Genomic DNA, 55,329 nt, shown 5'->3' with positions numbered 1-55,329 from the left:
TGGTGCTGATGGACGTGCGGATGCCGGAGATCGACGGCATCCGGGCCACGGAGCAGATCCTCGCCACGCTGGAGGACCCGCCGAGGATCGTCGTCGTGACGACCTTCGAGAACGACGCGTACGTGTACGAGGCCCTGCGCGCCGGGGCAGCCGGGTTCCTGCTGAAACGGGCGGCCGCCGAGGAGCTGGTGCAGGCGGTGCGCCTGGTGGCGTACAGCGACTCGCTCCTCTATCCGGCGGCGGTGCGCACGCTGGCCACCGAGCACGCCGGGCGGCGGGCGGCCGGGGCTCCGGCGTGGGTGGCGAGGCTGACGGGGCGGGAGGCGGACGTGCTGCGGCTGATGGCGGCGGGGCTGACCAACGCGGAGATCGCGGGGCGGCTCTCGGTGGGCCCGGCGACGGTGAAGACGCATGTGGCGGCGGTCCTCGCGAAGACCGGCGCCCGGGACCGCACCCAGGCGGTCATCGCGGCGTACGAGTCCGGTTTCATCACGCCGGGCTGAGCGGCCGACCGGGTACCGGGGCCCGGCCGGCCGCCTGAGAAATCAGTGAGAAGGGGCAGGGACGGGAACGGCCGGAACGCCCCCGCTCGTCCCTCCAGCGGGATGAACAAGACAATCAGGCACGCTTCGGTCTTCTGTCTGCTCATGGTGCTCGCCCTGCTGGTGCGGGCGACATGGGTGCAGGGCTACCAGGCCGAGGCGCTCGCAGACCACGAGCACAACCGGCGGAACACCATCGCGCAGTACGCGCAGCCGCTCGGTGACATCATCGTGGCCGGTTCGCCGGTCACCGGATCGAAGGAGACCAGCGGCGGCGACCTCCGGTACAAGCGCACGTACCCCCAGGGCGAGCTGTACGCGCCCGTTACCGGCTACAGCTCGCAGGCGTACGGGGCCAACCAGCTCGAAGGCATCTACAGCGACGTCCTGGACGGCACGGACGACCGGCTGAAGAACCCGAAGGACCTGCTCACCGGTGGGCAGGCCGCCCCCGGCAACGTGCTGACGACGATCGACCCGGAGGTCCAGAAGGCGGCCTACGAGGCGCTCGGCGACACCAAGGGCGCGGCGGTGGCCATCGACCCGGGGACCGGCCGGATCCTCGGCATGGTCTCCACCCCCTCCTACGACCCCTCGACGATCAGTGGGACGACGGACCAGGACGCCTGGCAGGCCCTGCTGGACGACCCGGACAAGCCGCTGGTCAACCGGGCGATGCGGCAGCCGCTGCCGCCGGGCTCCACGTTCAAGCTGGTGGTCGCGGCGGCCGCGCTGGAGAACGGGCTGTACGGCTCTGTCGACGAGCGCACCGACAGCCCCACCCCGTACACCCTGCCCGGCACCACCACCGTGCTCCCCAACGAGAACCCGTCCGCGCCCTGCGAGAACGCGACCCTGCGCACCGCGCTCCAGTACTCCTGCAACAACGTCTTCGCGAAGGCCGCCGTCGACCTCGGCCAGGACGAGGTCAAGGAGATGGCGGACGCGTTCGGGTTCGACACCGAGAAGCTGGACGTCCCCGTACGGGCGGCGAAGAGCGTCTACCCGACCGGTATGGACAAGGCGCAGACGGCGCTGACGGGGATCGGCCAGTTCGAGGTCACCGCGACCCCGCTCCAGATGGCGATGGTCACCTCGGCCCTGGCCAACGGCGGTGAGCTGGCCGCGCCGCACATGGTCTCCCGGGTGACCGACGGGGACGGCACGGTGCTGGAGGAGACCGCCGACGGCGAGACCGAGCGCGTGGTGAAGGAGTCGACCGCCGAGCAGCTGCGGAGCGCGATGGTGACGGTCGTCGAGGAGGGCACCGGTACCAACGCCCGGATTCCCGGGGCCGAGGTGGGCGGCAAGACGGGCACCGCGCAGCACGGCGTGGAGAACAGCAGCACCCCGTACGCCTGGTTCACCTCGTACGCGAAGGACCGCGCCAGCGGCAAGGAGGTCGCCGTCGCGGTGATCGTGGAGGACTCGGGGGCGGCGCGCTCCGAGATCAGCGGCAACGGGCTGGCCGCGCCGATCGCGCAGAAGACGATGCGGGCGGCGCTGGAGCGGTGACGGGAGGGTCGCCGGAGCGGTGACGCCCGGCGCCGCCTGAGCGGCCACTCGCCCGGTGGCGCCGCCCGGTCGGCGGCGGTCGGTCGGCGGCGGTCGGTCGGCGGCCCTAAGGCATCCGCCCGATGCCGCAGCACCGCCTTACTCCGCAGCATGAGCCGCACGGCCCGCACGGACGGGTCGCGGAGCACGAGGCGGAGGGCGGGGCGGCATGGGCGGTCCGGCGGTGGTGCGGGTCCTGCGGGACCCGACGGCGGGGCGGTATCTGGCGGGGGTGGTCGTCTCCGGGTTCGGTACGTCCGCGATGTGGCTCACGGCGGGGATCTGGGTCAAGTCGCTGACCGGGTCGAACAGTCTGGCGGCGCTGACGGTGTGCGCGATGTGGGCCCCGGTGCTGGCCGGGCCCGTGCTCGGCGCGCTCGCGGACCGGATGGACCGGAAGAAGCTGCTGGTCCGGGTCAACCTGGCGATGGCCGCTCTGCTCGCCACGCTGGTGCTGGTGGACTCGGGCCGCACCGTCTGGCTGGTCTTCGTGGTGCTGGTCCTCTACGGGGCGAGCGGCGTCCTGCTCGACGCGGCGGAGTCGGCGCTCGTCGCGGGGACCGTGCACGCCTCGCTGCTGGCGGACTTCAACGGGCTGCGGACGACGGCCAACGAGGGCATGAAGCTGGTCGCCCCGCTGGCGGGCGCCGGGCTGTACGCGCGGTTCGGCGGCCCGGCCGTGGCGCTCCTGGACGCGGCGACGTGCGCCCTGGCCGCCCTGATCTTCGCCCGGCTCCGGGTACGGGAGGCCCCGCGGCCCCCGGCCGGGGCGTGGCGCGGTGAACTCCTCGCCGGGCTGCGGCGGATACGCGCCTCGGCCGTGCTGCGCCCGCTGGTGACGGCGGGGGCGGCGACGATGCTGCTGGCGGGGGTGAACGGGGCCGTGACGTTCGGGTACGTCGATGACGTGCTCGGCCGGACGCCGGAGTACGCGGGGGTCCTGTACGCCGTGCAGGGCGCCGGTTCCGTGGCGGTGGGGCTGTTGGTGGGGCCGCTGCTGCGCCGGCTGCCGGAGCGGGTGTTCGCAGCGGGCGGGATGGCGTTGTTCGCGCTGGCCGTGGGCGCGCGGACGCTGCCGCACGACGGGGTGGCCCTGGCGGCGAGCGCGGCGATCGGGTTCGGTCTGCCGTGCGTGCTGATCGCGACGATGACCGCGGTGCAGCGGGAGACGCCGGACGCGGTGCTGGGGCGGACGGCGGCGACGGCGGGCTCGCTGATGACGGCGCCCAACGCGGTGGCCCTGGCGGTGGGGGCGGGGCTCGTCGCGGTGGTGGACGTGCGGGTGCTGACGGCGGCCTGTGGGGCGGCGGGGCTGCTGGCCGCGGCGCTGCTGGCGGCGGGGGCGGCACGGCACCGCACCGCCCCCGCGCCGCCGTCCGCCCCCGCGCCGCCGTCCGCCCCTGCGCCGGCGTCCCGTCCCGCAAGCGAGTCCGGCCCCACAGGGGAGTCCGGCCCCGCCTCACCTCAGCCGTGAGAGCGCCGCGGCGACCGCCTCCAGGTCCGGGCCCGAGGCGAGTCCCGCGTGGTACAGGCGGAGTTGGTCCGCGCCGAGCGAGGCGGCGTGGGCCGCGTCGCGCTCCAGGGTGCGAGGGCTGCCGCCCATCCCGGTGACGATCCCGAAGTTGGCGGCGCGCACACCGCCCCGGCCGGCGAACGGCCCGAGGACCGCTTCCCGGGCGCTGTCGGGTCCCGTGCAGGGCAGCACCACGCCGTCGGCCACGGCCAGGATGTGGTCCGCCTCGACGCCGGCGTTGGCCCCGGTGCGGTACGGGACGGGGTCGGCGTGCAGCAGCACCTGGAAGCCGGACGGGGCGGTCGCCCGTACCGCCGCGACGGCCGCCTCCTGGAACGTGCGGGCGACCCGGCCGCGCCACGACAGGGTGGCGTCCGCGAGCTCGGTTCCGAGCAGCTTCCCGATGCCGTCCCGGCCGGACTCCGGGGAGCCGGCGCCGGACCAGGCCGGCTCCAGGGCGCGGCGGACGGCTGCGGACAGGTCTTCGGGGTCGGCGCCCGCTTCCCCGTACCCCTCGCGGCACACCGGGCAGAAGCACAGCGACATGAGGTACTGCGCCGCCTCGCCGAGGCCCACGCCGGCGACCTTGTCGTGGGCGTGCAGATGGGCGAAGCCGTACCAGCCGCAGGACTCCAGCTCGGTCCCGTGTGCGCCGGGCCGGGCGGCGGCCTCTCCCGCCAGGTCCACGAGGTACGCGCGCACGGCGGGGCGGGCGATGCAGGGGGCCCAGGGGTAGCGGTCCCCGTAGGCGTTGACCACCGAGGTGTCCGGGTGCTCCGCGCCGAGCCGCGAGCTGTGGGCGAGGACCACCCAGCTGTGCACCTCCAGACCGGCTGCGGCCAGCGCGTCCGCCGCCTCCCCGTAAGGATCGTCGCCGGCCGTCCAGCTCTGGCGGTACGGGGCGAGGGCCCGCCCCGCCCAGCGGTCCGGGTCCGGCGGATAGAGGACGGCGGCGTGCTCGGCGGTGACGACGCGGTGGGCGGGGTGGCGGGGGGTCAGGGCCCGGGTGGAGTGGTAGGCGGAGGCCAGGGTCACCTGCCGGACGCCGAGGTCCGCGATCCGGGCGGCGGCGGCCGGGTCCCCGACGACGTCCCACGGGTAGAGGAACGCGCCCGCCTTCACGCCCGGCCCCCCGCCCGGCCCGCCGCCCGGCCCGCCGGGGAGTCGTGCCCCTGGGACGCGTGCTCCTGGGATACGCGCTCCTCCAGCAGGGCGCGGCCGCTCGCGATGATCTCGATGAGGTCCTTGACGTGCGCGGCGGTCGGTTCGGTGAGCGGGGTGCGTACCTCGCCGACGTCCAGGCCCTGGAGCCGGACACCGGCCTTGACCAGGGAGACGGCGTACCCGTGGCCCTTGGCGCGCAGTTCGACGAGCGGCCGGTAGAAGTGGTCGAGCAGCCCGTCGACCAGCGCGTCGTCGCCGGAGTCCAGGGCCCGGTAGAAGGCGAGGGCGATGTCCGGGGCGAAGGCGAAGACGGCGGAGGAGTAGAGGGTGACGCCGATGCCCCGGTAGGCGGGGCCGGTGAGTTCGGCGGTGGGCAGTCCGTTGAAGTAGAGGAAGTCGCCGTCGGGCCGGTGGGTACGGACCGCGCTGACGATGCGCTGCATGAGGTCGAGGTCGCCGTGGCCGTCCTTGAGCCCGATGATGCCGGGGGTGCGGGCCAGGGCGACGACCGTCTCGGGGGTGAAGACCGCGTTGTCGCGCTGGTAGACGATCGTCTCCAGGCCGGTGGCGGCGGCGAGCGCCGCGTAGTGGTTCAGCAGCCCTTCCTGGCCGGCGACGACGAGGTAGGGCGGCATGGCGAGGAGTCCGTCCGCACCGGCCTCCTCGGCGGCCCGCGCGTACTGGACGGCGAGCGCCGTGCCGTAGCCGGCCCCCGCGAGGACGGGGACCTGCCCGGCGCTCTCCTCGACGGCGGCGGCGACCGCGAGGCGGAACTCCTCGGGGGTCAGCGCGTGGAATTCGCCCGTACCGCAGCAGGCGAAGACCGCGGCGGCTCCGGCGTCGATCCCCGCGCGCACATGGGCGCGGAAGACGGCGAGGTCGACGGTGCCGTCCGGCCCGAACGCGGTCACGGGGAAGAAGAGCGGCCCGGCGACTTCGCTGAGCCGGGCGGCGAGGGGGGCTGAGGTCACGGGCGCTCCCTGAGCAGGTTCAGGCGTGCACAATTCTGATCGATGTCCATATTTCTGAACACCGCAACGCTAAGGCAGCCTCCGATGGCAGGTCAAGGTGGATGCGGGCTCTTGACGCACCTCGCCTCGCCTCCTTAGTTTGTCCACGCATGTGAATGCCAGCCAGGATTGCGCACAGCGCCCGCGTACGCCCCCGAGGAGACCCCCGTATGACCGCTCCCCGTACCGTCCTGCTCACCGGCGCCGCAGGCGGCCTCGGCACCCTGATGCGGGGGCTGCTGCCCGCGTACGGATACGACCTGCGGCTCTTCGACCTGGTCCCGGCGGAGGGCGCGCCCGAGGCGATCACCGCCGACCTGAACGACCGGGAGGCGCTGCGCGAGGCCGTGCGCGGGGTGGACGCGGTCATCCACCTGGCGGGCATCTCGCTGGAGTCCACGTTCGACAAGATCCTCCGCGCCAACATCCAGGGCACGCACCATCTCTACGAGGCAGCCCGTGAGGAGGGCGTCCGGCGCATCGTGTCCGCCTCCTCCAACCATGTCATCGGTCACACCCCTCGCCCGGCTCCGGGCGATCCGCCGATCCCCCTGGACGCCCCGCGCCGCCCCGACACCTTCTACGGGCTCTCCAAGTGCTTCGGTGAGGACCTGGCCCAGCTCTACTGGGACCGGCACGGGCTGGAGACGGTCTCGGTGCGCATCGGGTCCTGCTTCCCCGAGCCCACCTCGGTGCGGATGCTGTCGGTCTGGATGAGCCCCGGCGACGGCGCACGGCTGTTCCACGCGGCCCTCACCGCCGAGGACGTCGGGCACACCGTCGTCTACGGATCCTCCGCCAACACCCGCCTGTGGTGGGACCTGGCACCGGCGCGGGCGCTGGGCTACCGGCCCAGGGACGATTCGGAGCCGTACGCGGCGAAGCTCGTCGCCGAGCAGGGCGAGCTGGACCCGGACAACCCGGCGCACGCCCGCGTGGGCGGCCACTTCGCGACCGACCCGCCGATCTGGCCGCACTGAGCCGCCCGCGCGGCGGTAGCGCGACCGGGCGGCGGTAGCGGGGACCGGGCGGCGGAAATCCGGGCGACGGGGGCGCGGCGGGACGGGCAGGATACGGGCCATGCCGAGACCTTCCGGATTCCAGTACGAACAGCACGGCGACCAGAGCGTCACCATCACCCACCGCGGTCGCCCCGCGGGCACCCTGCGCGGCGGCCGGGCGGAGAAGTTCCTGGCCGAGGTGGGCTCGGGCGACGCCCAGTTGGTGATGGCGCGCTGGACCGGCGCGTACAAGCACGGCAACGAGCGCACCGCCCGCGACCACCCGCGCAACCGCCGCTGAGAGCCCTCCGACGACCGTCCTCCGGACGGCCGAAGGTAAGGGAACGGCAAAGCCGGGTCGTTCGTTACCCCGTGCATGACCGCAATGACCCCCGGCTCGAACATCCCTCTCTCCGCCGCCCGCGTGGCGGTGGACGTCGCCGCTCCGATGCGGCTCGACGTCTCGGGCCTGCTGCTCACCGCCGACGGCAAGGTGCGCTCCGACGACGACTTCATCTTCTACAACCAGCCCTCGGGCCCCGGCGTGACCTACCGCTCCGGCGGGGGCTCCGCGCCCGACGCGATCGTGGTGGACACCGCGGCCGTCCCGCCGGGCATCGAGAAGATCGTCGTCACCGCGAGCCCCGACGCCGCGGGCCGGACCTTCCAGGGCGTCGAGCCCACCGCCACCGTGCGCAACGCGGACGACGGCAGCGCGCTCGCCACCTTCACCCCGCCGCAGCTGGGCGCCGAGACGGCGCTCGTGATCATCGAGATCTACCTGCGCAACGGGGCCTGGAAGGCCCGTGCGGTCGGCCAGGGTTACGCGAACGGGCTGGCCGGGATCGCCACGGACTTCGGCGTCTCGGTCGAGGAGCCCGCGGCCCCGGTCGCCCCTCCGGCTCCGACGGCCCCCGCCCCGGTCACCGCCGCCCCGGTCGCTCCGGTGGCCGCCCCCGTCGACCCGCGGATCGCTCCGCCCGCCCCGGCCGCCCCGCCCGCTCCCCCGGCGGCCCCCGCCGCGCCCGCGGGCTCCGGGAAGATCAACTTGGACAAGGGCCGGGTCAACCTCCAGAAGAACCAGACCGTGTCCCTCGTCAAGGGCGGCGCACCGCTGCTCTCGCGGGTCAGGATGGGCCTGGGCTGGGAGCCCGCCTTCCGCGGCAAGGACATCGACCTGGACGCTTCGGTGATCGCCTACGGCCCCAACCGCAACCACCTGGACAGCTGCTACTTCGGCAAGCTGACCATCCTGAACGGGGCGATCAAACACTCCGGCGACAACCTCACCGGTGAGGGCGCGGGCGACGACGAGGTGATCATGGTGGACCTCGGCCGGATCCCCGCCGAGGCGACCGGCCTGGTCTTCACGGTGAACTCGTTCACCGGCCAGAAGTTCAACGAGGTGGCCAAGGCCTACTGCCGGCTGATCGACGACGCGTCCGGCGAGGAGCTGGTCCGCTTCGACCTCACCGGCGCCGAGCCGCAGACCGGCGTGATGATGGCCAAGCTCATCAAGCAGTTCACCGGCGAGTGGGAGATGACGGGGATGGGCGAGTTCGTGAAGTCGCGCACCGTGCGAGGCATGGTGAAACCCGCCGCCAAGTCCCTGTAGCCGCCGTGGGCCCTCTCCGGAGGGCCGCAACGGAGTCCGGGGCGCCTGAAGTGATTCAGGTGCCCCGGATCCGGAGAAGGCGGACGCTGCTCGTACTCGTTCCGCGTCTCAGAGCTTGGTCAACTTGGAGTACGGGCTCAGGATCCTTCCCTGACGCCCCGAGAAGTCGATGAGGACCGCATCGTTGTCGCCCTCGACAGCAAGAATCCTGCCGAGCCCGAACTGGTCGTGCGACACCCTGTCGCCCACATCGAAGCATTCGACCGGTGGGGCCTCCTGGGCCGGGCGGTTGAAGGGACTGGAAGGCAGGTGACGCCGGGCTGACTGTTTCATTAAGTCGAGTATGCGCCCTGCGGAGGCCCTACGCCATGCCCGTCGGTGCCCAAGGCCCCAGACGTGCCGGATTCGTAATCAGGGCTCACCACGGCCAGTCAGCGCTTCCTCCCGCCTCCAGCAGCGGGACCATGCGGAACGCCGCATCGGAAAGACCCCCGAACGTGTGGCGGTTTCCCTCGCCGGACGGGGCGTGGCCGAGCCGGTATCCGGCCAGATTCCAGGTGTAGACGGGCACCGTGTCCGGAACGCTCCGGGCCGCGTCGCCACGGCGCGTGTACGCGACCTGCTCGTCGGTGACGATGAGTACCCGGTCGTGGTCCCGGTAGTGCCGCCGCACCGCCTCCGCCGTGTTCGTGCCGCCCAGGTTCCCGAAACGGTCCAGGACCCGGAGCACGGACTCGCCCCTGTGGAAGGCGACCGGCGCGCTGCCCGTGCCGAACTGCACCAGGTCCGCGTCGGCGGAGCGCAGCGCCAGCGCCGCGCCGAAGACGGCCGCGGCGTCGGCCCGGTCCAGCCGGGAGCGCTCGGAGAGCGGCGCACCCATCGACGCGGAGCGGTCGACGAGAACCAGGGTGCGGCCGGGCAGCGCGGGGACCTGGCCCAGCGAGTGCCCGAGCGCCTGTTCCAGCGGGTGGGCCCAGCGGAGCGAGGGCGCGTGCCGGTACGCGGCGAGGTAGCGGAAGGGGAACTGACCGGACGCGGCGACGGCTTCCGGGTCGCTGATCCGGGCCGCGGCGCTCGCCGCGACCTCGTCCCGCACCCCGGCCTCGTCGAAGTTGCGGAGGTTCCGCACGAGCGCCATGGTCCCCATCGACGGGATCACCGCCTCCCACGCCGCCGCGTCCATCGGGCCCTGCAACCAGCCCGCCAGCGCTTCCCAGGTCATCCCGGCCTCGGCCAGCCGCTCCGCGCCGCCGGCTCCGGTGACGACCGTGCGACGCTCGGCAACCGGAAGATTCATCAGCTCCCGGTGGGCGCTCAGGGTGCGGTCGGCGGCGGGCGGCACGGCGGTCTCCGGCCGGTGCCGGCGGTCCAGCGCGTACCGGAACAGCGCGCCCTGCCAGGGCTTGGCGGGGTCGGGCGCGGCGTGCACCAGATGGAGTACGTCGCCGAAGCGGTAGCCCTTGGACGCGGTGTCGTACTTCAGCAGAGCCCGTCCGGTGTAGAGGCGGCGCACGGCGTCGGCGATGCCCCGCTTCACGGGCTGGGGCAGGGCTCGCCCGTAGCGGGACGTCCAGTAGCCGAGCAGTTCGCCCGGCTCGTCGGCCCGCAGGAGTACGGAGTCGATGACCTGGCGGTTCGTGGGCCCTTCGGTGCAGCCTGCCGTCAGCCGCGCCTTCACGTACTCCGCGCCGCCGACCAGCGAGGCGGTCCGCATCCGCCCGTCGCGGCGCAGCCAGTGGAGCAGCCCAGCGGTCCAGACGGGGTCCTCCACGGCGAGGCGGCGCACGAGCGCGGCGAACCGGTCGTCGCGCTGGTCCCCGCCCTCGTAGTAGGTGTCCTGGGCCACGAAGTTGGCGACGGCCAGCAGGAAGAGTTCGGAGCGGGCGTCGCGTACATGCCCGGTGCCGCCCTGGTGGTTGGGCGCGAGCGTGCCGGTCGTCGCGACGGGCGAGGTGGGCACGGCACCGGAGGACCGGGACCTGTGGGTACGGAAGTTGAAACGGGCCATGAGGAGAATTCCCCCGAATTCCTGGGGAAGGGCGCGGCGGCGGAACGGGGTGCCCGAGATCAGGAGTCGGCGACGGAGAACAGTCAGATGCTCCAACCGACTGAGCTACCGGCCGGAGCCGGGCGGGACTCGAACCCGCGACCCTCTGATCCAGAAGTATCCGTCGCCTGCGCACCGGGCACCCCGGCGCTCGCGCCTCCCGAGATCATCAGTGGCTGCGGCACATTTCGGGAAAGGAAGGAGCCGCCGCCTTCGCACCGGGAGGTGCATGTCCATGACCTTAGGCAACGGCCCGGTCGCACGCGAAGGATTTTCGCAAGGCCCTGGAGGGGGCCCGACGGGAACCCCCGGGGACGCAACCGAACCGGAGGGCGCGGGCGTCGCACAGGAGGAGCCCGCGGTGATCGCCCCCGGCGCATCCCCGGCGGGCTGACCGTCGCGGTGACGGGCGAGCTGTGCCGGGCCCTGGACGTGAACCGGGGTGCGGTGCAGCGCGGTTGGGGCGTCAGCGATGTCCGGGACCTCGCCGCGGACCCGTCCGGCTGGTACGCCCGCGTCGGCACGAAGGCGATACGGGCGTCCAACCACACGGCTGCGCCGGCACGGGGCTCCTGAGGCCGCGCACCGCTGACGACTGCTTGGTAGGAGCAGAGCTCTTCAGCTGAGCGCTGCTCCGGGCCCGACGTTCAGGCCCTCAACCGCCCGCGCGGGAGCGGGCCTTGAACGCCGCCTTGCGGGCGTCCTTGGCCGCCTTCTTGTCGCTGTGCAGCCGGCCCATGGCCTCCAGCACATCGGCGGTGGCCGGGTGGTCGACCCGCCAGACCTCGTCGAAGAAGCCGCTGTGCTGCGCGGAGAGCCCCTCGACCAGGCCCTGGAGCTCGTCCAGCTCGCCGTCCGCGTCCAGTTGGGCGGCGATCGTGTCGATGGCCAGCCAGAAGATCATGGTCTCCGGCGGGGCGGGCACGTCGGCCGCGCCGCGCTCCGCGAGCCAGACGCGGGCCAGGCCGCCCAGCTCCGGGTCGCCGAGCACCGCGCGTACGGCGGGCTCCGCGTCGGGGCCGGCCAGGGCGAGGGCCTGCTGGCAGTGGAGGCGGCGCAGCGGCGCGCCCTCGTCCGCGCCTCGGGCGGCGGCCAGCAGCTCGGCCGCCGCGGCCACCGCGCCCTGAGCGCCGTGTTCCGCGAGCCAGAGCTTGACCTCGGCGCGGGCGGCGGGCTCCGGGTAGTGGGCGATGCCGTCGAGGAGGACGTCGGCGCCCTTGCCCGCGAGGTCGCCGACGGCGGGGGCGTCCACCCCGGCCTCCAGCATCCGGGCCCGGATGCCGTACAGGCCGAGGGGGGTGAGCTTGACCATGCCGTAACGGGTGACGTCCTCGTCGTCGGCCCCGGCGGCGGAGTCGTCCGCGGCTTCGCCCTCCTCGACCAGCAACGCCTCGTCGACCGGGCGGTATTCGACGATCCCGATGGGTTCGAGGAGCCGGAACTGGTCGTCGAGGCGCATCATCGCCTCGGACACCTGCTCCAGGATGTCGTCGGTCGGCTCGCCCATGTCGTCGGGGACGATCATCGACGCGGCGAGGGCGGGCAGCGGGACCGGTCCTTCGCCCGCGCCGTTGTCCGCGAGGGTGAGCAGGTAGAGGTTGCCGAGGACGCCGTCGAGGAACTCCGCCTCGGCCTCCGGGTCCCAGTCCAGGGCGTCGAAGTCGATCGAGCCGTCCTCGCCGACGAGGTCAGCGAAGTCGTCCAGGACGGGCGTGGTGGCGTCGGCGTGCACGGCGTCGAGGCCGTCGAGCCAGATGGACAGGACGTCCTGCGGGGAGCCGCCGGTGAGCAGGGCCAGGTTCTCGCCCGTGGTGACGGTGCCCTTGCCGTCCGTACCCTCGTCGCCCTCCTCGCTCTCCTCCGGGTCGGTGACGTCGAGGAGGCCGGTGTCCACGGCGAGCCGCCAGGCCTCTCCGGCGTAGGCGGCGCCGTCCTCGTCCGCCGGGAGGGCGAGGTGCTCGGCGGCCGCGTGAAGCTGGTCCTCGACCAGTTCGCCGCCGGCCCCGACCCGGGTGTCCGGGCCCGCCCAGCGGGCGAGCTCGACGGCGCGGACGAACAGCGGAGCGGCGAGCGCGTCCCGTGCCAGTTCGGCCTCGGTGTTCAGCCGCACCGGCGGCAGGAAGGGGCGCTCTGCGGACATCGGGGGTTCTCCTCGGTGCGTGCTCGGGGCATACGGAGTGCGTACGCGGTTCAGCCGTCCAAGCCTAGACGCATTGCGCCGTGTACCGCCCGCCGCTTCGCCGCATACCGCCCGCCGCGCCCCCTATACGCCCGCGCCCGGCTCCAGGCTGAGCACGGGGGTGTAGCGGTGCACTCCGCCGCCGGTCATGCCCGGGTAGTTCTGGACGCGTTCCCAGTGCGGGGACGGGGAGCCGACGCCCTCTCCGGGGGCGGCGAGGGCCGCGATGTGGTGTTCGGCGCTCTCCCACTCTGCGTAGTTGAGGACCCGGGTGCCGTCGGTGCTGACGTGGAAGTGCGCGGAGATGCCGCCGGCGGGCAACTCGACCTCCTCGCCGAGCGCCTCGAACACCGCGTCCACCCAGTCGCGTTGGCGGGCCGGGTCGGGCCCGTCGAACTCGACGTCCACGATGACGAGGCAGCCGGTCTCCCTGGTGTCGCCCTCGGCACGGAGACCGGAGCGGTACAGCTCGTACGTGTGCAGTCCGATGCGGTCGATGCCGGGGACGGCGGCGTCGATCTCGGCGTTGCGGGCGTCACGGCTCTCCCGCACGAAGTCCTGGTAGGCCTGTTCGCCGGTCCACTGGGAGTAGTGCAGCAGGGTCGCGCCGTCCTCCCCCGCGTAGACGCTGTAGGAGAGCAGCCCGGGGTGCGGCCATTCCCGGCTCTCCCAGGCCTTACGGATGGCGTCGACGGCCTCTCGCTGCCGCTGCGGTGTACCGACGTTCCAGGTGCTGGCCTTGGCGATCCGGGCGTCGGCGCGGGCCGGGTCGGGGCGGTCGGTGAGGTGCGTGGTCATGGCGGGTTCCCTTCGTCACGCGCGCCGGTCGGTGCGTCGTGACCACCACGGTGACACCTCAAGTCCGGTCGAGGTCAAGGGTGTTCCGCCTGGCTGCGCCCGCGCCCCGTTCGCCCAGGGCGTGAGCGGCCTCGGGTGCGGTCGGAGGAGGCCGGGGAAGGGTGGGGGCATGGCCCTCTCCGTGGCGCACCTGAGCGATCCGCACCTCACGACCGGTCCGGAGGCGGCGGCCCCCGCCGCCGGGTTGCGGGCCGCCCTGCGCCGGGTGCTCGCCCTGGACCCGCTCCCTGACTGCGTCGTGATCACCGGCGATCTGACCGAGCGCGGGGAGCCGGCCGAGTACGCGGCCCTGCGCGAGGAGATCGGCGCGTTCCCGGTGCCGCTGCGTCTGGTGACGGGCAATCACGACGTGCCGGAGGCCCTCGTGGGCGCGTTCGGCGGGACGCGCTTCCTGGGCGGGGGGACGCTGACGTCGTACGCGGTGGAACACCCGGCGTTCACCCTCGTGGTCCTGGACTCGCGGGTCGCCGGTGCGCCGGGCGGCCGGCTGGGTCCCGAGCAGTTGTCCCGGCTGGACCGGGACCTCTCCCGGCGCCCCGGCGTACCGGCCCTCGTCTGTCTGCACCACCCGCCGGTTCCGGTCGGCATTCCGTTCCTGGACGCGATGCGCCTGGCGGACGGCCCCGCACTGGCGGAGGTGGTCGCCGCGCACCCCCGGGTCGTGCGGGTGCTGGCGGGCCATGTGCACCGCCCGGTCACGGTGCCCTTCGCGGGCAGCACGGTGGCCGTCGCGCCGAGTACGTACCGGCAGAGCGGGCTGGCGCTGCGGGAGGGCGTGCCCGGCTATCCCGACGAGTCGGCGGCCTTTCTGCTGCATGTGCTGCCGGAGGGGCCGCCCGGCACGGGCTGGGTCACCCACACCGTGCCGGTGGGCGACGGCGACGGCTGACCGCCCGGGCCGACCCCGCCCGGGCCGACCCCGGCCGGGCGGTCACTCGGGCAGCTCCGCCCGCCAGGCCGTGATGTTCAGCTCGTCCATGTACCGGATGTCGTGACCCTCCAGCGGGTAGACCCGCGCCCCCGCGTCGGGGGCGGCGGCCAGCTCCAGGGCGTCGGCCATGACGAGCTCGCCGCCCTCCTGGGTGGAGACCCAGGCGAGCATCGACCGCGCTGTGCCGCCCGGCTTCAGGGTGAGTGTCTCGGGGCCCCGGTCGCGGCCGAACTGCGAGCCGGCCGGGTTGACCTTCACGGGGAGGCGTTCGCCGTCCTCGCCGAGCGCCTGGACCGAGGGGTAGCCGTCGACCCGGTAGGGCTTCGAGCCGCAGTTGGTCAGGGTCAGGGCGACCGCACGGCTCATCATCGCGGTCAGCACCTCCCCCATGGTCACCACGGCCCCGGAGGCGGGGCAGTTCTCGGGCGGCGGGGAGGGGGCCGGTCCGGTCCGTGGCATCTCCCCGTAGGCGGGCGCGGGGGTCGGGGGCAGCGTCTCGGCGCGGACGATCCCGGAGCGGGGCGCGGAGGCGGACGGGGTGGGGTTGTCCGGATCTTCGCCCTCGCCGGCCGGGACGAGAAACCCGGAGCAGCCGGTCAACGCGGTCAGCGCCGCCGCCAGCAGCACGGCGGAGGCCCGTCTGCGCACCCGCACCCGCACCCGCCCCTGTACGCACACACCCATCCGATGCCCCCGCCTCTCGCCACGACCCGCCGCCGCGACCCGTCGTCCGTGCGTTCGATCATGTCAGAAGTGGTGCCGAAGCAGCCGCCGCGCCCAACGGACTCTTCAGCGTTCCTTGCCAGTCACCCCAATGAGATCTAAGTGGACCTACACGGTTCCGGGAGTCGACACTGCGGACATGACCGCCACCGCACCGCCCCCCTTCGGCCGCACGCTCTGCGCCATGATCACGCCCTTCACCGCCGCCGGGGCCCTGGACCCGGACGCCGCCCGTGCGCACGCCGCGCACCTGGTGGCGGAGGGCTGCGACGGGATCGTCCTCAGCGGCACCACGGGCGAGTCCCCCACCACGACGGACGCCGAGAAGTCCGCCCTGCTGCGGGCGGTCCGGGCGGAGGTGGGCGAGGGGGTGCCGCTGCTCACCGGCGTCGGGGGCCCGGACACCGCGCACACCCTGCGCCTGGCCCGGGAGGCCGAGGAGGCGGGCGCGGACGGGCTGCTGGTCGTCAGCCCGTACTACAGCCGCCCGCCGCAGGCCGCCGTCGAGGCGTACTTCCTGCGGGTCGCGGACTCCACCGGGCTGCCGCTGATGCTGTACGACATCCCCGGCCGCACCGGCACCCGGATCGAGCCGGAGACCCTGTTGCGGCTGGCGGAGCACCCGCGCGTGGTGGCGGTGAAGGACTGCTCCTCGGACCTGCTCGGCTCGACGAAGGTGCTGGCCCGCACCTCGCTGGCGTACTACTCGGGCTGCGAGGAGCTGAACCTGCCGTTGTACGCGGTGGGCGGCGCCGGTTACGTCAGCACCGTCGCGAACGTGGCCCCGCGCCGGATGCGGGCGCCGCTGGACGCGTTCGACGCGGGCCGCACCGACGAGGCGGCCCGGCTCAACGGGCTCACGGTGCGCCTCACCGAACTGATGATGGCGATCGGCCTCCCCGGAACCGTCACCGTGAAGGCGCTCCTGGACGCGGGACCGGTCCGGGAACCGCTGCAGCCCGCCGGGCGCGAGGCGACCGACGGGCTGCGTGCGGCGTACGAGGAGCTCCTCGCTCCCTGCTGAACGGGTCAGTTGTGGGCGTGCAGGACCTCGTTGAGGCCGCCCCACACCGCGTTGTTCGGGCGGGCCTCGACGGTGCCGGTGACCGAGTTGCGGCGGAAGAGGATGTTGGAGGCGCCGGACAGCTCGCGGGCCTTGACGACCTGGCCGTCCGGCAGCGTGATCCGCGTGCCGGCGGTGACGTACAGACCGGCCTCGACGACGCACTCGTCGCCGAGCGCGATCCCGACGCCCGCCTCCGCGCCGACCAGGCAGCGCTCGCCGATGACGATCCGCTCCGTGCCGCCACCGGAGAGGGTGCCCATGGTGGACGCGCCGCCGCCGATGTCCGAGCCGTCGCCGACGACGACGCCCGCGGAGATGCGGCCCTCGACCATGGAGGTGCCGAGCGTGCCCGCGTTGAAGTTGACGAAGCCCTCGTGCATGACGGTGGTTCCGGCGGCGAGGTGCGCGCCGAGCCGGACGCGGTCGGCGTCGGCGATGCGTACGCCCTTGGGGGCGACGTAGTCCGTCATCCGGGGGAACTTGTCGACCGAGGTGACCTGGAGGTGCAGGCCCTCGGCGCGCGCGTTGAGCCGCACGCGCTCCAGGTCGTCGACGGCGACCGGGCCGAGCGAGGTCCAGGCGACGTTGGCGAGCAGCCCGAACAGCCCGTCGAGGTTCTGGCCGTGCGGCCTGACCAGCCGGTGCGAGAGCAGGTGCAGGCGCAGATAGGCGTCGTGGGCGTCGAGCGGCTTGTCGTCGAGCGAGGAGATGACCGTGGACACGGCGACGACCTCGACGCCGCGCCGGGCGTCCACGCCGAGGGCCTTGGCGGCGCCCTCGCCGAGCCGGTTGACGGCCTCGTCCGGGCTGAGGCGCGTCGTACCGGCCGGGCCGGGGTCGGAGGTCAGCTCGGGGGCGGGAAACCACGTGTCGAGGACGGTGCCGTCACCGGCGACGGTGGCGAGGCCGGCTGCGACGGCGCCGGTGGTGCGGGCAGAACCCTGGGAAGTCGTGTCGGTCATGAACAGCAACCTAACCGGCCGGGGCCCGCTCGGGCGAACCGGTCTCAGTACCCGGTTCGGGAACGGAAGGGGACGGCGCGCCGTCGCGGACCTCGGTCCTCACCAGGGCCTCGTTCGACACCACCCGGTCCTTGCTGACGGGCACACCGTCGATCTTCCCGCCCACGAGGTACACGCCGCGCTTCCCGCGGCAGGCGAAGGTCTCCGGGTCGATCAGCACCTCGTCCCGCAGGTTCGCGAGTTCGGCGAACTCGCGGTCCGTCCGGGACACGACCAGGGCGGGGCGCCCCAGCAGGTCCTTGACCGGCCGGTCCGTGATCCGCACACCGGCGGGCTCAGACGCCGCCGTCCACGATCCGGGCCAGCATCTCGCGAGTGTAGGGCGCGTCGAACGTGCCGCCGGTGAGCAGCACCTGGAGGCAGACGCCGTCCATCAGCGCGACGAGCGCCCGCGCGGTCTCCGGGTCGGTGCGCCGGGACAGCAGCTCGACGGCCTCCTCGGTCCACTCGGCGGCGACGGGTCGCAGCGCGGGGCGGCGCAGCGCCGCGAGGTACAGCTCGTACTCCAGCTCGATCGCCCCGCGTTCGCCCGCGAACCACCGGCCCAGCAACCGCGTCAGCTCCTCCGCGAGACCGGCGGAGCCGGCGGGTCCCGCCAGTGCCTCGCTGCCGCGCAGGGCCTGCACGAAGTTCTCGTTGCAGCGGCGCAGGGCGGCGACCAGGAGTTCGTCGAGGGAGCCGAAGTGGTACGTGGTCGAGCCGAGCGGCACATCGGCCTCGGCGGCCACGGTGCGGTGGCTGAGGCCGGCGATGCCGTCGGCCGCGACCACGCTCAGCGCCGCGTCGATGATCCTCGTCCGCCGCCCGGGGTCGTACCGCCGGGCCATCAGTGCGCCCCTCCCAGGTTGAGGACGACGACCCCGGCCACGATCAGGGCGATGCCCGCGATCTTGACGAGGCCGCTGGACTCCCCCAGGAACAGGATCCCGATGAGGGCGACGGCCGCGGTGCCGGCGCCCGCCCAGATGGCGTAGGCGGTGCCCACGGAGAGCGTCTTGAGGGTCTGCGCGAGCAGGGTGAAGGCGATGAGGTAGCCCACCACGGTGCCGAGCGAGGGCCAGAGCCGGGTGAAGCCCTCGCTGTACTTCATGGCCGTCGTCCCGGCCACCTCCGCCGCGATGGCGGCGGCCAGCAGTCCGTATGCGTATCCCATGTGTACGACTGTACCCAACGTTGCGTACGGCCGTACATATCATCGGCCCACGTCGGGGGCGTTACGGTGTGCCGACCGACCACACGGCCCGGTACCCGGGCCGACGAGACGACGGAGACGCAGTGGCGCAGGACGCAGGGTGGGGCGGCGGCCCGTACGGGGGCGCACCTCACGGTGGGGGGCCCTTCCACGGGGGCGCGCAGGGACCGGGCGGGGGATGGAACAGCGGGTGGGCCGCACCGCCCAAGCCGGGGGTCATACCCCTGGCGCCGCTGAGGGTCTCGGACATGCTCAGCGGCGCCTTCTCGACGCTCGGGCGGTACTGGAAACCGCTGATCGGGATCGCCCTGACGCTGTTCGGCGCGGCGGCGCTCGTGATGATCGCCGCCCTGGTGGCCGCCGGCGCCGCCGTCGCGAGCCAGTGGGACGAGCTGACCGCCGGTTCCCCGGGATCCCCGGACGCTGCGCAACTGGTGCCGCTGGGCGTCGCGTTCGGCGTGCTGATGGTCATCGGCATGATCGTCTACCTGCTGGCGTCCGCCGTGGTGCAGGCAGCGGTCCCGGTGGTCCTCCAGGAGGCCGTCCTGGGCCGCCCGATCGGCTTCGGGGAGGTCTGGAGGCGGGCGTGGTCGAGGGTCTGGTCGATCCTCGGCACAGTGTTCCTGACCGGGCTGATCATGGCCGTCCCGATGGCGCTCATGGTCGGCGCCGTCGCCGGGCTGATGATCTACGCTGTCTCGCTGGGCGACGAGGACGGCGTCGTGCCGCTGATGGTGGTCGGCTTCCTCGGCTTCCTGCTCATCGCACCGGTAGCGATGTGGCTCTACGTCCGCTTCTCCCTGGCCCCGACGGTCGTGGTCTTCGAGCACCAGCGCCCGGTCGCCGCCCTGCGCCGCTCGGTCCGGCTGGTGCGCGGCAACTGGTGGCGGGTCTTCGGCGTCGGGCTGCTCGCCATCGGACTCGCGGGTGCGATCGGCTACATGATCCAGCTGCCGTTCCAGATGGTCGGCCTGCTCCCCGGCGTGTTCGACCCGGCGGACGTGGACGCGGACCCGACCGGCGGGCAGATCGTCGCGATGCTCGGCGGCGTGTTGCTGCTGTCGTTCATCAGCCAGATGATCGCCCAGCTGTTCACGGCGATCTTCCCCCCGCTGGTGGTCGGCCTGCTCTACGTCGACCTGCGGATGCGCACGGAGAACCTGGGCCCGGTCCTGGCCGAGGCGGCGGCAGCGACCCTGCCGGAGCAGTACGGCCCGCCGCCGCCCTCCCACGTCTGAGCACGTGGGGGCCCGGCCCGGCTCGGTCGGCCGGGGTCCGGCTCGGATGGAGACGGCCATGCCCGCCAGTCTGCCTGGCGGGCATGGCCGTTCATCGCTCTTCGGGGAGCGTGTCAGACGTTGAACCCCAGCGCGCGGAGCTGCTCGCGTCCGTCGTCGGTGATCTTGTCCGGGCCCCACGGCGGCATCCAGACCCAGTTGATCCGGAGCTCGTTGACGATGCCGTCCGTGGCGGACTTGGCCTGGTCCTCGATGACGTCGGTCAGCGGGCAGGCCGCGGACGTCAGGGTCATGTCGAGGGTGGCGATGTTGGCGTCGTCGACGTGGATGCCGTAGATCAGGCCCAGGTTGACGACGTCGATGCCCAGTTCGGGGTCGACGACGTCGTACAGCGCCTCGCGGACCTCCTCCTCGGAGGCCGGCTTCATGGTCGCGGTCTCGTTGTCGCTCATGCGGTCTTCCCTTCGGACAGCGCCTTGGCCGTCGCGTCCTTCCACGCCATCCAGCTCAGCAGCGCGCACTTGACCCGGGCGGGGTACTTGGAGACGCCGGCGAACGCGACGGCGTCCTCCAGCACCTCCTCCATCGCGTCGTCCGGCTCCAGCTGGCCCTTGGACTGCATCAGCTCCAGGAAGGTCTCCTGGATCTTCCGCGCCTGGGACAGCTCCTTGCCGACGAGCAGCTCGTTCAGCACGGAGGCGCTGGCCTGGCTGATGGAGCAGCCCTGGCCGTCGTAGCTCACGTCGGCGAGGGTCTCGCCGTCGTACTTCACCCGGAGCGTGATCTCGTCGCCGCAGGTCGGATTGGTGTGGTGCACCTCGACGTCGCCGTCCCGCAGGCCGCGCCCGTGGGGGTGCTTGTAGTGGTCCAGGATCACTTCCTGGTACATGGATTCAAGCTTCACCAGTCAACCCTCAGCCGAAGAAGTTCCGGACGTGCTCCAGACCGTCCACCAAGGCGTCGACCTCGGCGGGCGTGGAGTACAGATAGAACGACGCTCGCGTCGTCGCGGGAATTCCGTACCGCAGGCAGACCGGGCGGGCGCAGTGGTGGCCGACCCGGACGGCGATGCCCAGCTCGTCGAGGACCTGGCCCACGTCGTGCGGGTGGATGTCGCCGAGCGTGAACGAGATCGTGGCCCCGCGGTCCTCGGCCGTCGCCGGACCGATGATCCGCAGGTCCGGGACCTCAAGGAGGCGCTTCACCGCGTACTCGGTGATCGCCTTCTCGTGGTTGTGGATGTTCTCCATGCCGATCGCCGAGAGGTAGTCCACGGCCGCGCCGAGGCCGACGGCCTGGGCGATCGGGGGCGTACCGGCCTCGAACTTGTGCGGTGCCGGAGCATACGTCGAGGAGTGCATCGACACGGTCTCGATCATCTCGCCGCCGCCGAGGAAGGGCGGCAGGTCCTCCAGGAGCTCCTGCCGCCCCCACAGCACGCCGATGCCCGTCGGGCCGACCATCTTGTGGCCGGTGAAGGCCACGAAGTCGGCCTGGAGCGCCTGCACGTCGAGCACCATGTGCGGGGCCGCCTGCGAGGCGTCGATGCAGACCAGCGCGCCGACCTGCTGGGCGCGGCGGATGATCTGCTCGACCGGGTTGACGGTGCCCAGGATGTTGGAGACCAGCGTGAAGGAGACGATCTTCGTCTTCTCGGTGATGATCTCGTCGATGTTCGACAGGTCGAGCCGGCCGTCGTCGGTGATGCCGAACCACTTCAGCTTCGCGCCGGTGCGCTGCGAGAGCAGCTGCCACGGCACGATGTTGGAGTGGTGCTCCATCTCCGTGGTGACGATCTCCGTGTCACTGTCCACCCGATAGGGCTCGTCCGCCCAGCCGAGCATGTTCGCCACGAGGTTCAGCGACTCCGAGGCGTTCTTCGTGAAGATCACCTCGTTGCGGCTGGGTGCGTTGATGAAGGCGGCGACCTTGTCGCGGGCGCCCTCGTACAGCGCGGTGGCCTCCTCGGCGATCGTGTAGACGCCGCGGTGCACGTTCGCGTTGTGCCGCTCGTAGTACTCGTTGAGCGCGTCGAGGACCTGACGCGGCTTCTGCGAGGTCGCCGCGGAGTCCAGGTACACGATCTTCTTGCCGTCGTGGACCGTGCGGTCCAGGATCGGGAAGTCCTTGCGGATCGCCTCGGTGTCGAGGAGGCCGGTGAGCCCCTGTCGGGCGTCAGTCACGCGGCTGCACCTCCTGAGTTCCCTCCGTTCACGGGGCCACCCTTCGTGTAGGCCTCGTAGCCCTCGTTCTCCAGCTGGTCGGCCAGCTCGGCGCCGCCGGAGGCCGCGATCCGGCCGTTGGCGAAGACGTGCACGAAGTCGGGCTTGATGTACTTCAGGATGCGGGTGTAGTGCGTGATCAGCAGGGTGCCGACCTCGCCGGTCTCGCGGACCCGGTTGACACCCTCGGAGACGGTCTTGAGCGCGTCGACGTCCAGGCCGGAGTCGGTCTCGTCCAGGACGGCGATCTTCGGCTTGAGGAGCTCCAGCTGGAGGATCTCGTGGCGCTTCTTCTCACCGCCGGAGAAGCCCTCGTTGACGTTGCGCTCGGCGAAGGACGGGTCCATCTGGAGCCCGGCCATCGTCTCCTTGACCTCCTTGACCCACGTACGCAGCTTGGGGGCCTCGCCGCGGATGGCGGTGGCGGAGGTGCGCAGGAAGTTGGAGACCGAGACACCGGGGATCTCGACCGGGTACTGCATGGCGAGGAACAGGCCGGCGCGGGCCCGCTCGTCGACGGACATCTCCAGGACGTCTTCGCCGTCCAGGGTGACCGTGCCACTGGTGATCGTGTACTTGGGGTGACCCGCGAGCGAGTACGCGAGGGTGGACTTGCCGGACCCGTTGGGGCCCATGATGGCGTGGGTCTCGCCCTGCTTCACGGTCAGGTCGACGCCCTTGAGGATCTCCTTCGTGGCGTTGTCGGCCTCGACGGTGACGTGCAGGTCGCGGATTTCAAGCGTTGCCATGGGTGACTCAGGACTCCTGGGTGACGGAGACGAGCACATCGTCCCCTTCGATCTTTACGGGGTATACGGGGACGGGGCGCGTCGCGGGAAGGCCGGACGGCTTGCCGGTGCGGAGGTCGAACGACGATCCGTGCAGCCAGCACTCGATCGCGCAGTCCTCCACCTCGCCCTCCGAGAGGGAGACGTTCGCGTGCGAGCAGATGTCGTTGATCGCGAACACCTCGCCCTCGGTGCGGACGAGGGAGACGGGTGTGCCGTCGAGCTCCACCCGCTTGGGGGTGTCGTCCTCCAGCTCACTCAGCGCACAGGCCTTGACGAAGGACATCAGACGGACGCCTTCAGCTCGGTCTCGATCTTCTCGAGGAGACGCGCTTCGACGTCCGGCAGACCGATCTGCTGGACCAGCTCGGCGAAGAAGCCGCGCACGACGAGACGGCGGGCCTCCTCGGCCGGGATGCCGCGGGACTGGAGGTAGAAGAGCTGCTCGTCGTCGAAGCGGCCGGTCGCGGAGGCGTGGCCGGCGCCGACGATCTCGCCGGTCTCGATCTCCAGGTTGGGCACGGAGTCGACCCGGGCGCCGTCGGTGAGGACGAGGTTCCGGTTCATCTCGTAGGTGTCGGTGCCCTCGGCCGCGGCCTGAATGAGGACGTCACCGATCCAGACGGCGTGCGCGCCGTCGCCCTGGAGGGCGCCCTTGTACACCGCGTTGGACTTGCAGTGCGGGGTGTTGTGGTCGACCAGGAGGCGGTGCTCCTGGTGCTGGCCCTTGTCGGTGAAGTACAGGCCGAAGAGCTCCGCCTCGCCACCGGGGGCCGCGTAGGCCACCCGGGGGTGCAGGCGGACGACGTCGCCGCCGAAGGTGACGACGATCGACTTGAACGAGGCGTCCCGGCCGACCAGCGCGTTGTGCTGGCCGACGTGGACCGCCGTGTCGTCCCAGTCCTGGACGGAGACGACGGTCAGCTTCGCGCCGTCGCCCAGCACGTAGTCGACGTTGGCGGCGAGCACCGCGTCACCCGTGTGGTCGATGACGACGACGGCCTCGGCGAAGGCGCCCAGCTGGATGAGCTGGTGGCCGTAGGCGACGCCGCCCTCGCCGTGCACGGTGATCCGGACCGGCTCGGTGAGCACGGCTTCCTTGGCGACCGTGACGACCGAGGCCTGCTCGAAGGAGCTGTACGCCTGGGCGGCGACCCGGTCCACCGGGGTGCCGGCCTTGCCGAGCCGGGAGTCGTCGCGGCCGACGGTCTCGACCGTGACGCCCTCGGGGGCCTCGATGGCGACCTTCACGCCGCCGCCGCTCGCGACCGCGGTGCCGTCGTGCAGACCGCGCAGCCGCTCCAGCGGCGTGAAGCGCCACTCCTCCTCGCGGCCGTGCGGGACGGGGAAGTCCGCGACGTCGAAGGACGGGGGTGCGCTCATGCGGGTGGCGACGGTCGACTCGGCGGCCACCGCGATGGAGCCGGCGGTGGTGGAACCCACCGGAGTGTTCTGAGCCTCAGCCATGGCTGTCGTAGTGCTCGCTTTCTCAGTCAAGAAGGGGGGTGGTTCGGTGGGAGTGCGGGGACGGCCGCGGACGGCCGCCCCGGTGGTCCTCGGGCGAGGACCTAGCCGACCGAACCCTCCATCTGCAGCTCGATCAGCCGGTTGAGCTCCAGGGCGTACTCCATGGGCAGCTCCTTCGCGATCGGCTCGACGAAGCCGCGCACGATCATCGCCATGGCCTCGAACTCGGTGAGTCCGCGGCTCATGAGGTAGAAGAGCTGGTCCTCGGAGACCTTGGAGACGGTCGCCTCGTGGCCCATCGACACGTCGTCCTCGCGGACGTCGACGTAGGGGTAGGTGTCCGAGCGGGAGATCGTGTCGACGAGCAGAGCGTCGCAGAGCACGTTGGACTTCGAGCCCGGCGCGCCCTCGCCGATCTCGATCAGACCGCGGTAGGACGTACGGCCACCGCCTCGCGCCACCGACTTGGAGACGATGTTGGAGGAGGTGTTCGGGGCCATGTGGACCATCTTGGCGCCGGCGTCCTGGTGCTGGCCCTCGCCCGCGAAGGCGATGGACAGGGTCTCGCCCTTGGCGTGCTCGCCCATCAGGTAGACCGCCGGGTACTTCATGGTCACCTTGGAGCCGATGTTGCCGTCGACCCACTCCATGGTCGCGCCCTCGTAGGCCACGGCCCGCTTGGTGACCAGGTTGTAGACGTTGTTCGACCAGTTCTGGATCGTCGTGTAGCGGCAGCGGCCGCCCTTCTTCACGATGATCTCGACCACGGCGCTGTGCAGCGAGTCCGAGGAGTAGATCGGGGCGGTGCAGCCCTCGACGTAGTGGACGTAGGCGTCCTCGTCGACGATGATCAGCGTCCGCTCGAACTGGCCCATGTTCTCCGTGTTGATACGGAAGTAGGCCTGGAGCGGGATCTCGACGTGGACGCCCTTGGGCACGTAGATGAACGAGCCGCCGGACCACACGGCCGAGTTCAGCGAGGCGAACTTGTTGTCACCGACGGGGATGATGGTGCCGAAGTACTCCTTGAAGAGCTCCGGGTGCTCCTTCAGCGCGGTGTCGGTGTCCATGAAGATGACACCCTGCGCCTCCAGCTCCTCGTTGATCTGGTGGTAGACGACCTCGGACTCGTACTGCGCGGCGACGCCGGCGACGAGGCGCTGCTTCTCCGCCTCGGGGATGCCGAGCTTGTCGTACGTGTTCTTGATGTCCTCGGGCAGGTCCTCCCAGGAGGCCGCCTGCTTCTCCGTGGACCGCACGAAGTACTTGATGTTGTCGAAGTCGATGCCCGACAGGTCGGAGCCCCAGTTCGGCATGGGCTTCTTGCCGAAGAGCTTGAGGCCCTTGAGCCGCAGCTTCAGCATCCACTCGGGCTCGTTCTTCTTCTCCGAGATGTCGCGGACGACAGCCTCGGAGAGACCGCGCTTCGCCGTCGCGCCTGCCGCGTCGGAGTCGGCCCAGCCGAATTCGTACGTACCCAGACCCTCGAGCTCAGGGTGGGCAGTCTCCGTGGGGAGCGTCATGCGGGGTTCCTCCCGGCCGTGCTTGCAGATGCTGAATGAGTGGTCTGTGGGGGTGGAGCGTGGCCACTTCGCGGCACGTAGGTCGTGCACACGCCATCGCCGTGGGCGAGGGTGGCCAGACGCTGCACATGGGTCCCGAGGAGGCTGGAGAAGAATTCCGTCTCCGCCTCGCACAGCTGTGGGAACTGCTCGGCGACATGCGCCACCGGGCAGTGGTGCTGGCACAGCTGCTCGCCCTGCTGCGGGCCCGGCGCGCTTCGCGCCATAGCAGCGTACCCGTCGGCCGACAGGGCCTTGGCCAGGGCCTCGGTGCGCCCTTCGGGCGCCGCGGCCTCGACCACGGCCCGGTACGCCTCGCCCACCGCGGCCATCCGGGCGCGGGCGAAGGCGAGGACCGCCTCGTCGCCCCCGGACTCGGCGATGAAGCGCAGGGCGTCGGCGGCCAGCTTGTCGTAGGACTGGTCGAAGGCGTCCCGGCCGCAGTCCGTCAGGGCGAACACCTTGGCGGGCCTGCCGCGGGTCCGCGCCCCGTAGACCCGCTGTTCGCGGGCTTCGACGACATCGTCGGAGACGAGGGCGTCCAGGTGGCGGCGGACGGCGGCCTGGGTGAGGCCGACGCGCTTGGCGAGGTCCGCGGCGGTGGAGGGGCCGTGGTCCAGGATGGAGCGCGCGACCCGGTTGCGCGTCGAGCGCTCACCGGTCGCGAGTTCCTCCTGAGGAGCCCGTCCGTCGTATTTCACAACACCATTGTTGCGTAATTCATTCGACTCTGACAACCACGGTCCGGAACGATCAACGGTGCGGTTCGTCACTTAGGGTTACCTAATCTGGCCCCGGGAGCCGTCCTCCCCGGAGGGCTGCCTAGACTGGTGCGCCATGGAGAACGAGCCCGTCGTACAGGTCAAGGGCCTGGTGAAGCGGTACGGCACGAAGACCGCGGTGAACGGCCTCGATCTGGTGGTCGCGACCGGCGCGGTGACCGCCGTCCTCGGCCCGAACGGCGCCGGGAAGACCACCACGATCGAGACCTGCGAGGGCTACCGACGCCCCGACGCCGGCACCGTACGGGTCCTCGGCCTCGATCCGGTCGCCGACGCGGAACGGCTGCGTCCGCGGATCGGGGTGATGCTCCAGTCCGGCGGCGTCTACTCCGGTGCGCGCGCCGACGAGATGCTCCGCCACATGGCCAAGCTGCACGCCCACCCCCTCGACGTGGCCGCCCTGATCGAACGCCTCGGCCTCGGCGACTGCGGCCGCACCACCTACCGGCGGCTCTCCGGCGGCCAGCAGCAGCGCCTCTCGCTGGCCATGGCGGTCGTCGGCCGGCCCGAGCTGCTGTTCCTGGACGAGCCGACCGCCGGGCTCGACCCGGGGGCCCGCCGCTCCACCTGGGACCTGGTGCGCGAGCTGCGCGCCGACGGGGTGTCCGTGGTGCTGACGACCCACTTCATGGACGAGGCCGAGGCGCTCGCCGACGACGTCGCGATCATCGACGCGGGCGGGGTCGTCGCCCAGGGCAGCCCGGAGGCGCTCTGCCGGGGCGGCGCGGAGAACACCCTGCGCTTCACCGGACGCCCGGGCCTCGACCTCGGCTCGCTCGTCAAGGCGCTGCCCGACGGCTCCGGGGCCGCCGAGCCGCTGCCGGGGACGTACCGGATCACCGGGTCCATCGACCCGCAGCTGCTGGCCACGGTGACCTCCTGGTGCGCCCAGCACGGCGTGATGCCCGAGGGCATCTCCGTGGAGCGGCACACCCTGGAGGACGTCTTCCTCGAACTGACCGGCAAGAAGCTGACCGGCAAGGAGCTGCGCGCATGAGCGCCGGTACGTACACCCCGCGCCCCGGCGCGGCCCCGCTCCCCCGGATGATCGCCGCGCAGACCGCGCTGGAGACCCGGATGCTGCTGCGCAACGGCGAGCAGCTGCTGCTGACGGTGATCATCCCGACACTGCTGCTGGTGCTGTTCAGCGCGGTCGACATCGTGGACACCGGCTCGGGCGCGTCGGTCGACTTCCTGGCCCCGGGCATCCTGGCGCTCGCCGTGATGTCCACCGCCTTCACCGGCCAGGCCATCGCCACCGGCTTCGAACGCCGTTACGGCGTCCTCAAGCGGCTGGGGGCCTCCCCGCTGCCCCGCTGGGCGCTGATGACCGCGAAGACGCTGTCGGTGCTGGTCACCGAGGTGCTCCAGATCGTGCTGCTGACGGCGATCGCCTTCGCCCTGGGCTGGTCGCCGCAGGGCAACCCGCTCTCGGTACTGCTGCTCCTGGTGCTGGGAACGGCCGCGTTCTCCGGGCTCGGACTGCTGATGGCGGGGACGCTCAAGGCGGAGGCGACGCTCGCCGCCGCCAACCTGGTGTTCCTGCTGCTGCTGGTCGGCGGCGGGGTCATCGTGCCGCTGGAGAAGTTCCCGGACGCCGTGCAGTCGGTGCTGGGGCTGCTGCCCGTATCGGCGCTCTCCGAGGGCCTGCGGGACGTCCTCCAGCACGGTGCGTCGATGCCGTGGGCGCAGGCCGGGATCCTGGTGGTGTGGGCGGTGCTGGGGCTCGGCGCGGCGGCGAAGTTCTTCCGCTGGGAGTAGCCCGACCGGGGCATGCTCTGAGGACGTGTGCGGGCAACCGGGTACGAACCCACCCCCTCGTGAAAACATGCACAAGCCTCGTCCTACGATGGTCCGCGTGGAAACCCCCATCTCCCTCATCGCCAAGCGCTGGACGCCGTCCACCAAGGTGGTGAAGCGCGCCGCGCTCTCCGCCGTCATGATGAGCGTCTTCATCATCGTCACCGGCGGGGCCGTCCGGCTCACCGGTTCGGGCCTCGGCTGCGACACCTGGCCCAAGTGCACCGACGACAGTCTGTTCGCGACGCCCGAGCAGGGACTGCACGGCGCGATCGAGTTCGGCAACCGGATGCTGGCCTACGTCCTGTCGGCCGCGGTCGGCTGGGCGATCATCGCCATCAGTTCGGTCAAGCCGCGCCGCCGCAAGCTCGCCCGGCTGGCCTGGTTGCAGTTCTGGATCGTGCTGGGTAACGCCGTCCTCGGCGGGATCACGGTCTGGGCGGGCCTCAACCCCTGGACGGTGGCCGGGCACTTCCTGCTGGCCAACGTGCTTCTCGCGGTCGCCGTGATCACCTGGGTGCGGGTCGGCGAGGGCGACGGCCCCGCGCGCCCCCGGACTCCGCTGCCGGTGCGACGCCTGGCCTGGGCGATCGTGGCGACCACGGTGGTCCTGATCGTGCTGGGCACCTCGGTGACCGGGTCCGGCAAGCACGCCGGCGACAGCAGCGACGTACCGCGCATGCCGTGGGACTGGTCGGCCGCCGCCCATGTGCACGCCATCTCCGCCTGGGTCGTCTGCGCCTTGGCCATCGCGATGTGGCTGGCCCTGCGGGTGGTCGACGCGCCGGCCGACACCCGGGCCCGCGCCCGCGACCTGCTGGTCGTGCTGCTCGCCCAGGGCGCCATCGGGTACGTCCAGTACTTCAGCGACGTCCCCGAGATCCTGGTCGGCGTCCACATGTTCGGCTCGGCCATCCTGTGGATCGCCGTGATCCGGCTCGTGCTGAGCATGCGCGAGCGCGGCGACGACGCTCCGGCCCCGCTGCCCGGCCCGTCGACCGAGCAGCCGGAGTCGACACCGGCGGCGGTCTGACGGACAGGCATACGTGAGGGGCGGCGGGCCGGTGGCCTGCCGCCCCTCACGTATGTCGTGGCTCCTCACCCCAGCCCGTACACCGTGCGCCTCGAGCCCTAGCAGGGGCGGGCACCAGTGGCGCCGTCGCCTCCGCGGCCGGCTGTCGCCTCAGCGGTCGTTGGAGGGGCCGCCGACCTGGATTCCGGCCATCCGGGACCACTCGTACGGGCCGGTGCGGACCTTGAGCGCGAGCTCGCCGTCGAACTCCTCGTGCACCGTGATGCCGGACTTCCGCGCCGCGTTCTCGGCCACGGCGTAGGTCGGGGCCACGAGGTCGCCCCAGGCGCCGTCCTCGCCGACCAGGACGATGCGGGCGCCCGCCTGGCCGAGGTAGGCGACCTGCCCCTCCGCGCCGCCGTGCTCCTTCGCGAAGGCGCCGATCTCGCGGGCCAGCTTCGCCTCCCTGCGCTCGGCGCGCGCCGCCTTCCTGGCGTCCGTGCGTGAGGTCTGCCCGCTGTCGCTTGCGTCTGCTGCCGTCTCTGCCATGAACAGGATGCTACCGACGGGTAGATGAACTGGCGACGGGCGGGGCGCGTGGCCTGTGCCACGCGCCCCGCCCGTCGAAGACGACCTAGCGGAGGAAGGGGTCCACCGCGACCGCGAGGAAGAGCAGGGAGACGTAGGTGATGGACCAGTGGAAGAGCCGCATCTCCTTCAGCTTGGCCCCTGCCACCCCGGCCTTGGCCCGGTTCTGCAGGCCGTGGGCCTCCCAGAGCCAGGCGCCGCCGGACAGCAGCGCCACCGCGGTGTAGAACCAGCCGGTGTAGCCGAGCGGGGTGAGCAGCAGCGAGACCGCGACCATCACCCAGCTGTAGAGGACGATCTGCCGGGCGACCACCCGGTTGGAGGCGACCACCGGGAGCATCGGGACGCCGACCCGGGCGTAGTCGTCCTTGACCTTCATCGACAGCGGCCAGTAGTGCGGCGGCGTCCAGAAGAAGATGACGGCGAAGAGGATGACGGCGGCCCAGGAGAGCTCGTTCGTCACGGCCGACCAGCCGATGAGGACCGGCATGCAGCCCGCGATGCCGCCCCAGACGATGTTCTGGGAGGTGCGGCGCTTCAGCAGCATCGTGTAGACGACGACGTAGAAGAGCAGCGCGCCGAGCGCGAGAGCGGCCGAGAGCCAGTTGACGAGCAGACCGAACCAGACCGTGGAGACCACCGCGAGGGCGATGCCGAAGGCCAGGCATTCGCGGGGGCTGACCATGCCGGTGACCAGCGGGCGCTGGGACGTACGGTCCATCAGCGCGTCGATGTCCCGGTCGATGTACATGTTCAGCGCGTTGGCGCCACCGGCGGAGAGATATCCCCCGATGGTGGTAGTGAGAACGAGCCACAGGTCGGGTACACCCTGGGCAGCGAGGAACATCACCGGAACGGTGGTGATGAGCAACAGCTCGATGATCCGTGGCTTGGTAAGAGCCACGAAAGCCTTGACGCGGGCCCCGAACGGGCGATGGCCCCCCGGGCTGGGAGTCAAGGCGACCCCTGCGGGTCGGGACTCGACGGCCGTCACGCACACCCCTGACAGAGAAATCCCAGCAAGCTCCGGGCGAGAGGGCCCGGTGAAGACTTGCGCGAACCCGTTCACTCTAGACGTTGCGGATACGCCGTCCTTCGCGGGGGTGGGGTCGTGTTGGGGGTGACTGTTCCCCGGATGTGCATTCCGCCGGGAGGCGAACTCCACGGGTCGCCCACACCCTGGAAAGTACCCGGAAAGTGTGCCTGTCAACGGGGGTAGGCTCGACAGCGCCCGGTGCGGTAACAGTCACCGGTTTACGACAGTGGAGAGGAGCCCTGACTCAGGGTGAGCATCAAGCCGACCACCACAGACCTCCAGTGGACCGATTTGGACCAGCGGGCCGTGGACACCGCCCGCGTCCTCGCCGCGGACGCCGTACAGAAAGTCGGAAACGGCCACCCGGGCACGGCGATGAGCCTGGCTCCCGCCGCGTACACCCTCTTCCAGAAGGTGATGCGGCACGACCCCGCGGACGCCGAGTGGACCGGTCGCGACCGGTTCGTCCTCTCCGCCGGCCACTCGAGCCTGACGCTCTACATCCAGCTCTACCTGGCCGGCTACGGCCTGGAGCTGGACGACCTCAAGGCCTTCCGCACCTGGGGCTCCAAGACCCCCGGCCACCCGGAGTACGGCCACACCACCGGTGTCGAGACGACGACCGGGCCGCTGGGCCAGGGTGTCGCCAACGCGGTGGGCATGGCGATGGCCGCCCGCTACGAGCGCGGCCTCTTCGACCCCGAGGCGGCCCCCGGCGCCTCCCCGTTCGACCACATGGTCTGGGTCGTCGCGGGTGACGGCTGCCTCCAGGAGGGCATCTCGGCCGAGGCGTCCTCGCTGGCCGGGCACCAGAAGCTGGGCAACCTGGTCCTGCTCTGGGACGACAACCACATCTCCATCGAGGGCGACACGGAGACCGCGGTCTCCGAGGACACCATCAAGCGCTACGAGGCGTACGGCTGGCATGTCCAGCGTGTCGACCAGCTCCCCAGCGGCGACCTGGACCCGGCGGGTCTGTACGCGGCGCTGCAGGCGGCCAAGGCCGAGACCGAGCGTCCCTCGTTCATCGCGGCCCGCTCGATCATCGCCTGGCCCGCCCCGAACGCCCAGAACACCGAGGCCGCGCACGGCTCGGCCCTCGGCGACGACGAGATCGCGGCGACCAAGCGGGTCCTCGGCTTCGACCCGGAGCAGACCTTCGAGGTCGCAGGCGAGGTCATCGGCCACACCCGCGAGGCCCTGGACCGCGGCCGCGAGGCCCGCGCGGAGTGGGACAAGGCCTTCGCCGCGTGGCGCACGGCCAACCCGGAGCGCGCCGCCTCCTTCGACCGGATCGCCGCGGGCGAGCTCCCGGCGGGCTGGGAGGAGAAGCTCCCGGTCTTCGAGCCCGGCAAGTCCCTGGCCACCCGCGCCGCCTCCGGCAAGGTGCTCCAGGCGCTCGGCGAGATCGTGCCCGAGCTGTGGGGCGGCTCCGCCGACCTCGCGGGCTCCAACAACACCACGATCGACAAGACGTCGTCGTTCCTCCCGGCGGGCAACCCGCTGCCGGAGGCCGACCCGTACGGCCGCACGATCCACTTCGGCATCCGCGAGCACGCCATGGCCGCCGCCATGAACGGCATCGCGCTGCACGGCAACACCCGGATCTACGGCGGCACCTTCCTGGTCTTCTCCGACTACATGCGCAACGCGGTGCGGCTGTCCGCGTTGATGCACCTGCCGGTGACGTACGTGTGGACGCACGACTCGATCGGCCTCGGCGAGGACGGTCCCACCCACCAGCCGGTCGAGCACCTGGCCGCGCTGCGCGCCATCCCGGGCCTGAACATCGTGCGCCCGGCGGACGCGAACGAGACCGCCATCGCCTGGCGCGAGATCCTGCGCCGCTACACCAAGGTGTTCGGCGAGGGCGCCCCGCACGGTCTGGCGCTGACCCGGCAGGGCGTGCCGACGTACGAGGCGAACGAGAACGCGGCCAAGGGCGGTTACGTCCTGTTCGAGGCCGAAGGCCCCTCCGGGCAGAACGCGGAGCCGCAGGTGCTGCTCATCGCGACCGGTTCCGAGGTCCACGTCGCCGTCGAGGCGCGCGAGCAGCTCCAGGCGGCCGGGGTGCCGACCCGGGTCGTCTCGATGCCGTCGGTCGAGTGGTTCGAGGAGCAGGATCAGGGTTACAAGGACAGCGTGCTGCCGCCGTCGGTGAAGGCGCGGGTCGCCGTCGAGGCGGGCATCGGCCTGACCTGGTACCGGTACGTGGGCGACGCGGGCCGCATCGTCTCGCTGGAGCACTTCGGGGCCTCGGCCGACGCGAAGGTGCTGTTCCAGGAGTTCGGCTTCACCGCCGACAACGTGGCTTCCGCCGCGCGGGAATCTCTCGAAGCCGCAGCACGCTGACGCCGGTAGATACGACTAGTAGGAGATGCAACTCATGACAGACGCACTCAAGCGCCTCTCCGACGAGGGCGTGGCGATCTGGCTCGACGACCTGTCGCGCAAGCGGATCACCTCCGGCAACCTGGCCGAGCTGATCGACCAGAGCCATGTCGTCGGCGTCACCACCAACCCGTCGATCTTCCAGAAGGCGATCTCCTCGGGCGACGGTTACGAGCAGCAGCTCACCGACCTCGCCGCCCGCAAGGTCACCGTCGAGGAAGCCCTCCGCATGATCACGACGGCGGACGTCCGCGACGCCGCCGACATCCTGCGCCCGGTCTTCGACGCCACCGGCGGCCAGGACGGCCGGGTCTCCATCGAGGTCGACCCGCGCCTGGCGCACCACACGACGGCCACCGTCGCCGAGGCCAAGCAGCTGGCGTGGCTGGTCGACCGGCCGAACACGCTCATCAAGATCCCGGCGACCAAGGCCGGCCTGCCGGCGATCACCGAGACGATCGGCCGGGGCATCAGCGTCAACGTGACGCTGATCTTCTCGCTGGAGCGCTACCGCGCGGTCATGGACGCCTACCTGGCGGGCCTGGAGAAGGCGAAGGCCGCGGGCCTGGACCTCTCCAAGATCCACTCGGTGGCCTCGTTCTTCGTGTCCCGGGTGGACACCGAGATCGACAAGCGGCTGGACGCCATCGGCTCGGACGAGGCGAAGGCGGCCAAGGGCAAGTCCGCCCTGGCCAACGCCCGCCTGGCCTACGAGGCGTACGAGGAGGTCTTCTCCTCCGACCGCTGGGCCCCCCTGGACAAGGCGCAGGCCAACAAGCAGCGTCCGCTGTGGGCCTCAACCGGCGTCAAGGACCCGTCGCTCAAGGACACGCTGTACGTCGACGACCTGGTGGCGCCGAACACGGTGAACACCATGCCGGAGGCGACGCTGGAGGCGGTGGCCGACCACGGCGAGATCACCGGCAACACCGTCGCCGGCGGTTACGACCGGGCGCGCGCCGACCTGGAGGCGATCAAGAAGCTCGGCGTCTCGTACGACGAGGTCGTACAGGTGCTGGAGGACGAGGGCGTCGACAAGTTCGAGGCGTCCTGGAACGACCTGCTCAAGTCGACCGAGGCGGAGCTTTCGCGCCTCGCCCCCTCGGAGGGCTGACCACTTTGTCTGCTGTTCCCGGAGCCAACCCGCTCCGTGACGCACAGGACCGACGGCTTCCGCGTATCGCGGGGCCGTCGGGCCTGGTCATCTTTGGCGTCACGGGCGATTTGTCCCGTAAAAAGCTGATGCCCGCCGTCTACGACCTGGCCAATCGCGGCCTGTTGCCGCCGGGCTTCTCGCTCATCGGCTTCGCGCGCCGCGACTGGGAGGACGAGGACTTCGCCCAAGTCGTCCACGACGCCGTCAAGGAGCACGCCCGTACGCCGTTCCGCGAGGAGGTCTGGCAGCAGCTCATCCAGGGGATGCGCTTCGTCCAGGGCAACTTCGACGACGACGAGGCGTTCGAGACGCTGAAGTCGACCATCCAGGAGCTCGACAAGGCCCAGGGGACGGGCGGCAACTTCGCCTTCTACCTCTCCGTGCCGCCGAAGTTCTTCCCCAAGGTCGTCCAGCAGCTGAAGAAGCACGGCCTGGCCGACCAGAGCGAGGGCTCCTGGCGGCGCGCCGTCATCGAGAAGCCGTTCGGCCACGACCTGGCCAGCGCGCAGGAGCTCAACCAGCTCGTGCACGACGTCTTCCCGCCCAACGAGGTCTTCCGGATCGACCACTACCTGGGGAAGGAGACGGTCCAGAACATCCTGGCGCTGCGGTTCGCCAACACGATGTGGGAGCCGATCTGGAACCGGTCCTACGTCGACCACGTACAGATCACGATGGCCGAGGACATCGGCATCGGCGGCCGGGCCGGCTACTACGACGGCATCGGCGCCGCCCGTGACGTCATCCAGAACCACCTCCTCCAGCTGCTGGCGCTGACCGCGATGGAGGAGCCCGGCTCCTTCCACCCGAAGGCCCTGGTCGCCGAGAAGCTCAAGGTGCTCACCGCCGTCGAGCTGCCCGAGGACCTCGGCAAGCACACCGTGCGCGCCCAGTACGAGCACGCGTGGCAGGGCGGCCAGGAGGTCCTCGGCTACTGCGAGGAGGAGGGCATCGACCCCAAGTCGACGACCGACACCTACGCGGCGATCAAGCTGACGATCAACAACCGCCGCTGGGCGGGCGTGCCGTTCTACCTCCGCACCGGAAAGCGGCTCGGCCGCCGGGTCACGGAGATCGCGGTCGTCTTCAAGCGCGCGCCCTACCTGCCCTTCGAGTCCGGCGCCACGGAGGAGCTGGGCGGCAACGCCCTGGTCATCCGGGTCCAGCCGGACGAGGGCGTCACCGTGCGCTTCGGCTCCAAGGTGCCCGGCACCTCCATGGAGGTCCGGGACGTCACGATGGACTTCGCGTACGGCGAGTCGTTCACGGAGTCCAGCCCGGAGGCGTACGAGCGGCTCCTCCTGGACGTCCTGCTCGGCGACGCCAACCTCTTCCCGCGCCACCAGGAGGTCGAACTCTCCTGGAACATCCTCGACCCGATCGAGGAGTACTGGGACACGCACGGCAAGCCCGCGAAGTACGCGGCCGGCACCTGGGGCCCGACCGAGGCCGACGAGATGCTCGCACGCGACGGACGGAGCTGGAGGCGGCCATGAAGATCGATCTCACGGAGACCACGTCCAGCAAGATCAACCAGGCGCTGGTGTCGGCCCGCCGGGCCCTCGGCACCCCCGCCATCGGCATGGTGCTCACGCTGGTCATCGTCACCGACGAGGAGAACGCGTACGACGCGCTCAAGTCGGCCGGCGACGCCTCCCGCGAGCACCCCTCGCGGATCATCGCGGTGATCAAGCGGGTCAGCCGCTCACCGCGCGCCCGCCGGGACGCCCGGCTCGACGCCGAGGTCCGGGTCGGTTCCGACGCGGGCACCGGCGAGACCGTCGTCCTGCGCCTGCACGGCGAACTGGCCAACCACGCCCAGTCGGTGGTCCTTCCGCTGCTGCTGCCGGACGCCCCGGTCGTGGTGTGGTGGCCCGAGGGCGCGCCCTCCGACCCGGCGAAGGACCCGTTGGGGGCCCTCGCCCAGCGCCGGATCACCGACACCTACTCGGCCGAGCGCCCCATCGAGGCACTGGCGGTACGGGCGGCGACGTACAGCCCGGGCGACACCGACCTGGCGTGGACCCGGATCACCCCCTGGCGCTCCATGCTGGCCGCGTCGCTGGACCAGCAGCCCGCCGAGGTGATCGGCGCGACCGTCGAGGGCGAGAGCGACAACCCGAGCTGCGAGCTGCTCGCCATGTGGCTGGCGGACCGGCTCGGCGTCCCGGTGGAGCGCATGGTCTCCGAGGGCCCCGGCCTCACGGCGGTCCGGATGGAGACGAAGAACGGCGTCATCGTCCTCGACCGCGCCGACGGCACGCTGGCCACGCTCTCCATGCACAACCAGCCGGACCGCGGTGTGGCGCTCAAGCGACGCGACACCGCCGAGCTGCTGGCGGAGGAGTTGCGGCGGCTCGACCCGGACAACACCTACGCGTCCGCGGTGAAGTTCGGCGTCGACCGGCTGCACGCGGGCGGCGAGGCCAAGGCCGCGCCGGTCGGGAGCGTCGAGGGGAAGACGGACAAGGCCGCCACGGCCCCCGAGGCCAAGGCTCCCGCCGCGAAGAAGGCCCCGGCCAAGAAGGCGGCGTCGAAGTGACGCCTCCCCAACTGGTCGTCCACCGCGACAAGGAGCTGATGGCGCAGGCCGCCGCGGCCCGGCTGATCACGAAGATCGTGGACGCCCAGGCCTCCCGGGGCCACGCCTCGGTGGTGCTGACCGGCGGGCGCAACGGCAACGGCCTGCTGGCCGCGCTCGCCGCCGCGCCCGCCCGGGACGCGATCGACTGGGCGCGCCTGGACCTGTGGTGGGGCGACGAGCGGTTCCTGCCCGAGGGCGACCCGGAGCGCAATGTCACCCAGGCCCGCGAGGCGCTGCTCGACTCGGTGGCGCTGGACCCTGCCCGGGTGCACGCGATGCCCGCGTCCGACGGCCCGTACGGCGACGACGCGGACGCGGCGGCAGCCGGGTACGCCGCCGAACTGGCCGCCGCGGCGGGCCCCGAGGACCATGGCGCGGTGCCCGCGTTCGACGTGCTGATGCTGGGCGTCGGCCCGGACACGCATGTGGCCTCGCTCTTCCCGGAGCTGCCCGCGGTACGGGAGACCGAGCGCACCGTCGTCGGTGTGCACGGGGCTCCCAAGCCGCCGCCGGTCCGCGTCTCGCTCACGCTGCCGGCGATCCGCGCGGCGCGCGAGGTGTGGCTGCTGGCGGCGGGCGAGGACAAGGCCGAGGCGGCGGCCATCGCGCTGTCCGGTGCCGGGGAGATCCAGGCCCCGGCGGCGGGCGCGTACGGGCGCAGCCGGACGCTGTGGCTGCTGGACGCCGCGGCGGCCTCGCAACTGCCGCGCGCACTGTATCCGCAGGCCTCCGCCTGAGCGTTCCGCGCCCCCAAGGCCCGGCCCTCCTCTTTTCCTGAGCGGGCCGGGCCTTCGGCGTGAAGGCAGGAGGCGCCCCGGGGTCAGAGGACGACCTGGTCCGTTCCCTGTTCCAGCTTCGTGATCGCGGCACGGCAGGCGCCGACGAAGCGGTCGAAGACCGGGGTCGTGCTGCCGGCCCGGCCCGCGCGGGTGTTGACGGTGAACATGGCGGCGCGCAGCTCCGTCGTGAGCTCCAGCTGACCGCCCTTGGCGAGCATGGTGCGGTTGACCGGGTTGGCGGGGTTGATCCCGCCCAGGTCGGGCAGCTCGTCGCCGTCGCGCCAGGCGAGGCCGATCGCGTCGAACTCGGCCTTGAGCAGCGTCTGGAAGCGGGTGTTCAGCCCTCCGACGACCACGGCCTGCGGGACGGTGCCCGCCTGCGCCGCCGTACAGCCGTGGAGGCTCAGGACGTTGAGACTGCTCGCCGCCATGGAGAGGGCGACGTGGTCGTCGCAGTTCTTGGCGGTGACGTGCAGGTCCCTGTTGCCGGAGGAGCGCAGCCCCTCGAACATCCAGTAGTCGAACACCCCGTGGCCGTCCGTCAGCGGGGCGAGCGTGGCCGGGTGGTAGCCGGCTATGGCGAGGCAGAGCTCGGAGGTGCCCATCTCGATGCCGCCGCCGTGCAGGGCCATGACGGTGGTCCGGTTGTACGGGAATCTCTGCGGGCCCGAGTGGTCGACGTACGCGTGTCTGCGGTAGCGGCGGGCGAACTCGACGCCCTCCTGGCCGGCGAGCTTCTTGTAGAGATCGGTGTTGGAGGTGTAGATGTCCAGGTCACCGGTGGCGTGGGCGTCGGTCGCGGTGAGCGAGCCCAGCAGCGGACCGCTGACGGCCGCGGTGGCGAGGGCGGTGAGGACCGTACGACGGCTGGTGGAAGTCATGATCGGTATCGTCGCCGACCGGGACCGGGCCGCATAGGAGGCCCCCTGTGCCGTACGTCACGGCCCGGTGCTCCCGGCGCGCTCCAGGAAGGGTTCCAGCAGCCCCGGTACCGCCTCGGCGGCGAAGGCGAGTCCCTCGGCCGCGTCGGCGTCGTACACCGTGTAGGCGCCCCCGCCGGCGGCGGTGGTGGCCGTGATGCTCACCAGTCGGGCCCGCCGCTGGAAGACCGACTGCCTGACCGTCCAGCCGATCACCCCGGCCCGCTCCAGGGCGGCGGTGGAGCGGCGGACCGTGCCGGAGCGGGTGACCAGGTAGCGCCCGGAGAGCGCGTGGCCGAGCCCCCGGTAGGCGTCCAGGGCGAGCGCCACCGCCACGGGTGCTAGAACCACCGTGCTGCCCAGCGCGATCCACAGCAGTACGGGCGTGAGCAGCGCCCCGAGGACGGTCAGGATCAGGACCGGGCCGAGGACCGCGGCGAGCGACCAGCGCAGCCGGCGGCCCCGGGCGGCGCGCGGGTGCGGGGTGAGCGCCGCACCGGTCGGGGTGACCGCCTCGCGCAGCACGTCGGCGGCGACGGTGTCGGCCCGGGTCCTGGGCACGGCCGGGAGCAGGGTGTTGTGGTCGGCGTTCTTGGCCTCGGTGTCCTTGGCCAGGCCGGTGGTGATGGCGTCCAGCCGGGCCGCGCCGAGCAGCCGTACGCCCAGCGGCTCGACCAGGTCGACGCCGCGCAGCCGGGCCTCCTCGACGGAGATGGACCGGGAGGTGAACAGCCCGCGCCTCACCCGCAGCGTGCCGCCCGGCTCGCGCTCCAGGCGGTAGTTCCACCACATCTCGATCCAGAGGCCGAGCGCCCCGACGACGCCGGCGACCAGGGCGGCCAGCACCAGGGCGATGATCGTCCAGAGCAGCGGGGTGTCCCGGAACCGGTCGCCGACCCATTCGATGACCTCCCCCTGGGCGCCGACCCAGTCGCTGACCTGCATCACGGCCCCGACGGCCGCCCCGCCGAGCATGGGGGCGACGAAGGAGACGGGTGCGTAGCGGATCCAGCGGGGGTCCAGGAGGGCCAGTTCCCCTTCGCGGTGGCCCCCGTCGGCCGGTGCGGTGGCGGCGCGCTCCAGCAGGAGGCGGCGCAGCCGTTCTCCCTCGGCGCGGGTGACCGGGTCCAGTTCGAGGGTGGATTCGGAGCCCTGTTCGCCGGTGCCGATCCTGACGGTGACCAGGCCGAGGAGGCGGAGCATCAGGTTGGCGGTGAGGTCGACCGTGCGGATGCGGCTGCGGGCCAGGGAGCGGCGCTTGACGAGCAGGAGGCCGGTGTGGAGGTCGACGCGCTCCGCACCGATGCGGTAGCGCGTGCGGTGCCAGCGGACCCGGTCGGCGCCCGCCGCGGCCCCGATGATCAGGATGGCGGCGGCGAGCACCTGGAGCACGGCGGCGGGGAGGCTGAACCACCGGGTGAGCCCGAGCGTGACGGGGATGGCCGCGCCCGCGACGACGCCCGCCACGACGAGGGCGGTGACCAGGACCGTACGGGGGTCGAGGCGGCGCCAGTCGGCGGGCGGGGCGGCGGTGCTCATGTGGCGTCGCCGGGGGTGTCGCGGGTGATGCGGGTGAGCTGCTGGGCGAGGCCGGCGGCGACCTCGTGGTCCAGGCCCGCGATCCGTACCGCGCCCTTGGCGGAGGCGGTGGTGACGGTGACCGTGGCGAGCCGGAAGAGCTGCTCCAGTGGGCCCCGTACGGTGTCGACGGTCTGGATGCGGGACATCGGGGCGATCCGCCACTCCTGCCAGAAGAACCCCGTGCGGACGTACACCGCGTCCTCGGTGATCTCCCAGCGGTGCGTACGGAACCACCACAGGGGGAAGAGGACGGCGGCCGCCGTGCCCGCCGCGGCCAGGACCGCGGCGGGCAGCAGCAGCCAGAAGCGGGCCGGCTCGACCAGCGCGCCCAGGACCGCGAGCGGCACGACGGGCACGGCCGTCAGCAGCAGCCACTGGGCCCGCCACCAGCCGACGGCGCGCTCGTTCAGCGTGTTGCGCGGCGGCCGCAGCGCTACCGCCGTCCCCTCCCCCTGTGGCATCGGTTCAGCGCCCGCGCAGCGTGCGGTAGGCGTCGATCAGGGCGGCGGTGGAGCTGTCCAGCTCCCCGGCGTCCGCTCCCCCGTCACCGGTCAGCAGCGGTTCGATCTTCTTGGCGAGGACCTTGCCGAGCTCCACGCCCCACTGGTCGAAGGAGTCGATGTTCCAGATGGCGCCCTGGACGAAGACCTTGTGCTCGTACAGCGCGATGAGCTGGCCGAGGACCGAGGGGGTCAGCTTGTCGGCGAGGATCGTCGTCGTGGGGTGGTTGCCCCGGAACGTCTTGTGCGGGACCAGCTCCTCGGGCACCCCTTCCGCCCGGACCTCTTCGGCCGTCCTGCCGAAGGCGAGGGCCTGGGTCTGGGCGAAGAAGTTGGCCATCAGCAGGTCGTGCTGGGCGATCAATCCGGGCAGCAGGTCGTGGACCGGGGCGGCGAAGCCGATGAAGTCCGCCGGGATCAGCTTGGTGCCCTGGTGGATCAACTGGTAGTACGCGTGCTGCCCGTTGGTGCCGGGCGTGCCCCAGACGACCGGTCCGGTCTCCCAGTCCACGGGGTTGCCGTCGCGGTCGACGGACTTGCCGTTGGACTCCATGTCGAGCTGCTGGAGGTACGCGGTGAACTTGGACAGGTAGTGGCTGTACGGCAGCACCGCGTGCGACTGGGCGTCGAAGAAGTTGCCGTACCAGACGCCGAGGAGGCCGAGGAGGAGCGGGGCGTTCTCCTCGGCGGGGGCGGTGCGGAAGTGCTCGTCGACGAGGTGGAAGCCGTCGAGCATCTCGCGGAAGCGGTCCGGCCCGATGGCGACCATCAGCGAGAGGCCGATCGCCGAGTCGAAGCTGTAGCGGCCGCCGACCCAGTCCCAGAACTCGAACATGTTGGCCGTGTCGATGCCGAACTCCTCGACCTTCTCGGCATTGGTCGACAGGGCAACGAAGTGCTGGGCGACGGCGTCCTGACCGGCCTTCAGCTCGGTCAGCAGCCAGTCCCGGGCGGAGGTGGCGTTGGTGATGGTCTCGATCGTCGTGAACGTCTTCGAGGCGATGACGAACAGCGTCTCGGCCGGGTCGAGGTCGCGGACGGCCTCGTGCAGGTCGGCGCCGTCGACGTTGGAGACGAAGCGGAGGGTGAGCGCCCGGTCCGTGAAGGAGCGCAGCACCTCGTACGCCATGGCGGGGCCGAGGTCGGAGCCGCCGATCCCGATGTTGACGATGTTCTTGACGGGCTTGCCGGTGTGACCGGTCCACTGCCCCGACCGGACCTTCTCGGCGAAGCCGGCCATCCTGTCCAGGACGGCGTGCACGGCCGGTACGACATTCTCGCCGTCGACCTCGATCACCGCGTCGCGCGGGGCGCGGAGCGCGGTGTGCAGGACCGCCCGGTCCTCGGTGGTGTTGATCTTCTCGCCGCGGAACATCGCGTCCCGCAGCTCCGCGACCCCGGTGGCGGCGGCGAGTGCGCGCAGCAGGCGCAGCGTCTCGTCGGTCACCAGGTGCTTGGAGTAGTCGAGGTGGAGGTCGCCGACCCGCAGGGTGCAGGCGGTGCCGCGGTCCGGCTGCCGCGCGAACAGCTCGCGCAGCTGGGGTGCGCCGAGCTCCTCACGGTGCTTGGCGAGAGCCGTCCACTCGGGCGTCTGGTTGAGCTTGGTTCGGCTTGCTGCGTTCATCCCGGATATCAGCCCACTTCTTGTCGTCACTCAGCATCCCCGCTGCCCCTCCAACCTAATTGATCGAGGAGGGCTGCGGCGCGGAGGAGGGCGGTGGCGCGGGAACGCGCTACGGCCGGACACCCGTGGGGTGTCCGGCCGGTGAACGACTGGGGTTCCGTGGAACCGCGTGGGAGGGGCCTCAGATCTCGCCGCGGAGTTTGGCCAGCGCCTCGGCGAGAATCGCCTCGCCGTCCTCGTCGCTCCGCCGCTCGCGTACGTACGCCAGGTGCGTCTTGTACGGCTCGGTGCGGGGCGGGTCGGGCGGGCTGTCCTTGTCCTGGCCGGCCGGGAAGCCGCAGCGCGGGCAGTCCCAGATGTCAGGCACCTGCGCGTCATGGGCGAAGCTCGGCTGCGTCTCGTGCCCGTTCGAGCACCAGAAGGAGATGCGGGCGCGCGGCGCGGACTCGCCTCGCTCCGCCTCCCCCATCGGCCCCGCTCCGACCCGGCTTCCCCGGATCGCGTTGCCACTTGCCACGGTCGTAACTCCCTGCGTGATGGTGCTCGAGCGATGCCCCAGTCTACGTAAGGCCCAACGCGCGTCCAGTGGAAGGAGTTACACCGTCACCGGTATGCGCGGACGACGGGTCAGTTGTCCAGCTTGACGAGCAGACCGAGTACCACGACGCACGCGAACCAGACCAGGCCGACCACGACGGTGATCCGGTCGAGGTTGCGCTCGGCGACCGAGGAGCCACCGACGGAGGACTGCATTCCGCCACCGAACATGTCGGAGAGGCCGCCACCCTTGCCCTTGTGCATGAGCACCAGCAGCATCAGCAGCAGGCTGAAGACGATCAGAGCGATCTGGAACGCCAAAACCACGGCTGGTCCCTACTTTCCGGAATTCTTGACTACTGCGTGTACGTACACCGGGGGCCGAAGGGCGAGACGCCCCTCCGGCCCCCGCAAGGGTACGACGGATCCGCGCTACCGCATACTCACTGGTCGCGGAAGCGGACGATCTTGACGAACTCGTCGGCGTCCAGTGCGGCGCCGCCGATGAGGGCGCCGTCCACGTCGGGCTGCGCCATGATGGCCGCGACGTTGCCGGACTTCACCGAGCCGCCGTACTGGATGCGGACGGCGTCGGCCAGCTCCTGGGAGTACAGCTCGGCCAGCCGGCCGCGGATCGCGCCGCAGACCTCCTGGGCGTCCTCGGGGGTGGCGACCTCGCCGGTCCCGATGGCCCAGACCGGCTCGTAGGCGATCACGATGGTCTCGGCCTGCTCGGCCGGGATGTCCTTCAGGGCGCCGTCGAGCTGCGCGAGCGTGTAGGAGACCTGGTCACCGGCCTTGCGGATGTCCAGCCCCTCGCCGACGCAGAGGATCGGGGTCAGGCCGTGCTTGTAGGCGGACTTCACCTTGGCGTTGCAGATCTCGTCGCTCTCGCCGTGGTACTGGCGGCGCTCGCTGTGGCCGACGGCCACGTACGTGCAGCGCAGCTTGGCGAGCATGGGGCCGGAGATCTCACCGGTGTACGCGCCGGAGTCGTGCGCCGAGATGTCCTGGGCGCCGTACTTGATCTTCAGCTTGTCGCCGTCCACCAGGGTCTGCACGGAGCGCAGGTCGGTGAAGGGCGGCAGGACGGCGACCTCGACGGCCTCGTAGTCCTTGTCGGCCAGGGCGAAGGAGAGCTTCTGGACGTGGGCGATGGCCTCGAGGTGGTTGAGGTTCATCTTCCAGTTGCCCGCCATCAGCGGGGTACGGGTGGTCATGAAAGGTCAGTCCTCCAGTGCGGCGAGGCCGGGAAGCGTCTTGCCCTCGAGGTACTCGAGACTCGCGCCGCCACCGGTCGAAATATGTCCGAAAGCATTCTCGTCGAAGTCCAGGATGCGAACGGCCGCGGCGGAGTCGCCACCGCCGACGACGCTGAAGGCCGACGAGTCGACGAGCGCCTGGGCGACCGCGCGGGTGCCGTCGGCGAAGTCGGGGTGTTCGAAGACGCCCATCGGGCCGTTCCAGAAGACGGTGGCCGCGTCGGCGAGCTTCGATGCGTAGAGCTTGTTGGTCTCCGGTCCGTTGTCCAGCCCCATCTCGCCGGCCGGCATGGCGTCGGCGGCGACGGTGGTGGGGTGGGCCGGGGCCTTGGTCTTGAGGTCCGGGAAGGACGGGGCGACCACGACGTCGACGGGGAGGACGAACTCCACGCCCTTCTCCTCGGCCCGTCGCAGGTACTCCTGGACGGCCGGGATCTGGTCCTCCTGGAGCAGCGAGCTGCCGACCTCGTGGCCCTGGGCCTTGAGGAAGGTGTACGCCATGCCGCCGCCGATGAGGATGCGGTCGGCCCGCTCCAGCAGGTGGTCGATCACGCCGAGCTTGTCGGAGACCTTGGCGCCGCCGAGGACGACGGCGTACGGCCGCTTGACGTCGGTGGTGAGCTTCTTCAGGACGCCGACCTCGGTGGCGATGAGGTAGCCCGCGTAGTGCGGGAGCCGGGCCGGGAGGTCGAAGACCGAGGCGTGCTTGCGGTGCACGGCGCCGAAGCCGTCGCCCACGTAGAGGTCCGCGAGCTCGGCCAGCTGATCGGCGAAGGCGCCGCGCTCGGCGTCGTCCTTGGACGTCTCGCCGGCGTTGAAGCGGAGGTTCTCGATGACCGCGACCTGGCCGTCGGCGAGGCCGGCGACGGCGGCGCGGGCGGACTCGCCGACCGTGTCGGTGGCGAAGGCGGCCTCGGCTCCGAGGAGTTCACCCAGGCGTGCGGCGGCGGGCGCCAGCGAGAAGGCCGGGTCCGGGGCGCCCTTGGGGCGGCCGAGGTGGGAGGCGACGACGACGCGCGCGCCGGCCTCGGCGAGCTTGGCGATCGTCGGAACGACGGCGCGGATACGGCCGTCGTCGGTGATCGTGGTGCCGTCCAGCGGCACGTTGAGGTCGGCACGGACGAATACCCGCTTGCCCGCGACCCCTTCGGCGAGAAGTTCGTCGATCGTCTTCATCTGTTCCGTTCACTCCTTGGAAGGACCGATGAGCATGCTAAGGGGCTCGACCCGCGCTTCTTTGCGCCGGTCGAGCCCCTTCGCTTACATCGATGTGCCTGCCGGCCCGAGGATCAGAGCTGCTCGCCGACGAAGACCGTGAGGTCGACGAGGCGGTTGGAGTAGCCCCACTCGTTGTCGTACCAGCCGAGGATCTTCACCGTGCTGCCCTCCTGGACCATGGTCAGGGAGGAGTCGAAGGTGCAGGACGACGGGTCGCCGACGATGTCCGAGGAGACGATCGGGTCCTCGGTGTACGTCAGGAAGCCCTTGAGGGCGCCGTCGTCGGAGGCCTTCTTGAACGCGGCGTTGACCTCGTCCTTGGTGACCTCGCGCTGGAGGGTGACGACCAGGTCGGTGGCGGAGCCGGTCGGGACCGGGACGCGCATCGCGATGCCGTCGAGCTTGCCCTTGAGCTGCGGGAGCACCAGGGCGGTGGCCTTGGCGGCGCCGGTGGTGGTGGGGATGATGTTCTCGGCGGCGGCGCGGGCGCGACGCAGGTCCGAGTGCGGGAAGTCCAGGATCCGCTGGTCGTTGGTGTACGCGTGGACCGTCGTCATCAGGCCCTTGACGATGCCGAAGTTCTCGTCGAGAACCTTGGCCATCGGCGCCACACAGTTGGTGGTGCAGGAGGCGTTGGAGATGACGTGGTGGTTGGCCGCGTCGTACTTGTCCTGGTTGACGCCCATCACGATGGTGATGTCCTCGTCCTTGGCCGGAGCCGAGATGAGGACCTTCTTGGCGCCGCCCGCGATGTGCTTCCCGGCGTCGGCCTTCTTGGTGAAGATGCCGGTCGACTCGATGACGATGTCGACGCCCAGCTCACCCCAGGGGATGTCGGCCGGGTTGCGCTCGGAGAGCACCTTGATGGTGTGACCATCGACGGTGATGGTGTCGGCGGTGTGGCTGACCTCTGCCTTGAGACGACCCAGAATGGTGTCGTACTTCAGCAGGTGGGCCGTGGTCGCAGTGTCACCCAGGTCGTTGACAGCCACGATCTCGATGTCCGCACCCTGCTCCAGCAGAGCGCGGAAGTAGTTGCGGCCGATGCGGCCGAAGCCGTTGATGCCTACGCGGATCGTCACGAACCGATCTCCTCGTTAGGTACGCCGGTTTTCGACGCCGGCGAGTTGTATAGGGATGTCCCCGACCGCTTCCGACCCTACCTCTCCTGGGGCCCGGGGGTGACATCGAGAGGGCCTCCGCACGCCACCGGATACGACCGGAGATCCGTACTCGTCAGTAGGAGTACGGACCTCCGTTTCGCCTGCCGGGGCCAACGTCCCCTGCCTGTCGCCGAGTCAGCCGACCAGGCCGTCGGCGAGCTCCTCGCTGAGGGTCGACTCGGTCCCCGGGATGCCAAGATCCTGGGCCCGCTTGTCGGCCATCGCCAGCAGCCGGCGGATCCGGCCGGCGACCGCGTCCTTGGTCAGCGGCGGGTCGGCGAGCGCGCCGAGCTCCTCCAGGGAGGCCTGCTTGTGCTCCATGCGGAGCCGTCCCGCGGCGGCCAGGTGCTCGGGGACCTCCTCGCCGAGGATCTCCAGCGCACGCCCCACCCGGGCCCCGGCGGCGACCGCGGCGCGGGCCGAGCGGCGCAGGTTCGCGTCGTCGAAGTTGGCGAGCCGGTTGGCCGTGGCGCGGACCTCGCGCCGCATCCGGCGCTCCTCCCAGGCGAGCACCGCGTCGTGGGCGCCGAGCCGGGTCAGCAGGGCGCCGATCGCGTCGCCGTCGCGGACGACCACGCGGTCCACGCCGCGCACCTCGCGGGCCTTGGCCGCGATGGAGAGCCGGCGCGCCGCCCCGACCAGGGCGAGGGCCGCCTCCGGTCCCGGGCAGGTGACCTCCAGCGAGGAGGAGCGGCCGGGCTCGGTGAGCGAGCCGTGGGCGAGGAAGGCGCCGCGCCAGGCCGCCTCGGCGTCGCAGGTGGCCCCCGAGACCACCTGCGGGGGCAGCCCGCGGATCGGACGGCCGCGGCCGTCCACCAAACCGGTCTGGCGGGCCAGCTGGTCACCGCCCGCCACCACCCGTACGACGAAGCGCGAGCCGCGGCGCAGTCCGCCGGGGGCCATCACGATCAGCTCCGAGCTGTGCCCGAAGATCTCCAGGATGTCGCGCTTGAGGCGGCGGGCGGCGTTGCCGGTGTCCAGCTCCGCCTCGATCACAATCCGCCCGCTCACCAGGTGCAGGCCGCCCGCGAACCGAAGAATCGCCGAGACCTCTGCTTTCCTGCAGCAGGTCCGGGTGACGGGAAGATGAGAGATTTCGTTCTTCACCGCTGGCGTCATCGCCATGGGCCGATCCTTCCATGCATCCGAAAAATACGGTCGTACGCGGCGGCCAACAGCTCCTGATCATGGACCGGAACGCCGTCGGGCGATGCCACCGGCGCCAGCTCGACCGCGGCTCCGAGCCGTAGTGCGGCATCGGCGAGTGACTCACGGTCGGGCACGGCGGCCTCATCGGCCAGCACCACGTCCAAGGCGAGTTTAGGGGCGTGTCGCCCCAAAACCTCCAAATGACGCTGCGGTGAGAAGCCTTCTGTTTCACCGGGCTGGGGTGCGAGGTTCAGCGAGAGGACCTTGCGGGCCTTCGTGGTGACCAGCGCGTCGAGCAGTTCCGGCACGAGCAGGTGCGGGATCACCGAGGAGAACCAGGAGCCGGGGCCGAGCACCACCCAGTCGGCGTCCAGGACCGCTTCCACGGCTTCCGGGACGGCCGGCGGGTCGGGCGGGACCACGTGCACGGACTGCACCTCGCCGGGGGTGAGCGCCACCGTGGCCTGGCCGCGCACGGTGACGATCGCGTCGGGCAGGTCGGGGTCGTGGCCCTTGACCAGCGCCTGGAGCTCCAGCGGGACGGCCGACATCGGCAGCACCCGCCCGTGCGCGCCGAGCAGCTTGCCGACCAGGTCGAGCGCCTGTACGTGGTCGCCGAGCTGCTCCCAGAGGGCCACGATCAGCAGATTGCCGACCGCGTGCTCGTGGAGGTCGCCCTGGGACTCGAAGCGGTGCTGGATGACCCGGGACCAGGTGCGGCCCCAGTCGTCGTCGCCGCACAGCGCGGCGAGCGCCTTGCGGAGGTCGCCGGGGGGCAGCACGCCCAGCTCCTCGCGCAGCCGGCCGCTGGAGCCGCCGTCGTCGGCGACGGTGACCACGGCCGTGAGATCGCCGGTGATCCGGCGCAGCGCCGCCAGGGACGCCGAGAGCCCCATGCCGCCGCCGAGCGCGACGACCTTGGGCTGAGCACCGCGTTTGCGGCCGGAGAGCGCCGAGGTGGCGCGGCTCAGTCGTCGCATCCGCAGATTGCGTCCGGTCACTCTCGCCCCATGTCGCGGTGGACGAGGACGGTCTCGACGCCTTCGGCGGCGAGGCGGGCGGAGAGCTTCTCCGACATGGCGACGGAGCGGTGCTTGCCGCCGGTGCAGCCGACGGCGATGGTCACGTACCGCTTGCCCTCGCGGCGGTAGCCGGCGGCGATCAGCTGGAGCAGCTCGGTGTACTGGTTGAGGAACTCCTTGGCGCCCGGCTGGTCGAAGACGTAGTCGGACACCTCCTCGTTGACGCCGGTGAAGGGGCGCAGTTCGGGGACCCAGTGCGGGTTGGGCAGGAAGCGGCAGTCGACGACCAGGTCGGCGTCGACGGGCAGGCCGTACTTGTAGCCGAAGGACATCACCGTGGCGCGCAGCTCCGGCTCCGACTCGCCCGCGAACTGGGCGTCCATCTTGGCCCGCAACTCGTGCACGTTGAGGCTGGAGGTGTCGATGACCAGGTCGGCGTCGCCGCGCAGCTCGCGCAGCAGGTCACGCTCGGCCGCGATGCCGTCGACGATGCGGCCGTCGCCCTGGAGGGGGTGCGGGCGGCGGACGGACTCGAATCGGCGCACGAGGGCGTCGTCGGAGGACTCCAGGAAGACGATCCGCCGGGTGACGTGCTTGGCCTCCAGGTCCGCGAGGGATTCGCGGAGGTTGTCGAAGAAGCGCCGGCCGCGTACGTCGACGACGACGGCGATCCGGGCCACGTTGCCCTGCGAGCGGGCGCCGAGCTCCACCATGGTGGGGATGAGCGCGGGCGGCAGGTTGTCGACGACGAACCAGCCGAGGTCCTCCAGACACTTGGCAGCGGTGCTGCGGCCGGCGCCCGACATCCCGGAGATGATCACCAGCTCGGGGATGGCCGCCTCACCCGTCTCGTTCGGGGTGTTCGTACTCACGTCTGCTGCTCCGTCTGCTCGGTCGGTGTCGATGTCGGTGTCCGCGGTGTTCTGTGCGGTCTCGTGGCTGTTCTCGGTCATGAGCTGCCCCCGTCGTCCTCTTCGATGATCTCTCCTGTGGCCGTGTTCACGGCAGGTGCCGCGGGAGTGGTCGAGGCGAGGGCGGCGGCCACCGATTCCGCCGTCCTTCGCCCTATCCCGGGGACCTCGCAGATCTCGTCGATTGTCGCTTGCCTGAGCTTCTTCACCGAGCCGAAATGCTTGATGAGGGCCTGCTTCCGGGTCTCGCCGAGGCCGGTCACGTCGTCGAGGGGGCTGCTGCGGATGCGCTTGGCGCGTTTGGCGCGCTGGTAGGTGATGGCGAAGCGGTGGGCCTCGTCCCGGATGCGCTGGAGGAGGTAGAGGCCCTCGCTGGAGCGGGGCAGGACGACGGGGTCGTCGTCGTCGGGGAGCCAGACCTCTTCCAGGCGCTTGGCGAGGCCGCAGACCGCGATGTCGTCGATGCCCAGCTCGTCCAGGGCGCGCTTGGCGGCGGCCACCTGGGGCTGCCCGCCGTCGACGACGACGAGCTGCGGCGGGTAGGCGAACCGCTTGGGGCGGCCGTCGTCCTCCCGGGGCTCGGGCTCGTCGTCCGGGGAGGCGGCGGTGAGGTCCGGGGCGGGGACGGGGCCGGTGGCGGCGGGGACCGGAGCGGGGCCGGGGGCGCCGGGAACGGGACCGGCGGCACCGGGGGCGGCCCCCGGTGTCTCTTCCCACTCCCCCGTGCGTTCCTTGTCCTGGAGGTAGCGCTTGAAGCGCCGGCCGATCACCTCGTGCATCGAGCGGACGTCGTCCTGGCCCTCGAAGCCCTTGATCTGGAAGCGGCGGTACTCGCTCTTGCGGGCGAGGCCGTCCTCGAAGACGACCATGGAGGCCACCACGTCGTCGCCCTGGAGGTGGGAGATGTCGTAGCACTCGATGCGCAGCGGCGCGGTGTCCAGGCCCAGCGCCTCGGCGATCTCCTCCAGGGCGCGGGAGCGGGTGGTCAGGTCGGAGGCGCGCTTGGTCTTGTGCAGCCCTAGCGTCTGCTGGGCGTTGCGCTGGACGGTGGCCATGAGGTCCTTCTTGTCGCCGCGCTGCGGGATGCGCAGGCTGACCTGGGAGCCCCGGCGCTCGGCGAGCCACTGGGAGACCGCTTCGGCGTCCTCGGGCAGGGCGGGGACCAGGACCTCCTTGGGGACGGCGTCGCCGCGCTCCTCCCCGTACAGCTGCTGGAGGGCGTGCTCGACGAGGCCGGAGGTGTCCACCGCCTCGACCTTGTCGGTGACCCAGCCGCGCTGGCCGCGCACCCGGCCGCCGCGCACGTGGAAGATCTGGAGGGCTGCCTCCAGCTCGTCCTCGGCGACGGCGATCAGGTCGGCGTCGGTGGCGTCGGCGAGGACGACGGCGCTCTTCTCCATGGCCCGCTTGAGGGCCTCGGCGTCGTCGCGGAGGCGGGCCGCCCGCTCGTACTCCATCTCCTCGGCCGCCTGCATCATGTCCTTCTCCAGGCGGCGGATGTACGTGCCCGTGCGGCCGGCCATGAAGTCGCAGAAGTCCTCGGCCAGCTCCCGGTGTTCCTCGGGGGTGACCCGGCCGACGCAGGGGGCCGAGCACTTGCCGATGTAGCCCAGCAGGCAGGGGCGGCCGGTGCGCGCGGCGTTCTTGAAGACCCCGGCGGAGCAGGTGCGGACGGGGAAGACGCGGAGCATCAGGTCGACCGTCTCGCGGATCGCCCAGGCGTGGCCGTACGGACCGAAGTAGCGCACGCCCTTCTTCTTGGCGCCGCGCATGACCTGCACGCGGGGGAACTCCTCGTTGAGCGTGACCGCGAGGTAGGGGTAGCTCTTGTCGTCGCGGTACTTGACGTTGAACCGGGGGTCGAACTCCTTGATCCAGGAATACTCCAGCTGGAGCGCCTCGACCTCGGTGGAGACGACCGTCCACTCGACGGAGGCGGCGGTGGTGACCATCGTGCGCGTGCGCGGATGGAGGCCCGCCAGGTCCTGGAAGTAATTGGCCACGCGTTGGCGCAGGTTCTTGGCCTTCCCGACGTAGATCACCCGGCGGTGTTCGTCGCGGAATTTGTAGACCCCCGGGGAGTCGGGGATCTGTCCCGGCTTGGGGCGGTAGCTGGAGGGGTCTGCCATGTCTCACACCCTACTTGCGGGCGGTGACAGCGCGTCGTCCTCACGTATTGCCGGGGGCGGTGCCGCGCTCCGGGGTGCCGTGGGGTGTTCGCACCCCGGAGCGCGGGCCCGTGGGCCGGTGGCCGCCGCTCAGGCGTCCGTGGCCGGGGATCGCCCGGCACGGTTCCTGCGGCGCAGGGCGGCGGCCCCACAGAGGGCCAGGGCGAGCAGCGCCCCGGCCCCGGCGGTCGTGGACACGGCGGTCAGGGCCGTGTCCGGCGAACCGGATGCCGTGCCGGCGAGCGCGGGGCTTCCGGCGGTGTCGGGGGCCTGGTCCCCGACCGGGCCGGGAGCGGGGGCGGCTGCCGGGGCTCCCCCGGTGCCGGTGACCGCGTCGGGGCCGTAGCCGCCGGCCTTGCCGGAGCGGGCGTATCCGGAGCCGGGCAGCTTGTCGCCGTACGCCTCCTGGACCCGGGCCCGGTAGGCGCTCAGCTCGGTGCCACGGGCGCCCACGGCGGTCTTCGCGTCCTCGTCGAGCGGGAGCACCCGGGAGCCGTCGTGGACGTACCAGGCGTCGATCTGCGGTTCGCGGAAGACGGTGCCGCCGGGGAGCGCGCGGGCCCCCTGTGCGGTGTAGCGGGCCTCGTCGTCGCCGGTGGCGATGTTCACCACCTGCCACCGGTCGCCCCCGTCCGTCCCGGGGACGGTCCACAGGGAGGCTTTCTGGCCGTCGGAGGAGACGGCGGTGCTGGCCAGGTAGTCCAGGGTGCTCGGGGCGGCCCCGGGCTTTCCGGCGACGAAGGCGGCGGAGAGCGTACGGACGGGAACGGTCCTCCCCTCGATCCTGGGCGCGCTCGCCGTCCTGCTCACCGCACCCTCCCGGGCGAAGAAGCGGGACAGGGTGGACAGGGTCGCGGGCTCGGTGGCGGCCTCGTGGGCCGCTTCGAGGGTGGCGGCGGTCAGTTTCGGCGCGGCCGCCCGGCCGTCGTCGGCGAGGGCGGGGGCGGCGGCGGTGAAGAGGGCGGCGCCGGTGAGGGCGGTGGCGACGGCGATGCGCCGGGTGGTGGAGTTCATGACCTCACGCCCCGATCCGGTAGAGCGAGTGGGTCCAGGAGAACTCGTTGTTGTTGACGTACCAGGCGTGCGAGGCCCAGTTGTAGCGGTCGCTGGAGGGCCACGGATCGCCCCAGTAGACCCAGCTGTTGGCGTCGTCGTACCCGTAGATGACGTGCATGTGGCCGCCGCCGGACGACCACTGGATGCGGGTCTCGATGGGGCGCTGGGCGGATATCTCGGCCTGCACGGTCGGGTAGCGGAGCCAGCCGGTGACGTAACTGCCGGGCCTGACCCCGGCCCAGGACAGTCCGGTCTGGACGTTGCCGAGGGTGGCCTGCGAGTTGGGGCACTGGGAGTTCTGGCCGCGGTTGAAGGCGGCGTTGCAGAACTGGTTCTGGGAGTAGGTGCGGCCGAACCAGGCGGCGATGGTGTTGCCGCCGGCCGCCCAGCACCAGTTGCTCTGCTGTTGCGCCTGCATCGTGATGTCGAGTCGCTGGGCGGCGGCGACGGTGGAGCCCGTCGCCCCGTCCGGGGACTGGGCGGCGGTGGCGGTGCCCGCGGGGACGGCGAGCAGGACGGCGGCCAGGAGGGCGGTGAACGAGAACCTTCCGGGCCTGACTCTTCGGTTGCGCATGGCGTTCCTCCCAATGCGGGGGTGGGGATCGGAGGAGCGCGTCCGGACGCTGACGATGAGCATCCGGCGTTGTCCGGAGCAGGTCAACACGCTTCAATGCGAGGTGACATCACGGTGTGAACGGCACGGCGTCCGTGTGAACGGCCCTGTCCCGGTCACCTGCTCCCCCGCATCCGCCGGGGGCCGGTGTCGCCACTCCCCACGTGAACGTTCACCGGAGGCCCGCCATGCGGCAGACCGAGACCGAACTGGCGCAGGTACTGCGGACCGGACCGTTCCATCTGGCGTTGCGCACCGCTCTGTCGGTGCGCGGGCTGCCGCTCCAGCGGGTGCAGCACCATCTGGCGCACCGGGGCGTCAAGCTCGGGGTGACCAGTCTCAGTTACTGGCAGCAGGGGGTGCGCCGGCCCCGGCGGGCCGAGTCGTTGCGGGCCGTCCGGGCGCTGGAGGAGGTGCTCGCGCTGCCGGACGACTCGCTGCTGCGGCTGCTGCGCGACGGTGACGCCCCGGCGGACGGGGACCGCCCGGCCGCCCGTTCCTACCGGTCGCTCATGGAGGCGTCGGGCTCGGTGGAGCGGCTCCTCGCGGCGATGGAGTCACCCGTGGACGGCGGCCTGCACACCGTGGGGCACCAGGAGCGGGTACGGATCGGGGCGCGGCGCGAGCTGGCGGGCCGCACGTCGCGGCACGTGGTGCGCGCGCACCGGGACGGCGTCGACCGCTATCTCGCGGTCCACCGGGGCGACCCCGGCTGCGACCCGTCGCGGATCACGGTGCGGGCCCTGGAGAACTGCCGGACGGGCCGGGTCCGGTGGGACCTGGACGCGGGGGTGCTGGTGGCGGAGCTGCTCTTCGACACCCGGTTGCGGTCCGGTGAGACGTACCTCTTCGGCTACGGCTTCGAGGACGGTACGGGCGGGGCCGGCGGAGAGTACGTGCGCGGCTTCACCTTCGGGGGCGGGCAGTACGTGCTCCAGGTCGGCTTCGACGAGGCGGCGCTCCCGGTGCGGTGCCGCCGGTTCGCCCAGGCGTCGGCGGGGGCGGCCCGCGGGGCCCGCGAGGACCTGACGCTGACCGGCCGGCACCGGACCGTGCACCTGGTGGAGGAGAGGGTACGACCCGGCCTGATCGGGGTCGACTGGGACTGGGAGTGAGTCCTCCTCGCGGGGCTCAGGCCTCGGGGCCCGCGACGAGCTTTCCGCCCTCGGCGGTGACCGGGACGGCGGGCAGCGGCACGGTGGCCGGGCCCTTCACCGGCTTGCCGGTGGTCATGTCGAAGCGGCTGCCGTGGCAGGGGCAGTGGCCCTCGGTGCCCTCGACCTTGTCCAGGACACAGCCGCCGTGGGTGCACTGGGCGCTGAACGCCTTGTACTCGCCCTTCGCCGGGCAGACGACGACCACGCGCTGCTCGCGGTAGAGCTTGGCCCCGCCGACGGGCACCTCGGAGGCGGCCCCGAGGTCGACGGGGGCGGTGGGGGTGGGGTTCTTGGCGTGGCCGAGCTTGGATTCGGTGGAGCAGGCGGCCGCTCCCAGCCCGGCGGCGCCGGCGAGCGCGGCGCCCTTCAGCACGGTACGGCGGGCGGCGGGCAGGCCGGGCATGCGGACTCCACGGGGTTGTCGTTCGGGGTTGGATCACGGTGGGGCTGGTTGTTCGGGGGTGGATCACGGCGGATCCGCGTCGCCGGACAGGGCGGGCGGCGACGGCGGCCGTGCGTGCCGGTGACAGAACCGACGATACCGGCGGGGATCGGAAGCCCTGCGACCGGGCCGTAGCGCCTGCCCGGACGGGCGGCGGCGGCCCCCTTCGTGCTGTGGGGGCCGC

56 protein-coding genes (1 of these 56 cut by a window edge) are annotated in these 55,329 nt (G+C 71.7%); 19 read left to right on the top strand and 37 right to left on the bottom strand.

The genetic code is table 11. From position 1 onward, the window contains the following. The 3 genes from N7925_RS28845 to N7925_RS28835 form a co-directional block, all read left to right on the top strand. Positions 1-503 carry the 3' portion of a response regulator transcription factor gene (locus N7925_RS28845; RefSeq protein WP_274345616.1) on the top strand. The gene continues 160 nt to the left of window position 1, outside the view, so the window shows 503 of its 663 coding nt (coding positions 161-663); the start codon falls outside the window, past its left edge; the stop codon is at positions 501-503. A gap of 102 nt (positions 504-605) precedes the next feature. Then, positions 606-2,057 (top strand): peptidoglycan D,D-transpeptidase FtsI family protein, encoded by a 1,452-nt coding sequence (locus N7925_RS28840; RefSeq protein WP_274345615.1) that lies wholly within the window; start codon positions 606-608, stop codon positions 2,055-2,057. 208 nt (positions 2,058-2,265) lie between these two features. Beyond that, complete coding sequence (locus tag N7925_RS28835) at positions 2,266-3,570, top strand: MFS transporter (RefSeq protein ID WP_274345614.1); 1,305 nt, start codon at positions 2,266-2,268, stop codon at positions 3,568-3,570. On the opposite strand, the gene N7925_RS28830 is transcribed toward N7925_RS28835, so the two are convergent. After that, positions 3,556-4,731, bottom strand: coding sequence for a hypothetical protein (locus tag N7925_RS28830; protein ID WP_274345613.1), 1,176 nt, complete (start codon positions 4,729-4,731; stop codon positions 3,556-3,558). The two genes, N7925_RS28835 and N7925_RS28830, sit on opposite strands and share 15 nt — an antisense overlap. After that, positions 4,728-5,744 (bottom strand): 5-dehydro-4-deoxyglucarate dehydratase, encoded by a 1,017-nt coding sequence (locus N7925_RS28825; protein ID WP_274345612.1) that lies wholly within the window; start codon positions 5,742-5,744, stop codon positions 4,728-4,730. Before N7925_RS28825 ends, N7925_RS28830 begins: the two co-directional genes overlap by 4 nt. A gap of 209 nt (positions 5,745-5,953) precedes the next feature. Between N7925_RS28825 and N7925_RS28820 the strand changes: the two genes are divergently transcribed. The 3 genes from N7925_RS28820 to N7925_RS28810 all read left to right on the top strand — a co-directional run bounded on the left by N7925_RS28820 (position 5,954) and on the right by N7925_RS28810 (position 8,399). Further along, complete coding sequence (locus N7925_RS28820) at positions 5,954-6,763, top strand: NAD-dependent epimerase/dehydratase family protein (protein WP_274345611.1); 810 nt, start codon at positions 5,954-5,956, stop codon at positions 6,761-6,763. A gap of 100 nt (positions 6,764-6,863) precedes the next feature. Continuing rightward, positions 6,864-7,085, top strand: a complete 222-nt coding sequence (locus N7925_RS28815) for a hypothetical protein (protein WP_265602321.1) — start codon at positions 6,864-6,866, stop codon at positions 7,083-7,085. Positions 7,086-7,160: 75 nt separating this feature from the next. Further along, positions 7,161-8,399, top strand: coding sequence for a TerD family protein (locus N7925_RS28810; RefSeq protein ID WP_274345610.1), 1,239 nt, complete (start codon positions 7,161-7,163; stop codon positions 8,397-8,399). A 108-nt stretch (positions 8,400-8,507) separates the two neighbouring features. On the opposite strand, the gene N7925_RS28805 is transcribed toward N7925_RS28810, so the two are convergent. After that, positions 8,508-8,732, bottom strand: coding sequence for a hypothetical protein (locus N7925_RS28805; protein WP_032752687.1), 225 nt, complete (start codon positions 8,730-8,732; stop codon positions 8,508-8,510). Between the two features lie 85 nt (positions 8,733-8,817). Continuing rightward, positions 8,818-10,407, bottom strand: a complete 1,590-nt coding sequence (locus N7925_RS28800) for a TROVE domain-containing protein (protein WP_274345609.1) — start codon at positions 10,405-10,407, stop codon at positions 8,818-8,820. A gap of 441 nt (positions 10,408-10,848) precedes the next feature. Between N7925_RS28800 and N7925_RS28795 the strand changes: the two genes are divergently transcribed. Further along, positions 10,849-11,022, top strand: a complete 174-nt coding sequence (locus N7925_RS28795) for a hypothetical protein (RefSeq protein WP_265602318.1) — start codon at positions 10,849-10,851, stop codon at positions 11,020-11,022. A 79-nt stretch (positions 11,023-11,101) separates the two neighbouring features. On the opposite strand, the gene N7925_RS28790 is transcribed toward N7925_RS28795, so the two are convergent. Together N7925_RS28790 and N7925_RS28785 are read right to left on the bottom strand one after the other, a co-directional pair. Beyond that, positions 11,102-12,586: a hypothetical protein gene (locus N7925_RS28790; RefSeq protein WP_274345608.1), complete on the bottom strand. Its 1,485-nt coding sequence runs from the start codon at positions 12,584-12,586 to the stop codon at positions 11,102-11,104. Positions 12,587-12,709: 123 nt separating this feature from the next. After that, positions 12,710-13,423, bottom strand: a complete 714-nt coding sequence (locus tag N7925_RS28785) for an antibiotic biosynthesis monooxygenase (protein ID WP_265602316.1) — start codon at positions 13,421-13,423, stop codon at positions 12,710-12,712. 169 nt (positions 13,424-13,592) lie between these two features. On the opposite strand from N7925_RS28785, the gene N7925_RS28780 reads away from it, so the two are divergent. Continuing rightward, positions 13,593-14,372 (top strand): phosphodiesterase, encoded by a 780-nt coding sequence (locus N7925_RS28780; RefSeq protein WP_274345607.1) that lies wholly within the window; start codon positions 13,593-13,595, stop codon positions 14,370-14,372. 42 nt (positions 14,373-14,414) lie between these two features. Here the strand turns inward: N7925_RS28780 and N7925_RS28775 are convergent, their stop codons facing one another. Continuing rightward, positions 14,415-15,098, bottom strand: a complete 684-nt coding sequence (locus N7925_RS28775) for a DUF4232 domain-containing protein (RefSeq protein ID WP_274345606.1) — start codon at positions 15,096-15,098, stop codon at positions 14,415-14,417. 178 nt (positions 15,099-15,276) lie between these two features. Here N7925_RS28775 and dapA point away from each other — a divergent pair, with 178 nt between their 5' ends. Further along, on the top strand, positions 15,277-16,161 hold the full coding sequence (gene dapA / locus N7925_RS28770; protein WP_274345605.1) for a 4-hydroxy-tetrahydrodipicolinate synthase: 885 nt from the start codon (positions 15,277-15,279) through the stop codon (positions 16,159-16,161). A gap of 5 nt (positions 16,162-16,166) precedes the next feature. On the opposite strand, the gene dapD is transcribed toward dapA, so the two are convergent. The 4 genes from dapD to N7925_RS28750 are packed head-to-tail and all read right to left on the bottom strand — an operon-like array spanning position 16,167 to position 18,378. Then, a complete protein-coding gene (gene dapD / locus N7925_RS28765; RefSeq protein ID WP_265602313.1) occupies positions 16,167-17,165 on the bottom strand; it encodes a 2,3,4,5-tetrahydropyridine-2,6-dicarboxylate N-succinyltransferase in 999 nt (332 codons plus the stop codon). 10 nt (positions 17,166-17,175) lie between these two features. Beyond that, a complete protein-coding gene (locus N7925_RS28760; protein ID WP_274345604.1) occupies positions 17,176-17,490 on the bottom strand; it encodes a hypothetical protein in 315 nt (104 codons plus the stop codon). A gap of 10 nt (positions 17,491-17,500) precedes the next feature. Continuing rightward, positions 17,501-18,052, bottom strand: coding sequence for a TetR/AcrR family transcriptional regulator (locus tag N7925_RS28755; RefSeq protein WP_265602311.1), 552 nt, complete (start codon positions 18,050-18,052; stop codon positions 17,501-17,503). Beyond that, positions 18,052-18,378: a DMT family transporter gene (locus tag N7925_RS28750; RefSeq protein ID WP_265602310.1), complete on the bottom strand. Its 327-nt coding sequence runs from the start codon at positions 18,376-18,378 to the stop codon at positions 18,052-18,054. The genes N7925_RS28755 and N7925_RS28750 overlap by 1 nt, the downstream gene beginning before the upstream one ends. A gap of 287 nt (positions 18,379-18,665) precedes the next feature. Between N7925_RS28750 and N7925_RS28745 the strand changes: the two genes are divergently transcribed. Next, a complete protein-coding gene (locus N7925_RS28745) occupies positions 18,666-19,655 on the top strand; it encodes a DUF7847 domain-containing protein (RefSeq protein ID WP_274345603.1) in 990 nt (329 codons plus the stop codon). 113 nt (positions 19,656-19,768) lie between these two features. Here N7925_RS28745 and N7925_RS28740 read toward each other — a convergent pair whose 3' ends face one another. The 8 genes from N7925_RS28740 to N7925_RS28705 form a co-directional block, all read right to left on the bottom strand. Further along, positions 19,769-20,107 carry a metal-sulfur cluster assembly factor gene (locus tag N7925_RS28740; RefSeq protein WP_003969897.1) on the bottom strand — a complete coding sequence of 113 codons (339 nt, stop codon included), beginning with the start codon at positions 20,105-20,107 and terminating at the stop codon, positions 19,769-19,771. Continuing rightward, a complete protein-coding gene (sufU, locus tag N7925_RS28735) occupies positions 20,104-20,559 on the bottom strand; it encodes a Fe-S cluster assembly sulfur transfer protein SufU (RefSeq protein WP_274345602.1) in 456 nt (151 codons plus the stop codon). Before sufU ends, N7925_RS28740 begins: the two co-directional genes overlap by 4 nt. A gap of 10 nt (positions 20,560-20,569) precedes the next feature. Further along, a complete protein-coding gene (locus tag N7925_RS28730) occupies positions 20,570-21,838 on the bottom strand; it encodes a cysteine desulfurase (RefSeq protein WP_265602308.1) in 1,269 nt (422 codons plus the stop codon). After that, positions 21,835-22,626 carry a Fe-S cluster assembly ATPase SufC gene (gene sufC / locus N7925_RS28725; RefSeq protein ID WP_265602307.1) on the bottom strand — a complete coding sequence of 264 codons (792 nt, stop codon included), beginning with the start codon at positions 22,624-22,626 and terminating at the stop codon, positions 21,835-21,837. Before sufC ends, N7925_RS28730 begins: the two co-directional genes overlap by 4 nt. Before the next feature lie 7 nt (positions 22,627-22,633). Then, a complete protein-coding gene (locus N7925_RS28720; protein WP_265602306.1) occupies positions 22,634-22,951 on the bottom strand; it encodes a bifunctional 3-phenylpropionate/cinnamic acid dioxygenase ferredoxin subunit in 318 nt (105 codons plus the stop codon). Beyond that, on the bottom strand, positions 22,951-24,132 hold the full coding sequence (gene sufD / locus N7925_RS28715) for a Fe-S cluster assembly protein SufD (RefSeq protein ID WP_265602305.1): 1,182 nt from the start codon (positions 24,130-24,132) through the stop codon (positions 22,951-22,953). Before sufD ends, N7925_RS28720 begins: the two co-directional genes overlap by 1 nt. Before the next feature lie 101 nt (positions 24,133-24,233). Continuing rightward, complete coding sequence (gene sufB, locus N7925_RS28710; RefSeq protein WP_265602304.1) at positions 24,234-25,655, bottom strand: Fe-S cluster assembly protein SufB; 1,422 nt, start codon at positions 25,653-25,655, stop codon at positions 24,234-24,236. Continuing rightward, on the bottom strand, positions 25,652-26,395 hold the full coding sequence (locus tag N7925_RS28705; protein WP_265602303.1) for a helix-turn-helix transcriptional regulator: 744 nt from the start codon (positions 26,393-26,395) through the stop codon (positions 25,652-25,654). Before N7925_RS28705 ends, sufB begins: the two co-directional genes overlap by 4 nt. Before the next feature lie 136 nt (positions 26,396-26,531). Here N7925_RS28705 and N7925_RS28700 point away from each other — a divergent pair, with 136 nt between their 5' ends. From N7925_RS28700 to N7925_RS28690, 3 genes are all read left to right on the top strand, one after another. Further along, the gene (locus N7925_RS28700) at positions 26,532-27,473 is read left to right on the top strand and encodes an ABC transporter ATP-binding protein (RefSeq protein WP_265602302.1); all 942 of its coding nucleotides are present in this window, start codon (positions 26,532-26,534) and stop codon (positions 27,471-27,473) included. After that, positions 27,470-28,237: an ABC transporter permease gene (locus N7925_RS28695; RefSeq protein WP_265602301.1), complete on the top strand. Its 768-nt coding sequence runs from the start codon at positions 27,470-27,472 to the stop codon at positions 28,235-28,237. The genes N7925_RS28700 and N7925_RS28695 overlap by 4 nt, the downstream gene beginning before the upstream one ends. Positions 28,238-28,325: 88 nt before the next feature. Next, positions 28,326-29,309: a COX15/CtaA family protein gene (locus N7925_RS28690; protein ID WP_265602300.1), complete on the top strand. Its 984-nt coding sequence runs from the start codon at positions 28,326-28,328 to the stop codon at positions 29,307-29,309. A gap of 150 nt (positions 29,310-29,459) precedes the next feature. On the opposite strand, the gene N7925_RS28685 is transcribed toward N7925_RS28690, so the two are convergent. Both N7925_RS28685 and N7925_RS28680 read right to left on the bottom strand, forming a co-directional pair. After that, positions 29,460-29,837: a hypothetical protein gene (locus tag N7925_RS28685; protein WP_274345601.1), complete on the bottom strand. Its 378-nt coding sequence runs from the start codon at positions 29,835-29,837 to the stop codon at positions 29,460-29,462. Between the two features lie 85 nt (positions 29,838-29,922). After that, complete coding sequence (locus tag N7925_RS28680) at positions 29,923-30,876, bottom strand: heme o synthase (protein ID WP_265602298.1); 954 nt, start codon at positions 30,874-30,876, stop codon at positions 29,923-29,925. A 285-nt stretch (positions 30,877-31,161) separates the two neighbouring features. On the opposite strand from N7925_RS28680, the gene tkt reads away from it, so the two are divergent. The 5 genes from tkt to pgl are packed head-to-tail and all read left to right on the top strand — an operon-like array spanning position 31,162 to position 37,780. After that, complete coding sequence (gene tkt, locus N7925_RS28675; RefSeq protein ID WP_265602297.1) at positions 31,162-33,264, top strand: transketolase; 2,103 nt, start codon at positions 31,162-31,164, stop codon at positions 33,262-33,264. Positions 33,265-33,298: 34 nt separating this feature from the next. After that, complete coding sequence (gene tal / locus N7925_RS28670; RefSeq protein WP_265602296.1) at positions 33,299-34,417, top strand: transaldolase; 1,119 nt, start codon at positions 33,299-33,301, stop codon at positions 34,415-34,417. A 5-nt stretch (positions 34,418-34,422) separates the two neighbouring features. After that, positions 34,423-35,955, top strand: a complete 1,533-nt coding sequence (zwf, locus tag N7925_RS28665; protein WP_265602295.1) for a glucose-6-phosphate dehydrogenase — start codon at positions 34,423-34,425, stop codon at positions 35,953-35,955. After that, entirely contained in the window at positions 35,952-37,001 is a 1,050-nt protein-coding gene (opcA, locus tag N7925_RS28660; protein ID WP_265602294.1) for a glucose-6-phosphate dehydrogenase assembly protein OpcA, read from the top strand. Before zwf ends, opcA begins: the two co-directional genes overlap by 4 nt. Then, positions 36,998-37,780: a 6-phosphogluconolactonase gene (gene pgl, locus N7925_RS28655; protein ID WP_274345600.1), complete on the top strand. Its 783-nt coding sequence runs from the start codon at positions 36,998-37,000 to the stop codon at positions 37,778-37,780. The genes opcA and pgl overlap by 4 nt, the downstream gene beginning before the upstream one ends. A gap of 83 nt (positions 37,781-37,863) precedes the next feature. Here pgl and N7925_RS28650 read toward each other — a convergent pair whose 3' ends face one another. The 15 genes from N7925_RS28650 to N7925_RS28580 all read right to left on the bottom strand — a co-directional run bounded on the left by N7925_RS28650 (position 37,864) and on the right by N7925_RS28580 (position 53,507). After that, entirely contained in the window at positions 37,864-38,703 is an 840-nt protein-coding gene (locus N7925_RS28650; protein ID WP_274345599.1) for a poly-gamma-glutamate hydrolase family protein, read from the bottom strand. Positions 38,704-38,760: 57 nt separating this feature from the next. Then, positions 38,761-40,281, bottom strand: coding sequence for a PH domain-containing protein (locus N7925_RS28645; protein WP_274345598.1), 1,521 nt, complete (start codon positions 40,279-40,281; stop codon positions 38,761-38,763). Further along, complete coding sequence (locus tag N7925_RS28640; RefSeq protein WP_265602290.1) at positions 40,278-40,784, bottom strand: PH domain-containing protein; 507 nt, start codon at positions 40,782-40,784, stop codon at positions 40,278-40,280. Before N7925_RS28640 ends, N7925_RS28645 begins: the two co-directional genes overlap by 4 nt. 4 nt (positions 40,785-40,788) lie before the next feature. Beyond that, positions 40,789-42,447 (bottom strand): glucose-6-phosphate isomerase, encoded by a 1,659-nt coding sequence (pgi, locus tag N7925_RS28635; protein WP_265602289.1) that lies wholly within the window; start codon positions 42,445-42,447, stop codon positions 40,789-40,791. Between the two features lie 181 nt (positions 42,448-42,628). Next, positions 42,629-42,964 carry an RNA polymerase-binding protein RbpA gene (locus tag N7925_RS28630; RefSeq protein WP_078566397.1) on the bottom strand — a complete coding sequence of 112 codons (336 nt, stop codon included), beginning with the start codon at positions 42,962-42,964 and terminating at the stop codon, positions 42,629-42,631. A gap of 110 nt (positions 42,965-43,074) precedes the next feature. Further along, entirely contained in the window at positions 43,075-43,311 is a 237-nt protein-coding gene (secG, locus tag N7925_RS28625; protein ID WP_265602288.1) for a preprotein translocase subunit SecG, read from the bottom strand. 116 nt (positions 43,312-43,427) lie between these two features. Further along, complete coding sequence (gene tpiA, locus N7925_RS28620) at positions 43,428-44,204, bottom strand: triose-phosphate isomerase (RefSeq protein ID WP_265602287.1); 777 nt, start codon at positions 44,202-44,204, stop codon at positions 43,428-43,430. Between the two features lie 6 nt (positions 44,205-44,210). Next, complete coding sequence (locus N7925_RS28615) at positions 44,211-45,422, bottom strand: phosphoglycerate kinase (RefSeq protein WP_274345597.1); 1,212 nt, start codon at positions 45,420-45,422, stop codon at positions 44,211-44,213. 113 nt (positions 45,423-45,535) lie between these two features. Continuing rightward, the gene (gene gap / locus N7925_RS28610; protein ID WP_265602285.1) at positions 45,536-46,546 is read right to left on the bottom strand and encodes a type I glyceraldehyde-3-phosphate dehydrogenase; all 1,011 of its coding nucleotides are present in this window, start codon (positions 46,544-46,546) and stop codon (positions 45,536-45,538) included. A 216-nt stretch (positions 46,547-46,762) separates the two neighbouring features. After that, positions 46,763-47,752, bottom strand: a complete 990-nt coding sequence (gene whiA, locus N7925_RS28605; protein WP_003969868.1) for a DNA-binding protein WhiA — start codon at positions 47,750-47,752, stop codon at positions 46,763-46,765. Further along, complete coding sequence (locus tag N7925_RS28600) at positions 47,743-48,777, bottom strand: gluconeogenesis factor YvcK family protein (RefSeq protein WP_274345596.1); 1,035 nt, start codon at positions 48,775-48,777, stop codon at positions 47,743-47,745. The genes whiA and N7925_RS28600 overlap by 10 nt, the downstream gene beginning before the upstream one ends. Next, on the bottom strand, positions 48,774-49,751 hold the full coding sequence (rapZ, locus tag N7925_RS28595; RefSeq protein WP_265602284.1) for an RNase adapter RapZ: 978 nt from the start codon (positions 49,749-49,751) through the stop codon (positions 48,774-48,776). The genes N7925_RS28600 and rapZ overlap by 4 nt, the downstream gene beginning before the upstream one ends. Further along, positions 49,748-51,838 carry an excinuclease ABC subunit UvrC gene (gene uvrC, locus N7925_RS28590; protein WP_274345595.1) on the bottom strand — a complete coding sequence of 697 codons (2,091 nt, stop codon included), beginning with the start codon at positions 51,836-51,838 and terminating at the stop codon, positions 49,748-49,750. The genes rapZ and uvrC overlap by 4 nt, the downstream gene beginning before the upstream one ends. Positions 51,839-51,967: 129 nt before the next feature. After that, positions 51,968-52,891 carry a hypothetical protein gene (locus N7925_RS28585; protein ID WP_274345594.1) on the bottom strand — a complete coding sequence of 308 codons (924 nt, stop codon included), beginning with the start codon at positions 52,889-52,891 and terminating at the stop codon, positions 51,968-51,970. Positions 52,892-52,895: 4 nt separating this feature from the next. Continuing rightward, positions 52,896-53,507 (bottom strand): papain-like cysteine protease family protein, encoded by a 612-nt coding sequence (locus tag N7925_RS28580; RefSeq protein ID WP_274345593.1) that lies wholly within the window; start codon positions 53,505-53,507, stop codon positions 52,896-52,898. A 227-nt stretch (positions 53,508-53,734) separates the two neighbouring features. Between N7925_RS28580 and N7925_RS28575 the strand changes: the two genes are divergently transcribed. Continuing rightward, entirely contained in the window at positions 53,735-54,661 is a 927-nt protein-coding gene (locus N7925_RS28575) for a hypothetical protein (protein ID WP_265602280.1), read from the top strand. A gap of 16 nt (positions 54,662-54,677) precedes the next feature. On the opposite strand, the gene N7925_RS28570 is transcribed toward N7925_RS28575, so the two are convergent. Next, positions 54,678-55,106 (bottom strand): Rieske (2Fe-2S) protein, encoded by a 429-nt coding sequence (locus tag N7925_RS28570; RefSeq protein ID WP_274345592.1) that lies wholly within the window; start codon positions 55,104-55,106, stop codon positions 54,678-54,680. Positions 55,107-55,329: the final 223 nt, after the last annotated feature.

The sequence above is a fragment of the Streptomyces sp. CA-278952 genome (assembly GCF_028747205.1).
Taxonomy (GTDB): Bacteria; Actinomycetota; Actinomycetes; order Streptomycetales; family Streptomycetaceae; genus Streptomyces.
The sequence above is the reverse complement of the archived record's forward strand: the minus strand, read 5'-3'. Positions and strand labels throughout refer to the sequence as shown.

Bases quoted from the DNA above. Each gene is read 5' to 3' on its own strand.
- N7925_RS28840 (WP_274345615.1), top strand. From the start codon at position 606: ATGAACAAGACAATCAGGCACGCTTCGGTCTTCTGTCTGCTCATGGTG.
- N7925_RS28835 (WP_274345614.1), top strand. From the start codon at position 2,266: ATGGGCGGTCCGGCGGTGGTGCGGGTCCTGCGGGACCCGACGGCGGGG.
- N7925_RS28820 (WP_274345611.1), top strand. From the start codon at position 5,954: ATGACCGCTCCCCGTACCGTCCTGCTCACCGGCGCCGCAGGCGGCCTC.
- N7925_RS28815 (WP_265602321.1), top strand. From the start codon at position 6,864: ATGCCGAGACCTTCCGGATTCCAGTACGAACAGCACGGCGACCAGAGC.
- N7925_RS28810 (WP_274345610.1), top strand. From the start codon at position 7,161: ATGACCGCAATGACCCCCGGCTCGAACATCCCTCTCTCCGCCGCCCGC.
- N7925_RS28805 (WP_032752687.1), bottom strand. From the start codon at position 8,732: ATGAAACAGTCAGCCCGGCGTCACCTGCCTTCCAGTCCCTTCAACCGC.
- N7925_RS28800 (WP_274345609.1), bottom strand. From the start codon at position 10,407: ATGGCCCGTTTCAACTTCCGTACCCACAGGTCCCGGTCCTCCGGTGCC.
- N7925_RS28790 (WP_274345608.1), bottom strand. From the start codon at position 12,586: ATGTCCGCAGAGCGCCCCTTCCTGCCGCCGGTGCGGCTGAACACCGAG.
- N7925_RS28785 (WP_265602316.1), bottom strand. From the start codon at position 13,423: ATGACCACGCACCTCACCGACCGCCCCGACCCGGCCCGCGCCGACGCC.
- N7925_RS28780 (WP_274345607.1), top strand. From the start codon at position 13,593: ATGGCCCTCTCCGTGGCGCACCTGAGCGATCCGCACCTCACGACCGGT.
- N7925_RS28775 (WP_274345606.1), bottom strand. From the start codon at position 15,098: ATGGGTGTGTGCGTACAGGGGCGGGTGCGGGTGCGGGTGCGCAGACGG.
- dapA (WP_274345605.1), top strand. From the start codon at position 15,277: ATGACCGCCACCGCACCGCCCCCCTTCGGCCGCACGCTCTGCGCCATG.
- dapD (WP_265602313.1), bottom strand. From the start codon at position 17,165: ATGACCGACACGACTTCCCAGGGTTCTGCCCGCACCACCGGCGCCGTC.
- N7925_RS28755 (WP_265602311.1), bottom strand. From the start codon at position 18,052: ATGGCCCGGCGGTACGACCCCGGGCGGCGGACGAGGATCATCGACGCG.
- N7925_RS28750 (WP_265602310.1), bottom strand. From the start codon at position 18,378: ATGGGATACGCATACGGACTGCTGGCCGCCGCCATCGCGGCGGAGGTG.
- N7925_RS28745 (WP_274345603.1), top strand. From the start codon at position 18,666: ATGCTCAGCGGCGCCTTCTCGACGCTCGGGCGGTACTGGAAACCGCTG.
- N7925_RS28740 (WP_003969897.1), bottom strand. From the start codon at position 20,107: ATGAGCGACAACGAGACCGCGACCATGAAGCCGGCCTCCGAGGAGGAG.
- sufC (WP_265602307.1), bottom strand. From the start codon at position 22,626: ATGGCAACGCTTGAAATCCGCGACCTGCACGTCACCGTCGAGGCCGAC.
- N7925_RS28720 (WP_265602306.1), bottom strand. From the start codon at position 22,951: ATGTCCTTCGTCAAGGCCTGTGCGCTGAGTGAGCTGGAGGACGACACC.
- sufD (WP_265602305.1), bottom strand. From the start codon at position 24,132: ATGGCTGAGGCTCAGAACACTCCGGTGGGTTCCACCACCGCCGGCTCC.
- sufB (WP_265602304.1), bottom strand. From the start codon at position 25,655: ATGACGCTCCCCACGGAGACTGCCCACCCTGAGCTCGAGGGTCTGGGT.
- N7925_RS28700 (WP_265602302.1), top strand. From the start codon at position 26,532: ATGGAGAACGAGCCCGTCGTACAGGTCAAGGGCCTGGTGAAGCGGTAC.
- N7925_RS28695 (WP_265602301.1), top strand. From the start codon at position 27,470: ATGAGCGCCGGTACGTACACCCCGCGCCCCGGCGCGGCCCCGCTCCCC.
- N7925_RS28690 (WP_265602300.1), top strand. From the start codon at position 28,326: ATGGTCCGCGTGGAAACCCCCATCTCCCTCATCGCCAAGCGCTGGACG.
- N7925_RS28685 (WP_274345601.1), bottom strand. From the start codon at position 29,837: ATGGCAGAGACGGCAGCAGACGCAAGCGACAGCGGGCAGACCTCACGC.
- tal (WP_265602296.1), top strand. From the start codon at position 33,299: ATGACAGACGCACTCAAGCGCCTCTCCGACGAGGGCGTGGCGATCTGG.
- opcA (WP_265602294.1), top strand. From the start codon at position 35,952: ATGAAGATCGATCTCACGGAGACCACGTCCAGCAAGATCAACCAGGCG.
- N7925_RS28650 (WP_274345599.1), bottom strand. From the start codon at position 38,703: ATGACTTCCACCAGCCGTCGTACGGTCCTCACCGCCCTCGCCACCGCG.
- N7925_RS28645 (WP_274345598.1), bottom strand. From the start codon at position 40,281: ATGAGCACCGCCGCCCCGCCCGCCGACTGGCGCCGCCTCGACCCCCGT.
- N7925_RS28640 (WP_265602290.1), bottom strand. From the start codon at position 40,784: ATGCCACAGGGGGAGGGGACGGCGGTAGCGCTGCGGCCGCCGCGCAAC.
- pgi (WP_265602289.1), bottom strand. From the start codon at position 42,447: ATGAACGCAGCAAGCCGAACCAAGCTCAACCAGACGCCCGAGTGGACG.
- tpiA (WP_265602287.1), bottom strand. From the start codon at position 44,204: ATGACCACCCGTACCCCGCTGATGGCGGGCAACTGGAAGATGAACCTC.
- N7925_RS28615 (WP_274345597.1), bottom strand. From the start codon at position 45,422: ATGAAGACGATCGACGAACTTCTCGCCGAAGGGGTCGCGGGCAAGCGG.
- whiA (WP_003969868.1), bottom strand. From the start codon at position 47,752: ATGGCGATGACGCCAGCGGTGAAGAACGAAATCTCTCATCTTCCCGTC.
- rapZ (WP_265602284.1), bottom strand. From the start codon at position 49,751: ATGACCGAGAACAGCCACGAGACCGCACAGAACACCGCGGACACCGAC.
- uvrC (WP_274345595.1), bottom strand. From the start codon at position 51,838: ATGGCAGACCCCTCCAGCTACCGCCCCAAGCCGGGACAGATCCCCGAC.
- N7925_RS28585 (WP_274345594.1), bottom strand. From the start codon at position 52,891: ATGAACTCCACCACCCGGCGCATCGCCGTCGCCACCGCCCTCACCGGC.
- N7925_RS28580 (WP_274345593.1), bottom strand. From the start codon at position 53,507: ATGCGCAACCGAAGAGTCAGGCCCGGAAGGTTCTCGTTCACCGCCCTC.
- N7925_RS28575 (WP_265602280.1), top strand. From the start codon at position 53,735: ATGCGGCAGACCGAGACCGAACTGGCGCAGGTACTGCGGACCGGACCG.
- N7925_RS28570 (WP_274345592.1), bottom strand. From the start codon at position 55,106: ATGCCCGGCCTGCCCGCCGCCCGCCGTACCGTGCTGAAGGGCGCCGCG.